The 57,671-nt window shown below is 36.8% G+C and carries 49 protein-coding genes and 1 riboswitch (1 of these 50 only partly in view); of the genes, 27 read left to right on the forward strand and 22 right to left on the reverse strand.

The window, feature by feature from the left end:
* Positions 1-483 precede the first annotated feature (483 nt).
* Complete coding sequence (gene opuD / locus DM800_RS09410; protein ID WP_073517141.1) at positions 484-1,998, forward strand: glycine betaine transporter OpuD; 1,515 nt, start codon at positions 484-486, stop codon at positions 1,996-1,998.
* Positions 1,999-2,611: 613 nt separating this feature from the next.
* On the opposite strand, the gene DM800_RS09415 is transcribed toward opuD, so the two are convergent.
* The 6 genes from DM800_RS09415 to DM800_RS09440 form a co-directional block, all read right to left on the reverse strand.
* Positions 2,612-3,913 carry a glycosyltransferase family 2 protein gene (locus tag DM800_RS09415; protein ID WP_000988744.1) on the reverse strand — a complete coding sequence of 434 codons (1,302 nt, stop codon included), beginning with the start codon at positions 3,911-3,913 and terminating at the stop codon, positions 2,612-2,614.
* The gene (locus DM800_RS09420) at positions 3,910-4,665 is read right to left on the reverse strand and encodes a GGDEF domain-containing protein (protein WP_000794329.1); all 756 of its coding nucleotides are present in this window, start codon (positions 4,663-4,665) and stop codon (positions 3,910-3,912) included. The genes DM800_RS09415 and DM800_RS09420 overlap by 4 nt, the downstream gene beginning before the upstream one ends.
* A 260-nt stretch (positions 4,666-4,925) precedes the next feature.
* Entirely contained in the window at positions 4,926-6,137 is a 1,212-nt protein-coding gene (locus DM800_RS09425; protein WP_001051033.1) for a NupC/NupG family nucleoside CNT transporter, read from the reverse strand.
* A 346-nt stretch (positions 6,138-6,483) separates the two neighbouring features.
* Positions 6,484-8,211 carry a C40 family peptidase gene (locus DM800_RS09430; protein ID WP_048566679.1) on the reverse strand — a complete coding sequence of 576 codons (1,728 nt, stop codon included), beginning with the start codon at positions 8,209-8,211 and terminating at the stop codon, positions 6,484-6,486.
* A gap of 209 nt (positions 8,212-8,420) precedes the next feature.
* Positions 8,421-9,305 carry a D-amino-acid transaminase gene (locus DM800_RS09435; protein WP_061673549.1) on the reverse strand — a complete coding sequence of 295 codons (885 nt, stop codon included), beginning with the start codon at positions 9,303-9,305 and terminating at the stop codon, positions 8,421-8,423.
* 628 nt (positions 9,306-9,933) lie between these two features.
* Complete coding sequence (locus DM800_RS09440; protein ID WP_147786765.1) at positions 9,934-11,862, reverse strand: LTA synthase family protein; 1,929 nt, start codon at positions 11,860-11,862, stop codon at positions 9,934-9,936.
* A gap of 546 nt (positions 11,863-12,408) precedes the next feature.
* Between DM800_RS09440 and DM800_RS09445 the strand changes: the two genes are divergently transcribed.
* Positions 12,409-12,774 carry a YkvA family protein gene (locus DM800_RS09445; protein ID WP_147786766.1) on the forward strand — a complete coding sequence of 122 codons (366 nt, stop codon included), beginning with the start codon at positions 12,409-12,411 and terminating at the stop codon, positions 12,772-12,774.
* Positions 12,775-12,824: 50 nt separating this feature from the next.
* Positions 12,825-13,316: a metal-binding protein gene (locus tag DM800_RS09450; RefSeq protein WP_147786767.1), complete on the forward strand. Its 492-nt coding sequence runs from the start codon at positions 12,825-12,827 to the stop codon at positions 13,314-13,316.
* Positions 13,317-13,433: 117 nt separating this feature from the next.
* Here DM800_RS09450 and DM800_RS09455 read toward each other — a convergent pair whose 3' ends face one another.
* The gene (locus tag DM800_RS09455) at positions 13,434-13,751 is read right to left on the reverse strand and encodes a magnetosome magnetite crystal formation protein family (RefSeq protein WP_001014097.1); all 318 of its coding nucleotides are present in this window, start codon (positions 13,749-13,751) and stop codon (positions 13,434-13,436) included.
* 283 nt (positions 13,752-14,034) lie between these two features.
* On the opposite strand from DM800_RS09455, the gene lldP reads away from it, so the two are divergent.
* Both lldP and thiC read left to right on the forward strand, forming a co-directional pair.
* Positions 14,035-15,690 (forward strand): L-lactate permease, encoded by a 1,656-nt coding sequence (gene lldP, locus DM800_RS09460; protein WP_147786768.1) that lies wholly within the window; start codon positions 14,035-14,037, stop codon positions 15,688-15,690.
* Between the two features lie 71 nt (positions 15,691-15,761).
* Positions 15,762-15,877: riboswitch (TPP riboswitch) on the forward strand.
* 112 nt (positions 15,878-15,989) lie between these two features.
* On the forward strand, positions 15,990-17,750 hold the full coding sequence (thiC, locus tag DM800_RS09465) for a phosphomethylpyrimidine synthase ThiC (protein ID WP_075309735.1): 1,761 nt from the start codon (positions 15,990-15,992) through the stop codon (positions 17,748-17,750).
* Positions 17,751-18,001: 251 nt separating this feature from the next.
* Here the strand turns inward: thiC and DM800_RS09470 are convergent, their stop codons facing one another.
* The 3 genes from DM800_RS09470 to cydA form a co-directional block, all read right to left on the reverse strand.
* A complete protein-coding gene (locus tag DM800_RS09470; protein WP_075309733.1) occupies positions 18,002-19,360 on the reverse strand; it encodes an arsenic transporter in 1,359 nt (452 codons plus the stop codon).
* A gap of 352 nt (positions 19,361-19,712) precedes the next feature.
* Entirely contained in the window at positions 19,713-20,738 is a 1,026-nt protein-coding gene (locus tag DM800_RS09475; protein WP_000544164.1) for a cytochrome d ubiquinol oxidase subunit II, read from the reverse strand.
* Positions 20,731-22,086 (reverse strand): cytochrome ubiquinol oxidase subunit I, encoded by a 1,356-nt coding sequence (gene cydA, locus DM800_RS09480; RefSeq protein ID WP_000381970.1) that lies wholly within the window; start codon positions 22,084-22,086, stop codon positions 20,731-20,733. The genes DM800_RS09475 and cydA overlap by 8 nt, the downstream gene beginning before the upstream one ends.
* 254 nt (positions 22,087-22,340) lie before the next feature.
* Here cydA and DM800_RS29130 point away from each other — a divergent pair, with 254 nt between their 5' ends.
* Together DM800_RS29130 and DM800_RS09485 are read left to right on the forward strand one after the other, a co-directional pair.
* Positions 22,341-22,490: a hypothetical protein gene (locus tag DM800_RS29130; protein ID WP_000283173.1), complete on the forward strand. Its 150-nt coding sequence runs from the start codon at positions 22,341-22,343 to the stop codon at positions 22,488-22,490.
* Between the two features lie 91 nt (positions 22,491-22,581).
* Positions 22,582-23,667: a transcriptional regulator gene (locus DM800_RS09485; RefSeq protein ID WP_147786769.1), complete on the forward strand. Its 1,086-nt coding sequence runs from the start codon at positions 22,582-22,584 to the stop codon at positions 23,665-23,667.
* 55 nt (positions 23,668-23,722) lie between these two features.
* Here DM800_RS09485 and DM800_RS09490 read toward each other — a convergent pair whose 3' ends face one another.
* Positions 23,723-24,607 (reverse strand): LysR family transcriptional regulator, encoded by an 885-nt coding sequence (locus DM800_RS09490; RefSeq protein ID WP_147786770.1) that lies wholly within the window; start codon positions 24,605-24,607, stop codon positions 23,723-23,725.
* A gap of 135 nt (positions 24,608-24,742) precedes the next feature.
* Between DM800_RS09490 and DM800_RS09495 the strand changes: the two genes are divergently transcribed.
* The gene (locus DM800_RS09495; protein ID WP_147786771.1) at positions 24,743-26,743 is read left to right on the forward strand and encodes a YhgE/Pip domain-containing protein; all 2,001 of its coding nucleotides are present in this window, start codon (positions 24,743-24,745) and stop codon (positions 26,741-26,743) included.
* Between the two features lie 40 nt (positions 26,744-26,783).
* On the opposite strand, the gene DM800_RS09500 is transcribed toward DM800_RS09495, so the two are convergent.
* From DM800_RS09500 to DM800_RS09510, 3 genes are all read right to left on the reverse strand, one after another.
* Positions 26,784-27,164, reverse strand: coding sequence for a VOC family protein (locus DM800_RS09500; protein WP_147786772.1), 381 nt, complete (start codon positions 27,162-27,164; stop codon positions 26,784-26,786).
* A gap of 42 nt (positions 27,165-27,206) precedes the next feature.
* Entirely contained in the window at positions 27,207-28,364 is a 1,158-nt protein-coding gene (locus tag DM800_RS09505; RefSeq protein WP_147786773.1) for an acyltransferase, read from the reverse strand.
* A 148-nt stretch (positions 28,365-28,512) separates the two neighbouring features.
* Positions 28,513-29,730 carry a dicarboxylate/amino acid:cation symporter gene (locus DM800_RS09510; protein WP_147786774.1) on the reverse strand — a complete coding sequence of 406 codons (1,218 nt, stop codon included), beginning with the start codon at positions 29,728-29,730 and terminating at the stop codon, positions 28,513-28,515.
* Between the two features lie 222 nt (positions 29,731-29,952).
* Between DM800_RS09510 and DM800_RS09515 the strand changes: the two genes are divergently transcribed.
* From DM800_RS09515 to DM800_RS09525, 3 genes are read left to right on the forward strand one after another with little or no spacing between them, the layout of a single operon-like run.
* Positions 29,953-30,255 (forward strand): PTS sugar transporter subunit IIB, encoded by a 303-nt coding sequence (locus DM800_RS09515; RefSeq protein ID WP_075309888.1) that lies wholly within the window; start codon positions 29,953-29,955, stop codon positions 30,253-30,255.
* A 14-nt stretch (positions 30,256-30,269) separates the two neighbouring features.
* Complete coding sequence (celB, locus tag DM800_RS09520) at positions 30,270-31,571, forward strand: PTS cellobiose transporter subunit IIC (protein WP_147786775.1); 1,302 nt, start codon at positions 30,270-30,272, stop codon at positions 31,569-31,571.
* Between the two features lie 9 nt (positions 31,572-31,580).
* Positions 31,581-31,898, forward strand: a complete 318-nt coding sequence (locus DM800_RS09525) for a PTS sugar transporter subunit IIA (protein ID WP_075309706.1) — start codon at positions 31,581-31,583, stop codon at positions 31,896-31,898.
* A gap of 112 nt (positions 31,899-32,010) precedes the next feature.
* On the opposite strand, the gene speD is transcribed toward DM800_RS09525, so the two are convergent.
* Both speD and DM800_RS09535 read right to left on the reverse strand, forming a co-directional pair.
* Positions 32,011-32,382 (reverse strand): adenosylmethionine decarboxylase, encoded by a 372-nt coding sequence (gene speD / locus DM800_RS09530; RefSeq protein ID WP_048563425.1) that lies wholly within the window; start codon positions 32,380-32,382, stop codon positions 32,011-32,013.
* Positions 32,383-32,409: 27 nt separating this feature from the next.
* The gene (locus DM800_RS09535; protein ID WP_147786776.1) at positions 32,410-33,492 is read right to left on the reverse strand and encodes a polyamine aminopropyltransferase; all 1,083 of its coding nucleotides are present in this window, start codon (positions 33,490-33,492) and stop codon (positions 32,410-32,412) included.
* A gap of 399 nt (positions 33,493-33,891) precedes the next feature.
* Between DM800_RS09535 and DM800_RS09540 the strand changes: the two genes are divergently transcribed.
* From DM800_RS09540 to chbG, 5 genes are all read left to right on the forward strand, one after another.
* Positions 33,892-34,194: a PTS sugar transporter subunit IIB gene (locus tag DM800_RS09540; RefSeq protein WP_001023567.1), complete on the forward strand. Its 303-nt coding sequence runs from the start codon at positions 33,892-33,894 to the stop codon at positions 34,192-34,194.
* 16 nt (positions 34,195-34,210) lie between these two features.
* The gene (gene celB / locus DM800_RS09545; RefSeq protein ID WP_147786777.1) at positions 34,211-35,515 is read left to right on the forward strand and encodes a PTS cellobiose transporter subunit IIC; all 1,305 of its coding nucleotides are present in this window, start codon (positions 34,211-34,213) and stop codon (positions 35,513-35,515) included.
* 183 nt (positions 35,516-35,698) lie between these two features.
* Positions 35,699-36,022: a PTS lactose/cellobiose transporter subunit IIA gene (locus tag DM800_RS09550; RefSeq protein WP_000989055.1), complete on the forward strand. Its 324-nt coding sequence runs from the start codon at positions 35,699-35,701 to the stop codon at positions 36,020-36,022.
* Between the two features lie 3 nt (positions 36,023-36,025).
* Positions 36,026-37,351: a 6-phospho-beta-glucosidase gene (gene celF / locus DM800_RS09555; RefSeq protein ID WP_000145756.1), complete on the forward strand. Its 1,326-nt coding sequence runs from the start codon at positions 36,026-36,028 to the stop codon at positions 37,349-37,351.
* 49 nt (positions 37,352-37,400) lie between these two features.
* The gene (chbG, locus tag DM800_RS09560) at positions 37,401-38,105 is read left to right on the forward strand and encodes a chitin disaccharide deacetylase (protein WP_087983957.1); all 705 of its coding nucleotides are present in this window, start codon (positions 37,401-37,403) and stop codon (positions 38,103-38,105) included.
* 39 nt (positions 38,106-38,144) lie between these two features.
* Here chbG and DM800_RS09565 read toward each other — a convergent pair whose 3' ends face one another.
* Entirely contained in the window at positions 38,145-39,326 is a 1,182-nt protein-coding gene (locus tag DM800_RS09565) for a chromate transporter (RefSeq protein ID WP_147786778.1), read from the reverse strand.
* A 189-nt stretch (positions 39,327-39,515) separates the two neighbouring features.
* On the opposite strand from DM800_RS09565, the gene exsM reads away from it, so the two are divergent.
* Positions 39,516-39,929 carry an exosporium regulatory protein ExsM gene (exsM, locus tag DM800_RS09570; protein ID WP_147786779.1) on the forward strand — a complete coding sequence of 138 codons (414 nt, stop codon included), beginning with the start codon at positions 39,516-39,518 and terminating at the stop codon, positions 39,927-39,929.
* Positions 39,930-40,068: 139 nt separating this feature from the next.
* On the opposite strand, the gene DM800_RS09575 is transcribed toward exsM, so the two are convergent.
* The 3 genes from DM800_RS09575 to DM800_RS09585 form a co-directional block, all read right to left on the reverse strand.
* Positions 40,069-42,744 carry a sigma-54-dependent transcriptional regulator gene (locus DM800_RS09575; protein WP_147786780.1) on the reverse strand — a complete coding sequence of 892 codons (2,676 nt, stop codon included), beginning with the start codon at positions 42,742-42,744 and terminating at the stop codon, positions 40,069-40,071.
* Positions 42,745-42,848: 104 nt separating this feature from the next.
* Complete coding sequence (locus tag DM800_RS09580; RefSeq protein ID WP_147786781.1) at positions 42,849-43,586, reverse strand: polysaccharide deacetylase family protein; 738 nt, start codon at positions 43,584-43,586, stop codon at positions 42,849-42,851.
* A gap of 200 nt (positions 43,587-43,786) precedes the next feature.
* Positions 43,787-44,860: a glycosyltransferase family 4 protein gene (locus tag DM800_RS09585; RefSeq protein WP_000378314.1), complete on the reverse strand. Its 1,074-nt coding sequence runs from the start codon at positions 44,858-44,860 to the stop codon at positions 43,787-43,789.
* 587 nt (positions 44,861-45,447) lie between these two features.
* Here DM800_RS09585 and DM800_RS09590 point away from each other — a divergent pair.
* Positions 45,448-46,818, forward strand: coding sequence for a UDP-glucose dehydrogenase family protein (locus DM800_RS09590; RefSeq protein ID WP_147786782.1), 1,371 nt, complete (start codon positions 45,448-45,450; stop codon positions 46,816-46,818).
* Between the two features lie 74 nt (positions 46,819-46,892).
* The gene (gene wecB, locus DM800_RS09595) at positions 46,893-48,008 is read left to right on the forward strand and encodes a non-hydrolyzing UDP-N-acetylglucosamine 2-epimerase (protein ID WP_000140139.1); all 1,116 of its coding nucleotides are present in this window, start codon (positions 46,893-46,895) and stop codon (positions 48,006-48,008) included.
* Positions 48,009-48,048: 40 nt separating this feature from the next.
* Here the strand turns inward: wecB and DM800_RS09600 are convergent, their stop codons facing one another.
* A complete protein-coding gene (locus tag DM800_RS09600) occupies positions 48,049-49,182 on the reverse strand; it encodes an LCP family protein (RefSeq protein ID WP_147786783.1) in 1,134 nt (377 codons plus the stop codon).
* A gap of 74 nt (positions 49,183-49,256) precedes the next feature.
* Positions 49,257-49,892: a YigZ family protein gene (locus DM800_RS09605; RefSeq protein ID WP_000926678.1), complete on the reverse strand. Its 636-nt coding sequence runs from the start codon at positions 49,890-49,892 to the stop codon at positions 49,257-49,259.
* A 239-nt stretch (positions 49,893-50,131) separates the two neighbouring features.
* Here DM800_RS09605 and DM800_RS09610 point away from each other — a divergent pair, with 239 nt between their 5' ends.
* The 8 genes from DM800_RS09610 to secA form a co-directional block, all read left to right on the forward strand.
* Positions 50,132-50,974: a DegV family protein gene (locus tag DM800_RS09610; protein WP_147786784.1), complete on the forward strand. Its 843-nt coding sequence runs from the start codon at positions 50,132-50,134 to the stop codon at positions 50,972-50,974.
* Positions 50,975-51,146: 172 nt separating this feature from the next.
* Complete coding sequence (locus DM800_RS09615) at positions 51,147-51,461, forward strand: winged helix-turn-helix transcriptional regulator (protein ID WP_147786785.1); 315 nt, start codon at positions 51,147-51,149, stop codon at positions 51,459-51,461.
* Positions 51,462-51,713: 252 nt separating this feature from the next.
* A complete protein-coding gene (locus DM800_RS09620) occupies positions 51,714-53,042 on the forward strand; it encodes a C40 family peptidase (RefSeq protein WP_087983952.1) in 1,329 nt (442 codons plus the stop codon).
* A 127-nt stretch (positions 53,043-53,169) separates the two neighbouring features.
* Positions 53,170-54,519: an ATP-dependent helicase ComFA gene (gene comFA, locus DM800_RS09625; protein ID WP_147786786.1), complete on the forward strand. Its 1,350-nt coding sequence runs from the start codon at positions 53,170-53,172 to the stop codon at positions 54,517-54,519.
* Positions 54,519-55,223, forward strand: a complete 705-nt coding sequence (locus DM800_RS09630; protein ID WP_147786787.1) for a ComF family protein — start codon at positions 54,519-54,521, stop codon at positions 55,221-55,223. The genes comFA and DM800_RS09630 overlap by 1 nt, the downstream gene beginning before the upstream one ends.
* Before the next feature lie 126 nt (positions 55,224-55,349).
* Positions 55,350-55,547 (forward strand): cold shock protein CspC, encoded by a 198-nt coding sequence (gene cspC / locus DM800_RS09635; RefSeq protein ID WP_001990088.1) that lies wholly within the window; start codon positions 55,350-55,352, stop codon positions 55,545-55,547.
* A 320-nt stretch (positions 55,548-55,867) separates the two neighbouring features.
* Complete coding sequence (hpf, locus tag DM800_RS09640; RefSeq protein ID WP_000671189.1) at positions 55,868-56,410, forward strand: ribosome hibernation-promoting factor, HPF/YfiA family; 543 nt, start codon at positions 55,868-55,870, stop codon at positions 56,408-56,410.
* A 273-nt stretch (positions 56,411-56,683) separates the two neighbouring features.
* Positions 56,684-57,671 carry the 5' end (the start) of a preprotein translocase subunit SecA gene (secA, locus tag DM800_RS09645; protein WP_048542521.1) on the forward strand. The gene runs 1,520 nt beyond the window's last position, so 988 of the gene's 2,508 nt are visible here — the first part of the coding sequence; the start codon lies at positions 56,684-56,686; the stop codon falls past the right edge of the window.

The raw sequence follows: 57,671 nt of genomic DNA on the forward strand, positions 1-57,671 counted from the left end.
TATTTAATACAACATATATTTTTCGGCGTAAATAAAAATGTTACAGGAGTGTTACATGATGTTTACTAAACGATTACATTCCTTGAGTATTTTACCGTTTTATGGGTAATATAGTTATATAAACATAAACATTTCGTTTGTGAAACTATAAACACGTGCTATATACTAGCAAAAAAACCGCATAATTGTTACAAAAAGAAAGGGTTGCAAGGAAGAAAAATGCCCTTTTTTACATCTGTAACACATCCTTTTTTGGGAAAATACATTCCCATCCGCATTTTTCTCACACAATTTGACAGCAGTATTTCGATCTTGTAGCTCTTGCAGAGTGAAAAGGTTATACGGAAGGTAAGGCTGTCCATAAGAATTCGAATTGGTGAAGGTGAAAGTAAGAAAATCACCGTAAAATTATAGTTTTCTATCCGATTTTACATATCGGAATTTATGTTATTTACAAAAGTGAAACCTACGAAGGGGGATTTGATGAGGAAACTGACAAAAACATTCATCGTATCATTAACATTATGTATTGCATTTACAATTTGGGGGATTATTCCCGAATCTATTATTGGAAAAGGTAGCTTAGGAAATGTAACAACCGCAATTCAAACTGCATTAGTTAGTAAGTTTGGATGGTTCTATATTATTTCTGTTTCTATTATATTAGGTGTGTCTATCTTTTTAATTGTTTCGAAATACGGTTCTATTCGTTTAGGTAAAGATGATGATGAACCTGATTATAGTTATATGACATGGTTTGCTATGCTATTTAGCGCTGGTATGGGTATTGGTTTAGTTTTCTGGGGCGTTGCCGAACCATTAAACCATTTGTACGCACCTCCGTTTGGAGAAGGTGCAACTGAGGAAAGTGCGCGTCTTGCATTACGTTTCTCATTTTTCCATTGGGGATTACATCCGTGGGGACTATATGCATTTGTAGCGCTGTGTATTGCTTACTTTACTTTTAGAAAAGGAAAAGCAAGTACGATTAGTGCGACAGTAGGTCCGTTATTCAAGGGCGGGGAACATGGACGTATTGCTCATTCATTTGATGTGTTAGCTGTTTTCGCAACTGTGTTTGGTGTTGCGACATCATTAGGTCTTGGTGCGAAACAAATTGCAGGTGGTGTTAGTTATTTAACATCTATCCCGAATTCATTGCCGACTCAGTTAGTTATTATTGCAATCGTAACCGTTCTTTTCATGTTATCTGCGCAAACAGGTCTTGATAAAGGAATTAAATATTTAAGTAATGCGAATATTATTTTGGCGTTTGCACTTATGATTATTGTATTATTTGCAGGTCCAACAAACTTTATTATGAATTACTTCACTTCAACAATCGGTTCTTATATTCAGGAATTGCCAAGCATGAGCTTCCGTTTAAGTCCATTAGATGAAGGCGGAAATCAATGGATTCAGTCATGGACAATTTTCTATTGGGCATGGTGGATTGCATGGTCACCATTCGTAGGTACGTTTATTGCACGTGTTTCACGAGGACGTACCATTCGTGAGTTTGTTATCGGTGTGTTACTCGTACCGACCGTAATTGGTGCACTTTGGTTCTCTGTTTTCGGCGGGACTGGTATTCATATGGAGCTGTTTGGTGATGCTCATATCTTCGACAAAGTGAAAGAGATGGGAACAGAAGTAGGGTTATTCGCTATGTTCGATCAGATGGGAAGCTTTGGATCAGCTTTATCGGTATTAGGTATTCTACTTATTGCAACATTCTTTATTACATCTGCAGACTCTGCGACATTCGTTTTAGGGATGTTAACGACACATGGTAGTTTAAATCCACCAAACCGCATTAAAATGGTTTGGGGTATCGTTTTAGCATCGATAGCTTCTACCTTATTATATGTTGGTGGATTAGAAGCACTGCAAACGGCAGCTATTATTGCGGCATTCCCATTCGTCTTCGTTATTTTCTTTATGATGGCAGCATTATTTAAAGAGTTACAAAAAGAGGGGCGTATGAAGCGTCATTAATAATAGAAGGAAAAAGGGCTGATTATGTATCAGCTCTTTTTTATATAGAAGGAATTTTAAACACAAGTAAGGGAAATAAAATACTTTACTATATAAGTAGTATGCCTTTTATATAAAGGAAAATCGATACGTTTCGACAAATTACGATATTTTGTAAATTCTATTCGTATTTTTGACAAAAAATTGTCGGAAATGTGTTGTCACGTTTATGTATATGTGCTATATTATTTCCTGTAAGCGATTTCAAATAGTTTTAAAGCGCATTCAAGGGGGACATCTAGAATAATGAAACGTTACGAAAGAAAGTGGAAGCATATTTGTTTGAAACGTGTGGCACATCGTAGTGTCCAAGAAAACACGGAACCTAAGACTGAAACGCGCAACGAACAGCAAGAGAAGCAATTGGTTCTACAAAAATAGCAATCACTTTTTCGTATATAAATGAAGGTCGATCGTTCGTTGGGGGATGGACGTGAAATTACTTTCAGCTAAGGGGTATTGTCTGATATATATAATTTATACGGCAATAAATCAGCACAGAGCATACGGCGCTCTGTGCTGATTTTTATTTACAAAATAAAAATCAGTGGGAGAACTCCCACTGATTAAAGTTTTACTTTTCTTTTTTGAATCGAACTGTTTTATCCCAGCCAATGACTTGTTTCTTGCTCTTTGCACGTAAGTATAAAATTAAGCTGCGAATGAATAAGTACGTAAAGAGCTGTGCGTACGTAAAGTACATGATAACACTAATAAAAATATTAGTTGGTGTAAAGGTTCGTTCCACACTCTGGGCACTGAATAATTGAGAAACATATGTAATATATGCGACATACCACATAAATAGTAGCGGAATGCTATATTGAATTTGGAATATCCCGAGTAACCCAATTACAAACCAAACGTTCGAGATGATTAAGAATAGCCAAAATACAACATACACTAAAACTTGTTGTAAGGAATGGACGAGAAGTTTTCCTTTAAAGAAACTTAAGGAAGAAAACATTTTTTCTAAAATGTACAAGTTCCCTTGGAGCCAACGTGTACGCTGCTTAATAAGGATTTTTAAATGCTCAGGTTCTTGTTCCCATGTAATTGATTCTGGAACGATTGGTAAGAGATAGCCTTTTTGTGTAATTCGTAATGTTAATTCAGCGTCTTCTGCAATTGCATACGGATCATAACCGCCAAGTTCTTCTAATGCAGAGCGACGAAGAAGCATATTTGTTCCTGTTAGTGAACCTGTTTGGAATAGTAACCAGCGTCCTGATTGCATAAGGAGCTGGAAGATTTGAAATTCTAATGAAATCATTCGTGTTAGCCAGTTTCTGTTTTCATTTACAGTACGAACGTGACCAACAGCTCCAACAGCATCCTCGGTTGTTTCAGCGTGTTCTACAAGCATTCGCAGTGCATGTGGTTCAGGCTGGTTATCTGCATCATACACACAGAAGTATTCACCATCTGAAATACTAAGACCATAGTTTAATACACGCGATTTCCCTTTTGGTTCACCCGCCGGAACACGAATGTGACGAATATGAGCATAAGCTTTGTCAAAATCGTCACCAATTTCAGGTGTCTCATCTTGAGAGTTATCGTTTAATAAATAAACAGTTAGTTTACCTGGATATTCAATCTTTGCCATCGCCTCTAAAGTATCTTTAATAACGACCCCTTCATTGTGGGCTGGTATTAAAATGTCGACGCTTGGATAATGTTCTAGCGTACGATCTTTTCGTTTACTATTTCGGTGAACTAAACCTGCGAGTGTTAAGAAAGAATAGTAAACAAGTAAGGCAGAGAATAGAAAGGCTGTAAAGATAAGTATATACTTAATCGAAAATGTGATACTAATCCAAAAAACGAGTACGCAAAACAGAAGGAATAAAAGCAGTATAACGAGTGTCATCATAATAACGTCTTTCCTTTGTTCCCAATTTGCTCGCGTGAAATTTGTATATCTTGGATCGCTTCAGCAGCAAGCCATTGCTCCATTTTTGGCTTTAGACGGTTCATTACAATGTCAGCACCGGCTTCATTTGTGTTTTGTAATAAAATAACTAGCTTATTATTATCGTATTCAGCAGCAAGATCAAAGTCATCTCTTATCGTTTCAACTAATAATGAAGCTACACGGTTCATAACACTTTCCTTTGTATATTTACTAAAGGAATTGAAATCAAAGTAAATAATAACACCTGTTTCATTACGACGATTCATTGCAGTGATTAATAATGCTTGTCGTCTTTCGAATTCTTGTCTTGTTAATAATTTTGATTCTCCAATGTATTGTTCTAATATTCTCACACGTTCGGTTAATTCTTTATTTTCATGAATAACCTTCTTTAATAAATGAGTGGAGATATATACGATGAAGAAGTTTGCTGCCATTAGGAAGTGAGTAATAATGTATTCCCATTGTTCTGATGTACTCCATAAGTAAAGCCATGCTTGGTAGAACAGATAGAATACCGAAGTAATGGTTCCTAATATAAAAAGAACAAATGCGGTTTTATCAGTTAATAATAGAAATAGTACATTAACAATTACATATATAATTGTAAAAATGAGAGCATGCTCATATTGCGTTACATGTACAGTTGTAAAATAAAATAAAATTTGTAAAATCCACATAGAGAGGACTTTATAGAAGTTATTTTTCACAAAACTTTCCTCCTTAAAGGTAATTCATGCAAGGATACTTGTAGTATGCGCAATTATTAAGAAATAGACCGGATGACTAGGTTATTTTGGAGAGCAACAACAAGTAGTATCTCTCTTTTGCAAGAAAAAATAAACAGACTTACTAATTATTGTATCATAATGTTCTTATATTTAAGCATAAAGTATTTAATATATGCCAAAAAAATATACAACATATAATAAAAAGCCCCCTCTTTAGAAAGAGGAGACTTTGCGTCATTTTATAGGAACATCATACCTGCAACTGCTGCATTTAAGAAGTTTGCTAATGTACCAGCGATAACTGCTTTAATCCCTAACTGTGCAATTTGTTTACGGCGAGTAGGAGCTAACGTTCCTGTTACACCTAATTGAATTGCGATAGAAGAGAAGTTTGCGAATCCACAGATTGCGAATGTTAAAATTAAATTTGTTTTTGCAGAGAACTCTGCCATGTGTGGTCCTAAGTTTGCGTATGCAACGAATTCGTTGATTGCAAGTTTTTGACCGATAAAGCTTGCTGCTTGTATAGCTTCACCAGGAGAAACACCGATTAAGATTGCAAATGGTGATAGTAAGTAGCCGAAGATTAAATCAAGGCTCAGTTTAATATCGAACCAAGAACCAACCCATCCTAATAAGCCATTTAATAAAGCGATTAATGCGATGAAAGCCATTAACATTGCTGCTACGTTAATAACAAGTTGCATACCTTCAGATGCACCACGTGCCGCTGCGTCAATAACGTTTGCATCTTCACGTTCTGTAGAAAGTTCAACGTTATTATCTACTTTTTCTGTTTCTGGCATAATTAATTTCGCAATTAATAAACTTGATGGAGCTGCCATAATTGCCGCTGCTAATAAGTGTTCTAACGGAATACCCATTGCTGCATAGCCGACAAGAACTGATCCGGCAACAGCTGTCATACCGCTTACCATAATAGTGAAGAATTCACTATTTGTTAAACGTGCTAAGTAAGGTTTAATTAAGATTGGAGCTTCAGTTTGTCCTAAAAATACAGTTGTTACTGAGTTTAAACTTTCTGCTTTAGAAGTTCCAAGAAGTTTACTTAATGCGCCACCAACGACACTAACAAATCTCTGCATAATACCGAAATGATATAAGATTGCAACTAATGAACTAATAAATACGATTGGAAGTAGTGCTTGAATGAAGAAAACAAATCCCCAAGGGCCTTTTGCGTTGACTAAATCCCCAGCAACGAACTTAATTCCCTCGTAAGAAAAATTAATTAATCCTTGAACGCCATCTGCAGCGTATTTTAAACCTGCTTTTCCGGCATCCCATCGTAATACGATAAATGAAAATGACATTTGTAATGCTAGCGCGATTAAAATTGTGCGCCAATTAATAGCTTTGCGGTTGGAAGATAGTAAGAAAGCAATTGCTAATACTCCAATCACGCCGCCAATTCCCCATAAAAGATTCATGCAGTGTATGCTCCTTCCTCATAGTAAAAAAAGTGTATAAACCAGTTGTCTATACGTTTACGAATATAACATCTTAAGTAACTTATCATAATGGACATCGGAGGTCAAACGTCTAACGAAAAGTTTAAATAAAAAGAAAATTCTTTAAAAAAACACATATAAAATGATTAAACATGAAATAGGTTATGTTTTTTATGTAAAAATATACATTATGATAACGTTATGGAGTGTTTTTGTAGAATATAGTGTATGAAATAGGGAAATAGATACATTATTTTTTCGGGGATATAGGTGACATATATTAAAAAGAGCCTTCTAGTAATCTAGAAGGCTCTAAAAATATAACTTAAGGTGCTTTCGTGTATCCTAAGAAATGGCTCTTCCAATAAGAGTTACTTAATGAAGCGATTGCTACACCTTTATCTCCGGCTTGGATAAATGATCCGCCTCCAAGGTAAATACCCATATGAGAAGGACCTGCTTTATAAGTATCTTTGAAATAAATTAAGTCACCTGGTTGTGGACTTGAAGTTTGTGGTAGGCTACTCCAATATCCTGCAACACTTTGACGACTAATGTTATGACCAAATTTCTTAAATACGTGGTAGATGTAACCACTGCAGTCAACACCAGTAGCAGAAGTACCGCCCCAAACGTACGGTACGCCTTGCATTCCTTTTGCATATGCAAGTATGGAAGAACTGTCGCCGCTATTATTACCTGTATTGTTATTGTTATTGTTATTATTGTTATTTTGGTTGTTGTTAGGCTTATTATCTACTGCGCCACCAACTGGTGTTTTAGAAAGGTAACGTGTTCCGATGTAACCAGTTTGACCGTTGTAGTTAATTTTGCTCCATCCAGAGTTTTCAGAGATTACTTGAACCTTCTGTCCTTGTGGAAGTGCCCCTATGATTCTATAATTTGTACCTTCGCCGCTACGTACGTTTAAGGCAGAAGCATTAATGTAGTAGTTGCCAATTGCACCTTGATCAGGTTGTTTTGGCTGTTCAGGAGTAGCAGTGCCACCTTTAACGAATTTTACAAACTCGCTACTAACGAAACCTGTTTTTCCTTGATAGTTTACTTTAAACCAACCGTTTTCAGATCCAACTACGTTTAATGTAGTCCCATTTAACACGCCACCAATTACACTATGGTAAGCAGCAGGGCCTGTACGAACGCGTAGAGATGTTGCGTTAACAACGTAAGTACCACCAGTTTGAACGGTGACATTATTATTTTGTTCTTGTTTGTTACCTTGTGTAACGTTGTCGCTAGAACCGCCTTTTGTTACGTAGTCTTTGCTTACGTAAGCAGCTTGTCCAGCGTAATTGATTTTGAACCAATCTTGAACTTCGCCAACAACTTGTACGACTTGTCCTTTTGTAACAGAACCTACAGTTGTGTGAGAAGTGCTAGGACCTGTACGAACACGAAGGGAAGATACATTTACTGTATAGTTTCCGCTTGCTGGTTTTACAGATTCTTGGTTGTTATTATTCGTATTGTTGTTTGAAGAACCTGCATTAGAAGAAACACCAGATACGAATTCGCCACTTACATAGCCAACTTGTCCATTATGGTTGATTTTCACCCAACCATTTTCTTGACCAATTACGTTTAATGCTTGTCCTTCATATACACGTCCTGAAACAGAACTAGAAGTGTTAGGAGCGGTACGTACACGTAATACATCAGCAGTAACTTTATTGTTTCCACCTGTTGTACTTACATTGGAATTGCTTGCACCATTTTTTGATACAAATTCACCGCTAACAAAGCCTGTTTTTCCATTAATGTTAATTTTGAACCAACCATTTTCTTCGCCAATCACGTTTAGTGATTGACCGTTATAAACGCGAGAGATGATGTCGTGAGAAGTACTTGATCCTGCACGAACATGTAATACGCTAGCGTTTACCGTATAAGATGAGCTGTTTGATGCAGAAGCTTGGACAGTTGTAGCAGCTTTTTGTGTATTTTGTTCAGGGGCAGCTTGAACACTATCAAGTGTAGGTGCTGCTCCTCCTGCTACAGACACTGCCGCAAGACCGGCAAGGTATTTTTTCATAATTTGTCGATTCCTTTCTGTCTGTAATGTAGTTAAGAAATATTTACCAACTGTTAAAAATTCTAAAGAGCATGTCGATTACTGTCAAGACTTATGCGGGAATCTGAATATGACAAAAAGATTACAAGAAAAAATCAAGGCATAAATTACACCTTGATTTCCATTTAAATGCATATATTGAATGTAGAAAGGTTAGAAATTATTCGTGTTTAAGAAGATGACATATTGGATTGTAACAAGCTTTGAGAAAAGGATCTTTGCAACATTTTTGTGATAGGGCCAACTTGACCATCTTGGATGGCAGTTCCATCAAGGTGAGTCATCGGCAAAATTTCAATCGTCGTTCCTGTAAAGAAACATTCATCCGCTTGATAAACATCGCGAATGCTAAACAGTTCTTCTTTTACCGGAATGCGAAGGGTTTTCGCTAAAGAAAGGACATACTGACGAATGATGCCATTTAAAATAAGGTGATTGGCTGGATGTGTGTAGAGAGTTCCGTTTTTTATGAGAAAGAAATTAGAATAGCTTCCCTCAGTTACAGTACCATTTCGTACGAAAAGAGCCTCTTTACAACCTTTACGTTCAGCTTTCGTAGCGGCTAATACATTGGGTAATAAATTTAATGATTTGATATCACAGCGTAGCCAGCGCGTATCTGGTTCTGATATAGCACGTACACCATATTCAATCCATAACGCTGGTCTTTCTTTCTTCGTAATATAGGCATAGATTGTAGGAGGGACGTCATATGAGAATGTGTGGGTACGAGCTTGTACACCACGAGATACTTGTAAATAAATCGTTCCATCTTCGTAGAAATTATTATTTTCAATTAGTTTGTAAAGTAGGATAATAAGTTCTGCTTTTGAGAAAGGGAGTGATAATTCTATTTCTTCCATGGAGCGATATAATCTTGTGATATGCGGATCTAATAAGTGAAAGTTTCCTTTATATAGGCGAATAACTTCGTAGACACCATCTCCAAACTGCAAGCCTCTTTCTTCAAGTTCTATGTACGCGCGATGTTTTGTTGTATCAATAACTGCATCATTCCATAGTACAAATCTTTCATATGCCAATTTCCGTCCCATCCTTTCGTAAGTGCATAAGTAAAGTGAAGCTTTCATTCGGAATAAAAATCACTATAGTAATTTCTATGTGAGTACTTCTTTACATATGACGTATATGTATTTGTAAATGGTAGAGAAGTAGTAGTGATTTACCCCGCTATTTGTGGGCAGTAAAACTCCTGCTAAAAATTCGGCTGGAGCAAAGAAGTGAAGTCGGCGAATTACGGCCCGTAAATGCCCGATTGGTGAGGGCTGATTAAAGTTTCACTTTTACAGCATTTTGTATATACAAATTCGAAAATGAGAAATAAGAATCCTGCTTTTGAATAAAAAAAAGCAACATTCTTATGGAATGCTGCACAAGGAGGGTAGCTATCTTTCATAGGGACATCGTCTTATTGAATGTTTTGTGTATGGAAACAAAACATGTTGAAAGACAATTATAAGAAAGTAGAAATAAACGATTCACATATTTCTTTAAGGGATCTTATTACAGATGAGAGATAAGAAATATATAGAACCTCGCTTACATATTTTATTATAGGGATGTTTCATTAATCCTATGTGAATATTTGGTAAAGGTTATGTAATGTTAAAGTTAATGAATATAAGTGATTGTATGGAGAAATATAAAAAAAAGAGGCTGAGATTACTCAGCGCTCTTCTTTTCTTCTTTAATAGCTGTCTTTACTTCACCAGTTTTGGTCTTATTACTTTCAGAGAAGCGAAGTAAGTCACCTTCAATGATTTTGTCAGACATGTTCAATTCATTTTGGGCACGATCAATGAGTGGTTGAGATTCTTCTTTTGGTAATTGTACAACTTCGCTAGTAGTACGGTCGTAGAATGTACTGTTCGTGTACATGTACTTATCTGTAATGAAGCTACCGTCACGAAGAACAACGAATCCTTTATTATCAGGTGAGAATACATCATGACCAAATTGAACTTGATTCGTAGAATCTACACCAAGTAAGTTTAGAATTGTTGGTTTAATGTCAATTTCACCAGTTGGTTTTGAAATTGTTTTACCTTCTTTTTGACCTGGAACGTGAATAAACATCGGTGTTTTTTGTAAGTTCATATGGTCAAATGCAGTGATTTCTTCTTTTCCTAAGAACTGTGCCATTGCACGGTTATGGTTTTCAGAAATACCGTAGTGATCACCGTAGAATACGATAACTGAGTTGTCGTAAATACCTTCTGCTTTTAGACGTTCAATAAAGTGTTTCATTGCTTCGTCTAAATAGCGAGCAGTTACCATGTAACGATCAAATACGCCATCACCAGAATTGTATTCATCGATTAATTTCGTGCTGTCATCATAAGTGAATGGGTAATGGTTTGTTAAAGTAAGGAAGCGAGTATAGAACGGTTGCTTCACTTCTTTTAACATATCGATAGATTGATCGAAGTATTCGATATCTTTTAATCCCCAATTCAATTTCGTTTCTGGCGTAATCTTGTAGTCAAGCTCGTTGTAGTAACGATCATAACCAAGTGCCGGATACATAATGTTACGGTTCCAGAATGTTGCGTTGTTCGCGTGGAATACTGATGTATGGTATCCTTGCTCACGTAAAATTTCTGGAGTTGCTGTATATTCGTTATTACCGTGTGTGAAGAATACAGCACCACGGTCTAGTGGATACATTGAAGTATCTACTAAGAATTCAGCATCAGATGTTTTTCCTTGCCCAGTTTGATGGAAGAAGTTATCAAAGTAATAACTTTCTTTCGTAAATTGGTTTAAGAATGGTGTAACTTCTTGTCCGTTAACTGTTGCACCAATTAAGAATGTTTGTAATGACTCAAGAGAGACAACAATTACGTTTTTCCCTTTTGCCGTACCAAACATATTTGGATCTGGTTTGCTTTGCGTTGTTTTTACGTAGTTCTCTGTTTCCTGTAATTTACTACCATCAGCAAAAGCTTTTTGTGAACTTGATTTTGCTTGTAAGCCAAGATCATACACTTGGTGTACATATAAACCTAAGTTTTTAACAAGCATAACGCGGTCGAATGAACGTGTTAATAGTTCAGGACGCTCAGCTTCTGCAAGTCCTAAGTTTGCGAAGAAAATAGCAACTGTTGACACGAAGTATAGGGAACGCATTGGGCGTGCTACACGTTCTGTCGGTGCAAAATTCTTCATCTTCTTCAATAAAATGAAGAATACAATAATATCAGCAAATGCAAGGATAATTTTGTAGTTAAACAATTCTTTCACACTAGAACCTAAACTTCCAAAGTTAGATGTTTGTCCTAGTACTGGTAAAGTAACGAAGTCATTGTAGAATCCGTAGAACATTACGTTACCAACAAGAACGATTGTTAAAACAAAATTAATTCCAAGTGCTATATAGTTACGTTTTTTCCCTTTTGCAAATAATGCAAGACCAACAAGCAGTAATGATGCTGCTAATGGGCTAAGGAATAAAATGAATTCTTGCATGAAAGATTCAAGTTTTAAATCGAAGCTTGTGCGTGTAATTAGGTATGTCTTCAGCCATAAAGCTAAAGCTACGAATACAGTGAAACGCACATTGTGAAATTGTGATTTCAAGGTTTCTTTCATTCATTTCCACCCTTTCTCTATCAGGCTTGGTCGATTTTGGAGCGAAAAATGCTAAAATAAAAAATACATAGTTTTCTTGGCCATAATTAGAGGTTCTATATTCACCCATATACGACTATAACTATGCATACCCTTTTGGTTTCTTGTGTTGCTCATAAGCATAACGTCATTTCTGTATTATACAACAAAATTCATTTCTGAGAAACACTATAACATTTTACATTTTTTGTATGAGATTTGTCACTACCAGAGAAAACTTTAACATTCGTTTATATGTCCGTCAACTAGAAAATATAACAAAGGTAGAGCAGAATGTTAAGTGAAAGTGAAAATTTTCTTTGTTGAGAAATAAGAAATGACGATGGGTAAGTGGTTATCTAGAAACCTATTATATGAAGGGAAGTACGTAAAAATTAACGAACACTTGTTCTTTTTTAGTTTATTTGTTACAATGAAAGTTCATTGATAGATTATGTGTAATTTTGATGAACTTTTACTGATAACATATTGTAGCTTATTTCTTTAAAAAAATAGGGAGGCTTTCACATGGAACAAAAATTTTCAGTTGAAGCGTTTTGGAAGAAAGTAAAACATGTTGCAAAGCAAGCAGGGCAGTCGGTCATTTATGCTAGTTTATTATTGTTTTACGTTTTACAGAAACCGGATGTTCCAAAACGAGTGAAAATTATTGTAATTGGAGCACTTGCTTATTTTATTGCACCGATTGATGCGATTCCGGATTTCGTTGCTGGAATTGGTTATACGGATGATTTAGGGGCGTTACTGGCTGCGCTATTACAAGCGTCAATATACGTCAATGAAGATGTGAAAGATAAGGCACGAGTGAAGTTGGCAGAATGGTTTGGTTCGGATATAGACACATCCTTTATCGATCAGAAATTAGATCAATAGGTGAGAACTGTCATATGGTGACAGGGCGAACGTAAGCGAGGAAGTGCATTATGCCATCAGGAAGAACGCATACGAAAATAAACTTAATATCCCTTCCGGTTGTTTTGTTTATGCTCTTTTCGTATGGATTAACGAATTTGGATTTTTTATTAACTTTTGCAATTGGTTTTTTAGTAGGTACTACATTTTTAACGCCAGATTTAGATACGTATAGTAATGCCTATAATAAATGGGGATTCCTACGTATATTTTGGTATCCTTATAAGAAGGTAATGCCGCACCGCTCCTTCTTTACACATACAATTATACTTGGTGATGTGATTCGTATTGCATACATGTTAATTGTGTTTTCCCCGTTTTTATTCCTATTAAATGTAATCGCGCTTGATGGGAATTTAATAGAAATTGCGAAGGAACATGAGGTTGAAATTACAACGTTCGTAATGGGAATTGTTGTGGCAAGCACGCTTCACATTATAGCGGATAAAGTGAATACGCGCCGCAAGAAGATGATGAGAAAAAAGAAGAAACGCAGAAGATAAAAAAACCGTCCCAAAAGGTATTTTGGGACGGTTTTTTCTTATTAAAAGATTGTCGTATTGCCGATAAAATTTCATTTATTATGATGCGTGCTGTTTTAATCAAACGTTTGTTTAAACTTAAGCTTTCAGCACTTTAATACCTTTTACGATGTTCCAAATGAAGTAGTATAAGCTAATAATTCCGCAAATACATAAGACAATCATTGCTCCAATTCCAAGTGTTACATCTGGCTGGTCAGATCCGATACCCATAATTCCTAGAATAGTTACGCCGATGAATGTAGCGATACTTGGAATAATGTGTGTCCATAGAGCACGTTTTGCATGTGGTTTTGTTTCAGCATCGCCTACAATCCAAACGATAATAGGGAATAAGATAGGGGCAAATAGTACACTAAAGTATGATAAAGCAGCTAATATTTTGTTTCCATTCATATATATCACCTCATGAATAATGTCTGTTGTTATACTATTATTATGCAATAGTTTTGGCAAGCTTTCTATCGATGAACATTACAGGAACGTGACGATTTTGTAAGATTTCCTGTTAAATAATAAAATTTTCAAAAAAATCTTTTTAAATGAAAATTGTTATGGTAGAATTAATGAAAACGTTTTCTCAGGCGTTTTTTTATTTTAGGCTTAAAGGTATGATGACCTGATAGTCTATTGATGAGGTTATTCTATTTAAAAGGGGATTCTTTAGGGGGAGAGAACAATGAACACATGGACACAAGTTTATGATCCGTTCGGAAACATTTGGATTTCGGCAGCGGTCGCACTTATTCCGATTATCTTTTTTTTCTTAGCTTTAGCAGTTTTCCGCATGAAGGGGTATGTGGCAGGATTAATTACAGTCGTACTTACAATTTTAGTTGCGTTATTCGCTTATAAGATGCCGTTCACGATGGCGATGGCAGCGACGGGATATGGTTTCTTATACGGACTATGGCCAATTGCTTGGATTATCATTATGTCGGTATTTTTATATAAAATATCTGTGAAAACAGGTCAATTCGATGTGATTCGTGCATCTGTATTATCCATTACGAATGACCATCGTTTACTCGTTATTTTAATCGGTTTTTCATTTGGAGCATTTTTGGAAGGGGCAGCAGGATTTGGTGCACCAGTAGCGATTACCGCAGCGCTTCTTGCAGGTCTTGGGTTAAATCCTTTATATGCAGCGGGTCTGTGTTTAATCGCAAATACGGCACCAGTAGCGTTCGGAGCGATGGGAATTCCGATTACAGTTGCTGGACAAGTAACAGGTATTGATCCGCATAAAATTGGACAAATGGCTGGGCATCAATTACCGTTCTTATCATTATTTGTTCCGTTCTTTATCGTATTTTTAATGGATGGATTTAAAGGAGTAAGACAAACATGGCCGGCTCTATTTGTAGCAGGTAGCTCATTTGCAATTACGCAGTTCATTACAGCGACGTTCTTAGGGCCAGAACTTCCGGATATTACGTCAGCACTTGTAAGTTTAGTGAGTTTATCGCTATTCTTAAAAGTTTGGCAGCCGAAAGAAATCTATCAGTCTAAAGAAGCAAATAGTGAAGTAGCAGCAACAGCGATATCTATGCCGAAACTAACGGTAGGAAAAGTCGTAAAAGCATGGTCTCCATTCATTATTTTAACTGTGATGGTAGTCATTTGGAGCCAAAGTTTCTTTAAAGCGTTATTTGCTCCAGGTGGCGCATTGGAAAGCCTTGTGCTTAAGTTTGAAGTTCCAGGCTTACACAATTTAGTAATGAAAGCAGAGCCAATTGTAAATAAACCGACGCCTTATGAAGCAATCCTGAAATTAGATATTTTATCAGCGACGGGAACAGCAATTTTAATTGCTTGTATCATTTCTATCTTTATTTTGAAAATGAGTGCAAAAGATGCAGTAGTAACATTTAAAGAAACGTTACATGAGCTTAAGATGCCAATTCTATCTATCGGATTCGTATTAGGATTCGCGTTTATCGCAAACTATTCTGGTCTATCTTCTACATTAGCATTAGCACTTGCAGGAACTGGCGGACTATTCCCGTTCTTCTCACCATTCCTAGGGTGGATCGGTGTATTTTTAACAGGATCCGATACGTCAGCGAATGCACTGTTCTCGAATTTACAAGCGATTACAGCGCAGCAAGTCGGTGTATCTGAAGTACTTCTCGTTGCAGCAAATACAACGGGCGGTGTAACAGGAAAAATGATTTCTCCGCAATCGATTGCGATTGCTTGTGCGGCAGTTGGACTTGCTGGAAAAGAATCAGATTTATTCCGCTTTACAGTGAAGCATAGTTTATTCTTCGTAATTATTGTTGGTATTATGACGTATGTACAGGCATATTATTTAACGTGGATGATTCCATAAACAACAAAAGAAATAAACTTTGCATTTTTCAGATTATCGTGTATGATGGGAAAGTATTGAAAATTAAATCAGTGATAAACTAGGGGTGCCTAACGTATGCGTAGGCTGAGAGAGAAGCGTGTGAACTTCTTAACCCTTTGGACCTGATCTGGCTCGTACCAGCGTAGGGAAGTTAACGGCTTTACATAATGATGTCTTTATGAGCCAGGTCCTTATTTTTTTATGGACCTGGCTCTTTTTATTTTGGCATACGCTGGCCATATCTCGTCCTTGTCACGTACAGGGAGGCAACAAAGGTTATGAAACAGTCTGTTTCATCTGAGCAAATTGAATTGAAATCGAGTTTACCAGGAAGTAAGAAAGTTTATGTTGATGGACCACGCGCGGGTATGAAAGTGCCGATGCGCGAGATTGAACAAAGCGAAACGAATGGTATTCCGAATCCGCCAATTCGTGTATATGATACGAGCGGTCCTTATACAGATCCTGCGCATAAAGTGGAGCTGGAAAAGGGGTTGCAGGCGCCGCGCCACTCTTGGATCCTGGAGCGCGGAGATGTAGAAGCATACGAAGGGCGCGAAGTGAAACCAGAGGATGACGGTGTGAAAGTGGCTTCGAAACATACACCTGTTTTTCCGCAAATGGATCGCCAGCCGCTTAGAGCGAAGCAAGGGGCAAACGTTACGCAAATGCATTATGCGCGTAATGGCATCATTACATCTGAGATGGAATATGTTGCGATTCGTGAAGGAGTAGAGCCTGAGTTTGTTCGTAAGGAAATCGCGGAAGGTCGTGCCATTTTACCAGCGAATATTAACCATCCGGAAGCAGAACCGATGATTATCGGCCGTAACTTTCACGTGAAGGTCAATGCAAATATCGGAAACTCTGCTGTATCTTCTTCAATTGCAGAAGAAGTAGAGAAGATGACGTGGGCAACGCGTTGGGGTGCGGATACGATTATGGATTTATCTACAGGTAAAAATATTCATACGACGCGTGAGTGGATTATTCGTAACGCGCCTGTACCAGTTGGAACTGTACCGATTTATCAAGCGCTGGAAAAAGTAAATGGAATTGCAGAAGATTTAACGTGGGAAGTGTATCGTGATACGTTAATTGAGCAGGCGGAGCAAGGTGTGGATTACTTTACGATTCACGCGGGCGTATTACTTCGTTACATTCCGATTACTGCAAAGCGTACGACAGGTATCGTTTCGCGTGGTGGTTCAATTATGGCACAGTGGTGTTTATTCCATCATAAAGAAAACTTCTTATACACTCATTTTGAAGAGATATGTGAAATTATGAAGCAGTACGACGTTTCGTTCTCTCTTGGAGATGGATTACGTCCAGGTTCGATTGCAGATGCAAATGACGAAGCACAGTTTTCTGAGCTTGAAACACTTGGTGAATTAACGAAGATTGCTTGGAAACATGATGTGCAAGTGATGATTGAAGGACCTGGGCATGTACCGATGCATTTAATTAAAGAGAATATGGAGAAAGAGCTTGATATTTGTCAGGGCGCGCCGTTCTATACACTTGGGCCGTTAACAACAGATATTGCACCAGGTTATGACCATATTACATCGGCAATTGGAGCGGCGATGATTGGCTGGTTTGGCACGGCGATGCTTTGTTATGTAACACCGAAAGAACATTTAGGTTTACCGAATAAAGATGATGTTCGCACGGGGGTTATTACGTACAAAATTGCTGCACATGCAGCTGATCTTGCGAAAGGGCACAAAACGGCTCATCAGCGTGATGATGCACTTTCAAAAGCTCGCTTTGAATTCCGTTGGCGCGATCAATTTAATTTATCTTTAGACCCTGAACGTGCGATGGAATATCACGATGAAACATTGCCAGCAGAAGGCGCGAAAACGGCTCATTTCTGTTCAATGTGTGGACCGAAGTTTTGTAGTATGAGAATTTCACATGATATTCGTGAATATGCGAAAGACAATGATTTAGAAACGACAGAAGCAATTGAAAAAGGGATGAAAGAGAAAGCGAAAGAATTTAAAGACACTGGTAGTCAATTATACCAATAATACGTTACACCTCTTTACTTGATTGATCACACTGTAGTACCTAACTTAAATATAGAAGAAGCCCCCTTTGCTAAGACGGTAGCAAAGGGGGCTTCTGTTGTTTATCCCACTTTAATGGGCAGTAAGACCCCCACCTCAAAATTCAGTGAAAGCAAAGAATTTAGGGGGGATCAACTGCCCATAAAAGTCCGATTGGTTCAACTAATAATCAGTGGGGGATGAAGAAAACCCCCACTGATTAAAGTTTCACTTTATAAGGCGAAGAAGAGGTGTACCCAGTAGTATAAGAGGAATAATGTGACGACTGTTGTGAGAGGAATAACGATAAGAGATACACTTAAATAGTCTTTCCATTTTACTTTAATTTTGTTTTGTTTCAGGATATACATCCAAATAAGGGAAGCTAACGTACCGATTGGTAATAATAGTGAACCGATGTCACTACCAATAATGTTTGCCAGGTAGATAGTTTTTAATGTGACTGGGTCTAGTCCCATTTCTGTTAATGTGATTGTACCAATCATAAGTGCAGGATGGTTATTGAAGACGTTAGAGAGGAGAGAAACGAGTCCGCCCATTGCAAAGCTAGCATAGAGTAGATGTTGACTTACAACTGGTTCAAGCCAATTTACAAGCGCCGTTGTTAATCCTGCGTTGTGAAGCCCGTAAATAATTACATACATAGAGAATGCGAAAATTAAAATGTGCCACGGTGTCTTTCTCAAAATGTCGACAGGGTTTGTTCGTAAGTAGTACCATCTCCAGATGAGAAGAACGAGTGAACCGAGTACGGCAACAATTTCGATTGGAATCGATAAGAAGGATGCAACGAATAGAAGACAGCGCATAAGAAAGACGAAACCTAATACTTTTAACATGAATTTTGTACGTTTTTGCTTCGTATTAACAGAATTTGTTCCTTTAAGTGGATGGAAGTTTTTTGTGAAGAAAATCTCTTCAATGTCATAAGAAGAAACAGGTAATTTTTTCGGAAGTTTTTTCTTTAACACTGTATACATGAGCCATGACATAAATAATAAACCTAGTGTTGCAGGTACAAACATCATAGCAGTATGCATGTAAAGAGTCATATTAACGATATTTAATGCGATTAAGTTTACGATATTACTTACACCAATTGGTGCACTAGATGCAGTAGCGATTAAAGCACCACTTAATAAATAAGGAATTTGTTGATGTGGTTTTAATTGAAGGTTTTTTAGAAGAAGAATTAAAATTGGAGTTGTAATTAAAATACTACCGTCGTTATTAAATAAAAGAGTCATAAGAAAACATAATAATTGAATATACCAGTATAGACGGCGACCAGATCCTTTTGCTAAATTTGCAAGTTTCGCTGCGGACCAGTGGAAGAAGCCGAAGCTTTCTAATATAACCGCCATAACGATGGTCGCTAATATTGTTATAGAGGCACCGCCAATTTTACTAATAATATCTATGACGTCTGGTCTTGATACAAGTCCAGTAATCAAGATAATGCCAGCGCCAATTGCTGCCGGCCAAGCCTCATTTAAGCCACGGGGTCGCCAAAAGATAACAATCATCGTTAAGAAGAATACAATAATAGTAATCCATATTTCAATGCTCATATTTTACCTACCTTTCTACTTTTCCTTAAACCAATGTAGCTTGTCTCAAGGTTTGTATTAGTAGTATATTCAGCGAAAAATAGGAAGAACTAGACATATAATGGAATAAAGTGAATATGTGTTTTTCAAGCGAAAGGACAAGTGTCACGAATAGTGAAATAACTATTGTGAGAGGAGTCTATAAATTAGGGGGGCAGTAAGATAGTAAATGAAATTTATATGGGCGATTATGGAGATATATTGGCGCAACTCAAAATATATCAGCGATTTTTAAAATATATCGACTTATCGACAAAAGATGACAAAAGGAGCCCATCCAAAATGCCTTTTGGAACAGACTCCCCCGAATATATTATTTTTCCTTCAAAAAAGTTCGATCCTTCAAGAATAAATTCCAGAAGAAAATAAATCCTGGTAGTAAAATTGCGATTCCAATTGCGTATAGGATAAGCAATGCATAGAATGTTTCTGTCGTTGTAAAACTTGTAAATACAGTTACATCAGGATAAATAATATAAGGTAAATGTGCGACACCGTAAGCGTAACTTGCAAATGCATATTGAGCGACGACCGCTAAAACGGCGATGCGAGGGTATCCTAGTGTGCCGTACTTCTTGTTTGTCCACCAAAGAGAAGAGTATCCGATAACGAATAAAACGATAGAAACTGTAAACCATGGGAATTGCTTTATTAGTCCTTGCATAAGCCAGTGTGTTTCCGGATCCATTACAACGAGGGCGATAATCGCCGTAACGAGTGTTGCAGGACCAAGGATGATGGCGTTTCTTCTATAAATTCTATACGAATCTTCTGAACCTTGCTCTCTCGCAAAATCAGCAAGAAAGAGAGAGGAGAGAAATAGTTCCGAAGTTAGCCCAAAGAGCATATAGCAGTAGATAACCGGGCTAGAAAGAAGTTTTCCATACAGGAGTACTTCTTTTCCTTCAGAGATTGTAATATAAGCCCCCTCTGTAACGGGTAAAACAGTAATTAATAAGGCTGGAATTAAGAGCCCAGTAATACCTGAAATCACCCGAAGGAGGAATTGATACTTTGGCAGAGAGTAAGCAAATACCATGAATGTACTGCGAATTGCAATGAGTATTAAAATTAACATAACTGGCACGAACATCACTGTCGCAAGGGTGAAAGCAGCTTTCGGAAAGAAACCGAGAAAAGCGACAACGACAAAAACGAGAAATGTATTTGTTACTTCCCAAGTTGGTGATAAGTATCGATTGGCAAGTTTGGCAGCAAGCGTTGGATGTTTTGCGTATACCATGCCCCAAAAACCTGCTCCAAAATCGATGGACCCTAATATACTGTACACGAAAATAAGAGCCCATAAGATGATGATTGCAATACTTTCCTCATGCACGAGAATCGCCTCCTTCGTGATGTAAATCATTTGTAAGCGGATGTTTCTTAAAGAATGTCCGTAGTACAAAAACTGTTAAAATGCCGAGTCCAATATATAAAATGATGAATAGAATAAATAAAGGACCGACAAAATCAGCGCGTGTAGAAGCGTCGACTGTCCGTTGCATACCATAAATGGTCCACGGTTGACGACCACTACAGCTGAAAATCCACCCGAATTCAATACCGAGCATCATAATTGGTCCACATGCTGCAGCTCCCCAAAGAAGCCACTTCGGTAATTCTGCACCTTTTTTTCGGTAAACAAAGTACCAATATAAGAGGGCGATTGCTGCAACTGCAAAAGTAAAGGCAGCCGTGCCGACCATTAAGTTGAATAGTGTATGTGTGTAAAATGGTGGCCATGTTTCTTGTGGGAATTCCTTTAGTCCTTTTACGACGGTGCTAGGGTCGAGTCCCACTAGTAGGCTAAGCATGTTCGGAATTTCTAGTGCATAGTTTAGTTCAAGTGTGTTAGGGTCTACAACTCCGCCAATTGATAACGGTGCATGTGATGTCGTTTCAAATAAAGCTTCGGCAGATGCAAGTTTTTCAGGAGAATGCTTATGTAAGGCAATCGCCGATTCGTGTCCCGAAAGCCACATCGTAGCACCTGTAATAAATGTCACGACGAGTCCTAACAGTAGTCCCTTTTTATGATAAGCAATTTCACGTTTACTTAAGTTCTTCTTTAATAATTTAAATCCAGCGATAGAGGCAATGACGGCAGCTCCAGTTGTATAGGCTGTAATCACAACGTGGAATGCGCTTGTACCAAAACTCGGATTAAAGAAAGCTTTCCATGGATCAACGTTAAAAACTGATCCATCTGGCCCCATTGAAAAGCCTGCGGGTGTATTCATCCATGTATTTGCTGATGTAATAAGCACGGCAGATGCCGTGGCACCAATCATGACGAAGAATAGCGAGATTAATCTCATGAATGGAGGTAGTTTGTCAGCTGCATATACATAAATAGACATGAACAACGCCTCTAAAAAGAAGGCGAAAATCTCAATTTGAAAGGGAACAGAAATAACCTGCCCAACAATTTTGGCAAAACCAGGCCAAAGAAGTGAGATTTGCACACCAACAATTGTTCCAGTTGGAATTGCTACACCGAGAAGGATGGCAAAAGCCTTCGTCCATCTTTTCGCCATAATGGCGTAATCGGAATCTTTCTTCCAGTGATAGAGTATTTCACTTATAAAAATCATTAATGAAAGTCCGACACCAAGTGTTGCAAAGATAATGTGGAATGCTAATGAAGAACCAAAAAATGCTCTTGCTAATGTTACCGTATCCATATGTAAACTCCTCTTCTTTTTGCCATTATTTTCTGATTGAATTGGAAGATTTATTCAGAAAAACTACCAAAAATATATATGTATTTAAAAAGTGGATATGGTAATATAATGTTTGAATATTCTAAATAGAAAGAAGTTAATGTTTAATAATATTTTGTTTGTTTTTTAGTAAGGAATATTTTATAATCTTTTATGCGAACATAAGTTCTGTTTTTCGAGGTGAAGAAGTTTATGTGAAATGGAGAGGATGTTTTATGTATCCTGAAGTCATTAAAAAGATGGCATTTTCAAAAGAGCATAGAGATTTATTATTGAAGCTGTATAATAAAGAGATTACGCGTCGTGAATATGATCGACTTGTGGCATCGCTATATAGACCTTCTAAAGAGGCTTGTGAGGGATAGAGGCAAGGGAGACAATCTAATAGATTGTCTTTTTTAATTTTACGTATGTTCTGGTAAAATTAAGGCTAGCCTTATTAGGGAGGTGAAAAGATTGCGGAAACGTTTATATATAGGGATTGGAGTTATTCTCTTAATCGCTTTAGGTGGCATTGTATTTTGGTCAGCTATACAAGGAAACCGTACAGAACATTTTATTTTAAGACATATGGTGAATGAAAATGGGACGCTTGCCACATATCGTTTAGCGGATACAAAGGCAGGTACGGGTGAAGCGAAAGGCCGTGAAGCTTTATCGGAATCAGCAGGACTATGGCTACAATATACATTGGATAAAAACGATCAAGCGTTATTCGATGAACAAGTTAAGGTTATTCAAAATAGCTTTGTACATAAGGATCATATTGTTATATGGAAAATCTCTGAAAAGGGAGAAATGCAGTCAGCTACAAATGCACTTATAGATGATCTTCGTATTATAGAACAATTATATCGTGCTTATGAAATGTACAAGGAGGAGCGTTATAAAAACTTGGCAGATCAATTGAGTGACGCTGTAATTCGTTATAATAAGAAAGGTAATTATTACGTTGATTATTATGATGCAGATGCAGGGAAACAAAATAATTTTGCAACGACATCATACTTAAATCCACACGCATTCTCGTATATGAAAAAGTACGGCAAAGTTTCTGCGCAGCAATATCAGGAAGTCGTTCAATTTTTAGCGGAGTATCCAAGGCATGGCTGGGCATTCCCAAAAGAGTATAAAGAAGATGGTACATTTACGTACGATAAAGAAGTAAATCTTATTGACCAATCATACGTTGCATATCATCGAAGTTTAGGTGGTCTTTCATCAGCTGCTTATTTGGAATTTATCAAGAAGAAGTTCCAGGAGGATGGAAAGCTATACGGTCGTTACAATTTAGAAACGGGAAAACAAACTGTGAATTATGAATCACCAGCCGCATACGGACTAACGATCTTGTACGTACTACAAACAGGTGATACAAAGTTTGCAAAGGAATTATATGATCATATGGCCACATTCCGAAATGACAATATATTTAGTAGATATTACGGTGGATACGTAACAGGTGAAAATAATAATACGCATATTTTCGATAACGTATTGCCGCTTTTAGCGGAAATGGAATTGGAGAAGAGTAAGAAATAGAAGGTGCTATCCTCTGAAGGTAGCACCTTTTATTTTTTACTAAGTCGATATAATTTTACGTTCTAATATTGGAGAAGTAGTCAATTACGAATCTACGGAATTGCTGAGCGGTTTTTGATAAGTAGCGTTTCTTCGACCAACTCAATCCGATAGTCCGCTCGCAATTGGGTTCAATAATACGTAACTTATTTAATGCTAAAGTAGAGTTTTTTAATAAAGTTAAACTTGGGACAAAGGCGATGCCGAGACCTTGCTTAATAAGGTCGCTAATCACGGTTGGTTCATCTACTTCAAAAGCGATATGTGGAGTGAAGCCAGCTTCTTTACAAAATTCATCCGTTAAGTGCCGAAATCCGTAACCAGTGTTCATACTAATAAATGGTTCGTCTTTTACTTCATGCAGATGGATATTTTCGCGTCCTGATAAACGATGACCTGAAGGGACAACTAAGAAAATTTCTTCTGTAATAAGTGGTTCCCACATAATTTCCTCGCCTTCAATTGGCACAGAAGAAATGCAAAAGTCAATTTCTATATTATCTAGTTGTCGCTTCATAGAAGGAGTAGATGCGAGAAATTGTTGGAATCGAACGTTAGGATGTTCTAGTAAAAAAGAACCGAGTAGTTCTGGTAATATTCTCGGAATAGAAACGGCTAGTGTAATAGAGCTTTGGTGTAATTCAGCTAAATCTTTAATTTCTCGTTCGCCTTCACTTAATTCATGAAAAATGCGCTCTACGCGTTTTAAAAATACTTTTCCAAAAGAGTTTAATGTAATCTGTCGACCTTGGCGATCAAATAATAGGACGCCTAAGTCCTTTTCTAATCTAGCGATTGTTTTGCTAAGCGAAGGCTGTGCGATATGCAGTTCTTCAGCGGCTTTTGTCATATGTTCTAATCGTGCGACTGTCTGAAAGTATTTTAGTTGAAGAAGTTCCATTTTGACTCTCCTTTCTATAGACCAAAAGGAATGAATTGATAATTAAAGATGTATTATACAGTATGAAAATGGGCGTGTATAGTAAATCTGTTAAACCATTGTAATGGTGTTAAATTAGGAGAAGGAGTATGTTTCATGAAGGGAATTCAACTTATATTTAAAGATTGGAAAGCGATGTGGCATCATAAACATGGACGTATCGCTTTAATTTTTTTATTAATCGTTCCTTTAATTTATTCAGGATTCTTTTTAGTTGGATATTGGGATCCATATGGACGATTAGATAAATTACCTGTTGCAATTGTAAATTTAGATAAAGGTGCTGCGATGGATGAAAAAACAATTCATGCAGGAGAAGATTTTGTCAAAAATTTAAAAGAGAATAAGGAACTAGCTTTTCATTTCGTATCAGAAAAAAATGCTGATGAAGGGTTAAAAGAAGATAAGTATTATATGGTCGTTACGATTCCAGAGGATTTCTCTAAAAAGGTAAGTACACTTATGGATGAGAAACCAGAGCCAGCGCAGCTTCAGTACAAAGTAAATCCGGGTAAAAACTTTGTAGCAGCTCAAATTGGAACGACAGCTGTTGAAAATATGAAAACAAAAATTTCAAATAGTATTACGAAATCTTATACAGAAGGTGTCTTTTCAAAGTTTCAAGATTTGGCACAAGGATTGAGTGATGCAAGTAATGGTGCTGAGAAGCTGCATGAAGGAACGACAGATGCAAAAAATGGGGCGAATCAGCTTGCAGATGGTATTCATCGTTTAAGTGACGGGGCATCAAAAGTGAAAGAGGGAAGTGAAAAACTTGCTTCTAGCCAATCTGCCTTAAGTGACGGCGCAAATGAGCTGAGTGAAGGGGCAACCTCACTTCATAGTGGTATGGCGTTATTAGCTCAAGGTGAAAAAACTTTACAATCAGGGGTTAGTGAATTAAGTGCTGGTACAAATGAATGGGTGAACGGAAGTGAGAAACTTGCTGAAGGGCAAGCGAAAGCGGACAATGCAGCAAATAGTGTAAAACAACAATTAGAAGAGTACGTGAAAAGTCATCCAGAAGTGCAGCAAGATCCTGCTTTTCAAAAGATCATTGCTACTTCTAACGGATTAGCTAAAGCAGCAAACACTTTAAATAATAGCCAACAACAATTGACACAAGGTGCGAAGAAGCTTGCTGATGGTCAGAATAAGATTGAAGAAGGTATGAATACATTCGGAGTTAAGTTAAGCGAGGCTACTGCTGGCACGAAAAAGATAGCAGATGGTGCTGCGAATGTAGCTAATGGATTTACGAAGTGGGGAAATGGATTTACAACATTACAAGAAGGTGTAAATCACCTTGCGATTGGCGGAACAGAGCTGAATCATGGTGCTAATAAGTTAGCGGACGGACTTGTTAAACTTGACGATGGTGCGAAAGAACTTTCTACGAAATTAGGAGAGGGCGCAGAGAAGATAGCGGATGTTCGCAATGATGATGCCCGTAATACGATGTTCTCAGAGCCGGTTCAGTTAGTGAAGTCGACAGTTTCTGATGTGCCTAACTACGGTTCAGGCATTGCACCATACTTTTTATCACTGGCATTTTATGTTGGCGGAATTATGGCATCGAATATTTTACCTCTTGGCCGTAGACAAAATATGAAGGTAAGCGGAACAGTACATTTTATTAATAAACTAGGATTGGTATATTTAATTGGACTTATTCAAGCATTACTTGTGGATGTGGCTGTGCTAGGAGTTATGAAATTAGAAGTTGCAAGTGTGCCACTCTTTGTTTTATCAAGTATCGTTATTTCCTTTACGTTCATGACGTTTATTCTTATGTTAGTAACGGTATTTGGTCTTGTTGGAAAGTTCTTAGCGGTAACGCTTCTAGTCTTGCAATTAGCGACGAGCGGGGGGACTTTCCCAGGAGAATTAAATATAGCTGTTCTTAGCAAAATTGGACAGTTTCTCCCAATGTCCCATTCTCTTAGAGGATTACAAGATGTTATCTCTTTAGGAGATTGGTCACAATTACAAATACAAATTTTAATATTGTTATGCTATCTCGTTGTTGCTGGCGGAATTGCTTGGATTACGAGTCATATACAACATAGGGAAACGAATGCAGAACAAGTTTCTTAAAATGAAAGAAGCTATCCGTTTTTTTAGGATAGCTTCTTTTTTATTTACGCTCCATTACCGCAAAGTAATTGTTTTCATTATCAGCAAAGTTGAATGCTCTACCTGTAGGTAAATCTACAACTTGTCCAACTGTAACGTTTTTCTCAGAAAGATCTTTATACAGTTGATCTAAGTTATTAGAGAAGAACATAAGTGAAGGTGTATTTAAGTTTAATTCAGGTTGCATCTTCGCAATTAACGCTTTATCGTGAAGGACGATGCTTGTGCCTCCTTCTTTCGTTGGTGCAATTTCAATCCAGCGAAAGCCTTGTCCGTTATTTTCTTCCGCACTAATTTGGAATCCTACTGTCTCAGTCCAAAATTGTACTGCTTCATCTTGATTATTTACATATAACATAATTTGTCCAATTTGATTAATCATAGGTGTGTCCTACTTTCTTTTCTTGTATGGAATTCTATTATATCAAAGATATGGTTTGAATACTTTTTCGTGATTTTTCCGAAGTACAATCTTAGCCCATTTCATATTTGTCGTAGGGGAAGGCCCTGTAATCCATGTATGAAATGGTAGTGTACTGCAAATGACCATTGCTGAAATCGAGATTGTGGCCGTTATTGTAAATAATAATAAGCTATATAATATTGTGTTTTCTTGCAGTGTGAATAAAGAAAGAAATTTTGTACAGAGTTGCAAGAAGAAAAAATGAGCTAAATAAGCACCATACGTGTAACTCCCAATAAATCGTAAAGCTTTATATAAGAAACCTCGTCGTTGTACGATTGTAATAGACAGCACGTAAAGTATAATAATTTCGCATACGATATATAAAAACATAGACGGTTTTAAATAAGTCGAAACGGTTAAATGAATAGAGTTTGCTCCGTAAAAACTAAATAACTCATAATTGATGAATAGAAATAAGACGAAAAATAATATTGTGATAAGCGGGATATGTTTCATGACAAATGTACGCCACGCTTTTAGTGCGACAGCAGCGATTCCTCCCATGATGAAATAGAATGAGTAGAAGAAGAAGGAACGATCTGTATAATGTAAAATGGTTGAGCTAGTCAATTTCTCTCCATTAAAAATGTAGTGGGAAGAATACCACATTAAGAGGAAATATAGACAAGCAAAGATGGTCATATATTTATATATGTCTTTTTTATTTTCTGTTCGTTTTTGAAACCAATAAAATAGTGTGCATAGCAAAGGGAACAATAAGTGAATTTGGAACATCATAATAACGTACCAAAGATGGGGCGCGGCTGTTCCGAGTAATAAACTTTTGATTCCGCTTTGTAGTGTAATCATATCGTTTGTTGTTAATAAGTAAAGAATAGACCAGAAGAAATAAGGAATGAGTAAATGTGCGGCTTTTTCATAAATATATTCTGTGTAGGCCAGTTGCTTCGTATATTGCCGAATTAAGTGAAAGCCGACGATAAATATGAATGCAGGTGCTGAAAATTTTGCAAGGTTGAATAGCATGCCCATAATGAGGGATTGCTCAAGTAAAACATTTCCTTGATTCATTGTATATAATAAGGAACTTTGCAAAACGACAGCAAGGAATGCAATGCTTTGCAAAACTTTAAATTCTGGTGCGCTTTGAGTCATTAGATCCATCTCCTTTTCCATACATGATTATAGTACGGAGAATGGATAATGAGTGTGGAATATTTGTGAAGATTATAACAAATTTGTGGCGGAATGGATTAGCAACAAAAAAAGAGGATGCTCGGTTGGAGCATCCTCTTTCTATTTATTAAGCAAATTTATTTTTGATCCAGTTCTTACCTTCTACAAGGCGAGCTGTCATTACGGCACAAGCGTTATCTCCTGTTACGTTTAACACTGTTGCAGGAGGGTCAATGATTGTACTAATTGCTGCGATAATTGGCAATGCTTCTGGCGGGAAGCCGTATAGAGAAACGATTAACATTTCACCAATCATACCACCACCTGGAATAGCGCCCATTACTGTTCCTACTAATAGAGAAACAACAAGTGCAATTGCTAATGTTTTCGGTCCTTCGAATTCCATGTTGAAAATACCGAATAAGAAAGCAATTTTTAATACGCCACCTAAAACAGATCCATCTTTATGAAGTGTAGATCCAAGAAGGACAACTGTTTCACGAACGTCAGAAGAGATACCCATTTTCTTCGTTGCTTCCAAGTTCGCTGGAATACTAGCAGCACTACTACAAGTTGCTAGTGATGTAACTGTAGGAGATACCATGTTCTTCCAAAAAAATTGTACACCTTGTTTGCGACCGGCAAGGTATGCATAGAACGTGAAGAATACAAAGAAGTAAATTAGAGACGCTGGATAGTATACCATTGCTGCTCGGAAGTAAGTTCCAAGAAGTTGTGGTCCGAATTCACCAACTAATGCCGCGAAGTAAGCAGCAAGTCCGATTGGAGCGTAGTACATAATGAAAGATACAACTTTCATTGAAATTTCTGCACCAGCTTGTAAGAATGTAGCGAATGGCTTTCCTTTTTCACCAACTGCTGAAGTTGCAACCCCCATTAAAATAGAGAAGAAAATAAGAGCTAACATATTTTCACGAGATAGTAACTTCGAGAAATCAGATACTGTTATAATACCAACAATTTGATCCGCAACACTAACCGCTTTTTCAGCTTTGTCAGGTTGTGTTAGTTCTAATACAACACCTTGTGCTGGCGGGAATACTTTCACGACAATAATCATAAAAATAGCAGCTAAAATACTTGTAAATAAGAAAGTCCCAGCCATACTAGACATAATTTTACCGAAACGTTTTAATCCATCCATATTAGCAATAGATGACGCGATGCTAAAGAACACTAAAGGTACAACAATCGTAAACATTAAGTTTAAGAAAATGTCACCAAGCGGCTTTAAAGCAACTGCATCGGCACCCATGAAATAACCAATGAAACCACCAATTAGGATAGAAGATAATAAAATAAGTGGAAAGCGATATGCCTTCATAAATATATCCTCCTATCAATTAAAAAAATCATACTGAATTATTATAGCGAGTTAGAGTCCTCTTTACTAGGAGAATAATGATAGATGGAATAGCGTGAAAACCGAGAAATTTTTGTTTTTAAGCTCGGCATACAGCAGGAAATCTAGACATATATATTTGTAACCTAGTGGTGGCAAGGAATGCACCGTGGCTTAGGTTTAGAAAAAGGGGAGGGGAAAGGGATGAATATTTTACTTTGCTGTGCAGCGGGAATGTCTTCCAGTTTGATTGTTACAAAAATGGAGAAAGCAGCAGAGGCAAAAGGGATAGAGGTAAAGATTTGGGCAGTATCAGGTTCTGAAGTAAATAGTCATATAAATGAAGCAGATGTACTTTTGCTTGGACCGCAAGTACGTTATTTATTACCGAAAATGAAAGAATTATGTAAGGAGAAGGGTATACCTGTTGATGTCATTCAATCCGTCCATTACGGACTTTGTAATGGAGAGGCTATCTTACAAGCAGCTTTGTCCATGAAACAATGAGGAGAGTGAGATAGATGATACGGTTTTTAGAGAAATATGTAATGCCAGTAGCAGGGAAGGTTGCAGAGCAGAGGCATTTGCAAGCAATTCGTGATGGGATTATTTTGACGATGCCGTTCTTAATTATTGGATCATTTTTTCTTATTATTAGTGCTTTACCAATACCAGGATACAATGATTTTATGGCAGGTTTGTTTGGGGATAATTGGCAGAGGGCTTTAGGGTATCCAGTTAGTGCAACTTTTAATATAATGGCTTTAATAGCTGTTTTTGGAATCGCTTACAGGCTTGGGGAGTATTATAAAGTGGATGCCTTAGCATCTGGGGCATTGTCGCTTGTGACGTTTTTACTTGCGACACCATTTCAAGTCGCATATATTATACCAAGTACAAAAGAGAGTGTACTTGTAGAAGGTGCTATCCCAGCAGCATTAATGGGAAGCCAAGGGTTGTTTGTAGCAATGATTATTGCACTTATATCTACTGAACTTTATCGGTTTATTGTACAAAAAAAGATAATTATAAAGATGCCAGAGACAGTTCCACCAGCTGTGACGCGTTCATTTGCGGCACTTGTTCCAGGATTTATTGTTGTAACGGTTATTTGGATTTTACGCTTAATTATAGAAAATACTTCTTTTGGCAGTATCCATAATATTGTAGGGCAAATTTTACAGGAACCACTTAGTGTACTTGGTGCTAGTCTTTGGGGCGCAATAATAGCAGTTATTCTCGTTCATGTTCTTTGGTCGTGTGGAATTCATGGTGCTACTATTGTTGGTGGTGTAATGAGCCCCGTTTGGTTGTCGTTAATGGATCAAAATCGAGTTGCTTTTCAAGCAGGGCAAGATGTACCAAATACGATTACCGCACAGTTTTTTGATTTATGGATTTATATGGGCGGTTCCGGTGCAACACTTGCTTTAGTTGTAGGAATGTTACTATTTGCGCGAAGTCAGCAATTAAAAAGTTTAGGGAGATTGTCAATTGCTCCTGGCATATTTAATATTAATGAGATGGTAACTTTTGGTATGCCGATTGTAATGAACCCAATTTTATTAATTCCATTTATATTGGTTCCAGTTGTGTTAACAATTGTTTCTTACTTTGCAATGGAATGGGGATTAGTTGCTCGCCCGAGTGGAGCTGCTGTACCTTGGACGACACCAATTCTATTTAGTGGATATTTAGGATCAGGCGGGAAAATTTCAGGCGTTGTTTTACAACTTGTTAACTTTGCGCTTGCATTCTTCATTTATTTACCGTTCTTAAAAATATGGGATAAACAAAAGGTAGCGGAAGAAAAGGGGGAGTAAAGAACTAAAATGGATACGATAGAGACGAAAGCTTTTCATTTAATTTTGCATGGGGGAAATGCGAGAAGTTGTTCAATGGAAGCAATTGATTGTGCAAAGCGCGGAGAGTTTACAGAAGCAGAAGCGAAATTACAAGAAGCGTTAGATGAATTAAAAGAGGCGCACCGTGTACAAACGGAGCTCATACAGAAAGAAGCTGGTGGTGAAAAGACCGAAGTTACTCTTCTAATGGTGCACGCGCAAGATCATTTAATGAACGCGATTACGGTGAAGGAATTAGCGAGTGAATTTGTAGAATTATATAGGAAGATGTTAGCGACTGAATGAACCTTGCGTATGCAAGGTTTTTTTATGTATATGTCTGTACCATCAGTGGAGTGTTCGTGCCACTGATGGTATTATACAATCCTCCTTTTGTACGGATGAGTAAGAGTGTTAATTAATCAGTAGTAACAATTTCTCCTATACCACGAATTAATTTTTTTGTATGCATCCGTTCTGGTTTTAATATATTTACGATATAATCAATCGCTATTTGCGGTTCAACGGTTGTACCGCATGTATAACAATCAATTGCTGCAAAGTTTTTTTCTGGATAAGTGTGAATAGAAAGGTGGCTTTCTGATAGCAAAATTAATACAGTAACGCCATAAGGCTGGAATTTTTTTTTACTTACGTTTAAAACGTGTGCACCAGATTGATCTGCAGCGGCAACTAAATGATGTTCTAAAAAGTAAATATCATCTAATAGGGGAGAATCCACTCCCCATAAATCTACTATTATATGCTTACCGAAAGTAGAATATTCCATAAGGTAGCACTCCTTACTATAATATCGTCAAAACTCCATTTCCTTTTTGTAGCATTGGTGTAGGATAAGATTCGATTCTGAGTTTAGAAGAGCGAGATTACGTTGTTCCAAATGTTCTTCTTTAAATTGAAATAAAGGAGAAAGAAGAGAGGGTAATGTTCGAGGAGATGGCACTACATATAATTGCTCAATTTGATCGAGTACATAGGCAGAATTAGCGGCAATATGAAATCCCCAGTCAGTTCCGAAAGAAGGAACGATTGTATGATAACTTTTCACAGTTAATCCAGCATGTTCAATTGTGTTACCGATACTCCAGTATACTAGAGGTGCATCAGCAGGGGAATTAGATTGGCAGACGAATGCTCCACCTTCTGTTAAGAATGTAGCTATACGAGCAAAAAGTTCGCTTGTATATAAAGTACTTAACAACTCTGTCGCTGGGTCTGGAAAATCAATAATGATGACATCGTATAAAGAGGAAGGAGTACTTAGAAACTCTTTTGCATCACATACGTGTGTATTTACACGATTATCAAAAAATGCACTTTTGTTCAAAGAAACTAATTCAGGAACATTACGAGCCATATCAATCATCGATCCATCTAAGTCAACAAGGTCTACATGTAGTACAGTTTCATATTTTAAAACTTCTCGTAAAGCAAGACCGTCGCCACCGCCTAATATGAGAACACGTTTTGGATCAATTACTTTTGACATAATTGGATGTACAAGTGCTTCATGATAAATTTGCTCATCAACGGAACTAAATTGTAGTTGCTTGTCCAAATATAAACGGACATCGCTTACTTGTAACAAAGTAATATTTTGATAATTACTTTGTTCCGCAAATAAATTTGTATGTTCACCAGCTTGTATTTCCTTTAGAGAAATTTCATCCCACACATCTAAGTTGTGTAAATCTGTGGGTACTATGATTACATTTTCCGATTGTACTTGCTTGTCCTGTTTACCGTGCTTGTCTTGTTTATTTTCCATTTCCTGTTGTTCTAGTTCAAATTTTTCATAGTCTAATTCAGAGCGCTTGTCTTTTTTATTGCTTGTTATTCTATAAATCTTTATTTTGTTCTGTTTTCTATGTTTTGGCATAGGAATCCCCTTTCGAATTGTGTTATTTTATTCTATTCTATGTAATTTAGTAGAGTTGGCTTGGACAATAGATAGAAGAGTGTGTTCAAGAGAGGTTTATTTTTACTAGATTTTCACGCGTGAAAAATTTTTTTAGTGTTTTTTTGTTTTAAATACAACTAGACAACTAAACACTAATCTATTTTCATACAGTTATGTGTTAAAAGCGTGTTGTTTTATAACACACTGTGTGTTTTTTGGGTGACACACTAATTGAAAGCGTTAACACACAAAGAAAACAGTCGAAAAAGTGCTGATTTTAGTGGTTTTAAAAAGTTGGCACGCTAATTGCATTAATAAATAGCGTAAAGAAAAATAAATAAACATAAATTTTTTATACTACACAAGGGGGATTTTCAAATGAATATTTTATTATGTTGCTCAGCAGGGATGTCTACAAGTTTACTAGTTACAAAAATGGAAGCGGCCGCAAAAGCTCGCGGTCTAGAAGGAAAGATTTGGGCTGTATCTGGGGATGCAGTAAAAACAAATATCGATCAAGCAGACGTATTATTATTAGGACCACAAGTTCGTTACATGCTTTCTTCAATGAAAACGCTCGCTGATGAGAAGAACGTTGGAATCGACGTTATCAATCCAATGCACTACGGCATGATGAATGGAGAAGCAGTTTTAGATCACGCATTAACACTTAAAAAATAATTAGGGGGGAAGCGAAATGCAAAAGTTTATTGCATTTATGGAGAAGTATATTGTTCCTGTCGCTGGTAAGATCGGATCGCAACGTCACTTAGCTGCGATCCGTGATGGATTTATTGCAGTTATGCCACTTATTTTAGTTGGTGCACTGGCATCACTAATTAATGGTTTTCCGTCTGAAGTTTTCCAAGATTTCATGAAAGGTTTGTTTGGTGAAACGTGGAAACAAGTTGGTGGTGGAATGTGGACTGGTTCTTTCGCAATTCTAGCACTAATCATAGCATTTACAACAAGTTATAACTTAGCAAAATCTTACGGCGTTGATGGTTTGTCAGCAGGTATTATTTCATTTGGTGCGTTAATTATTCTTACGCCAACAACACCGAAAGAAGGCGGATTGAACTTAGCTTGGACAGGTGCACAAGGGCTATTCGTAGCAATTATCGTGGCACTTCTTGTTACTGAGGTATTCCGTTTCTTTGTACAAAGAAACATTACGTTTAAAATGCCTGATGGAGTACCACCAGCAGTTTTAAGATCTTTCGCAGCTATAGTTCCAGCATTTGTTATCTTAACAGTAGTTGCAGGTATTCAATTAGCAGTGAAATTAGCTGGTACAAGTGTTCATGAATTTATCTTTAATACGATTCAATCACCACTGCAAAGTTTAGCAGGGACATTACCAAGTGCAATTGTCATTGTAATCCTTGTTCATCTTCTTTGGTTCTTGGGTTTACATGGTCCAAATATCGTTGGTGGTATTATTGAGCCATTATACTTACCGGCATTAGAGGAAAACATGAAGTTATTCAAAGGTGGTACATCTGCATTTGATGTTCCAAACATTGTTACAAAACCATTCTTTGATACTTTCGTATATCTTGGTGGTTCTGGTGCAACATTAGCGTTCTTAGTAGTTGTGTTACTTGTAGCGAAAAGTGCACAATTACGCGGTGTATCTCGTTTATCAATTGGTCCTGGTGCATTTAACATTAACGAACCAGTAATCTTTGGTACACCAATTATTTTAAACCCAGTTTTATTCTTACCGTTTATCATAACACCAATTGTATTAGTAATTACTTCTTATACAGCTATATCTATTGGCTGGGTACCAAAAACAGTTGGGATAATTCCATGGGCAACACCACCAATTATTAGTGGTTATCTTGTAACAGGTGGACATCTTTCAGGTGCACTCCTACAGTTATTCAACTTTGTAATTGCGATGGTAATCTATTATCCATTTGTTGTATTATGCGATCGTTCTGTTATTCGCACTGAAAAAGCAGCACAAGGAAACAATAATTCTTTACCTATGTAACATAGTAATTGTTCTCACAGATAACATGATCTGTGAGAACAACTACCTTTATATCATGTTCAAAAAGATGAAATCCATCTACAAGAACACCAAACTATCATTTATAAAATAATAATGTAATAGAAATGTTCAAACTGAAGGGGTATTTAAATCGGTTGAACCATAATAGAGAGGGCGGTAATTATGATGACTACAGCAGAACAAATTCCATTTCAATTAATTTTAAATAGTGGTAATGCACGAAGCTTTGCGATGGAGGCACTTCAATTTGCCAAACAGGGGAAAATGGCAGAAGCAGATGAAGCGATGGTAAAGGCGAAAGAAGCGATTAATGAAGCGCATCATTTCCAAACAGAGCTCATACAATCAGAAGCAAGAGGAGAAAAAACAGAGGTTAGTGTTCTTTTAATCCACGCACAAGATCATTTAATGAATGCGATTACAGTAAAAGAATTAGCAGCAGAGTTTATTGACCTTTATAAAAAGTTAGAAGCGAAAGGGGAATAAAGCATGACTGGAATTAAAATTGCTACAATCGGCGGTGGATCTAGTTATACACCAGAGTTAATTGAAGGATTTATTAAGCGTTATGATGAGCTTCCTGTTCGTGAAATTTGGTTAGTAGATATTGAGGCAGGAAAAGAAAAGTTAGAAATCGTTGGTAACTTAGCGAAACGTATGGTGAAAAAATCTGGTTTACCAATCGAGGTACATTTAACACTTGATCGTCGTGAAGCATTAAAAGATGCTGACTTCGTAACAACGCAGCTTCGCGTAGGTTTATTAGAAGCTCGTGCAAAAGATGAAGCAATCCCATTAAAATATGATGTAATTGGTCAGGAAACGAATGGTCCTGGTGGTTTATTCAAAGCGCTGAGAACGATTCCTGTTATTTTAGATATTTGTAAGGATATGGAGGAGCTTTGTCCGAATGCATGGTTAATTAACTTTGCGAACCCAGCTGGTATGGTAACAGAAGCTGTGCTTCGTTATACAAATATTCAAAGAGTGGTCGGTCTATGTAACGTTCCAATCGGAATCCGTATGGGTCTTGCAAGATTACTTGAAGTAGATGCAAGTCGTGTCCACGTTGATTTCGCAGGTTTAAATCATATGGTATACGGACTAGACGTATATTTAGATGGTGTAAGTGTAATGGATCGTGTGTTAGAGCTTGTAACAGATCCAGAAAAGCAAATTACGATGGAAAATATTGCAGCACTTAACTGGGAGCCAGACTTTATTCGCGGTCTTCGTGCAATTCCATGTCCATACCATCGTTATTACTACAAAACACGTGAAATGTTAGAAGAAGAGAAAGAAGCTTCGGTTGAAAAAGGTACACGTGCAGAAGTAGTAAAACAATTAGAAGATGATTTATTCGAGTTATATAAAGACCCGAACTTAGATATTAAACCACCACAATTAGAAAAACGTGGCGGCGCTTATTATAGTGACGCAGCATGTAGCTTAATTACGTCTATTTACAATAATAAAGGTGATATCCAGCCTGTTAATACACGAAACAACGGAACAATTGCAAGCTTACCGCATGATTCTGCTGTTGAAGTGAACTGTATTATTACGAAAGAAGGTCCAAAACCAATTGCAGTGGGAGATCTTCCAGTACCAGTTCGCGGTTTAGTACAACAAATTAAATCATTCGAGCGCACAACAATTGAAGCTGCTGTTACAGGGGATTATCATAAAGCGCTGCTTGCTATGACAATTAATCCACTTGTACCATCAGATAAAGTTGCAAAACAAATTTTAGATGAAATGTTGGAAGCACATAAAGAACATCTTCCGCAGTTCTTCAAAAAGGTAGAGAAATAAAAGCGGCGCTATTTAGCCCGCTTTTTTTATTCTATTAGGAGGTATTACGATGATTAAGTTAATTGTAAATGCAGATGATTTCGGTCTTACAGAAGGTACAAATTACGGCATTATTGATGGACATATAAATGGACTTGTAAATTCAACGACGATGATGATGAATATGCCAGGAACAGAGCATGCGGTACGCTTAGCAAAAGAATATAACCTACTCGGAGTAGGCGTACATCTCGTATTAACGGCAGGGGAACCTCTTCTTGGAGACGTACCATCACTTGTAAATAGCGATGGATTGTTTCATAAACAAAGCGTCGTATGGGAAGGGAAGCTAAATGCAGAAGAAGTTGAGAGAGAATGGACTGCTCAAATTGAGAAATTCCTATCTTACGGATTAAAACCAACTCATTTAGATAGTCATCATCACGTGCATGGATTACCGATCTTGCACGATGTTCTTGAGAGATTAGCGGCTACATATAATGTTCCAATTCGTCGTTGTGAGGAAGAGCGAGCAGTACGCCCGTTTTCTGACGTGTTTTACAGTGACTTTTACGCGGATGGTGTGACGGAAGATTACTTTGTGAAGTTAAAAGAAAGAGTACAAGGTGAACAAACGGTAGAAATTATGGTTCATCCAGCGTATATTGATCCAGAGCTTGTGAAGCGTTCTTCTTACGTAATGGATCGTGTGAAAGAATTGCGTATTTTAACAGAGAGCGAGTTGCCTGAAGGAATAGAACTTGTGAAGTTTTAATAGAAAAACGACGGCTACATAATGCCGTCGTTTTTTTATTTACAAAATGGATAGAATATATCCGCCAAAGGCTCCGAGTATAACGATAACCCAAGGTGGTGTTTTCCAAAAAGCGAGCAAGCAAAATAGAAGAGATGCAAAAACAAAATCTACAGCGTTCATAATTGTGCTCGTCCAAATAGGATCATAAAAAGCTGCTAATAAAATACCGACAACAGCTGCATTGATTCCAAGTAGTGCGCCTTGTATGTAAGATATTTTTTTCACACTGTCCCAAAATGGTAAAACACCAATAACGAGCAAGAAAGCAGGAAGAAAGATCGCAATTGTTGCGAGTATTGCCCCAAGCGTCCCGTTTAACACAGCTCCTATATAAGAAGCGAATGTAAATAGTGGACCTGGTACGGCTTGTGTTAATCCGTATCCAGTTAGGAACTGTTCTTTCGTCATCATTCCGTTTTGTACGAACTCACCTTCAAGAAGGGGTAGCACGACGTGTCCGCCTCCAAATACAAGTGCGCCAGAGCGATAGAAACTATCAAATAAAGCGATGTAATATGAGAACGGTCTTAATATTGGTAGCAACAGTAATAGTCCGAAGAATAAGATGAGACAAGAAACTGCTATCGTTTTTGAAATAGGTACTTTTATATTTTGAGATTGACTAATTGGTTGGTTGCGATATAAAAACCAGCCGATAAAGCCAGATACTATAATGAGAATGACTTGTGTCCAGCTACTTGGCCATAATAAGGCGATTGCGGCAGTTACGATAGCAATCGTCGCACGATTTCGGTCTGGCGTTAATTTTTGCGCCATTCCCCATATGGCATGAGCAACAATTGCGACTGCTACAAGTTTTAGTCCATGAATCCAGCCAGCACTTCCAAGATCGAACTGATTAAGGAATGAGGCGAAGAAAACTAAAACAAGCACAGACGGTAAAGTGAATCCAATCCATGAAATAATAGCTCCTAATAGTCCGCCCCTTAATAATCCAACCCCCATACCGACTTGACTGCTAGCAGGACCAGGAAGGAATTGACATAGTGCTACTAAGTCTCCATAGCTTCGTTCATCCATCCATTTTCTTTTTTGCACGTATTCATGGTGGAAATAGCCGAGATGGGCGACAGGACCACCAAATGAAGTAAGTCCTAATTTAAATGAGACGAGAAAAATCTCTAATAATGTGTGGAAAGTGTATTTGTTATTTTCCAAAATGACCTCCTAGAATGTTTTTCTAAGTGCATTATACAAGAGATAGTAAAGCGAAAGGAACGATTCTAATGTAAAGATTGTGTGAATCTTTTCTTCGGAATTAAAGCTTGAAAAAGTCATAAATGATTATGTATAAACCATAAAGTAGTAGAAGTAGTGCTGGGAAATTTATATGAGGAGAATGCCCGTATGACAACACATTTCTTTGCGAGGTTAACAGGGAAGAGGGAAATACCTCCTGTAAATACAGAAGCTTATGGTGTAACAGAGTTTATATTTAGTGATGATTTAAAGAAATTACAATATCGGATCATATTGAAAAACATCGAAAAAGTTACATCATGCCAAATTCATTTAGGAAAAGCGGATCAAATCGGTCCAGTGGTTTTAAATTTGTTTGGCCCAATAAAGCAAGGTATTAGTGTAAATGAAGGAGTCGTCACTGGTGTAGTTAATGTGGGGGATTTTGAAGGACCTTTACAGGGGCGAGCGTTTGATAGCTTACTTCAAGAAATCATTCAGGCGAATGTATATGTAAATGTTTATACGAAGTCCCATAAGAAGGGCGAAATCAGGGGGAGAATCAGAAAAGTAAAGAAATAGAAAAAAGGCTGTCCATTTTGGAACAGCCTTTTTTTCTATAAGGTGCAAATTTTAGCGGTTATTTTCGGTAAATCGATATATTGTGAAAATCGCTAATATAATTCGCGTTACGGTCGATATATTTAAAACACTGCTTCGATTAATTTTTTACAGGCTGGTTTTTAATGAAGAAGTCCATGATATAAAACACTTCATCATCAGGGATTTGTATTTCAAATGTATTTTCAATTGGTTGTAATGCTTTTTTCACTTTCATATACATCCAGTACTCATCTTGTCTTCGTTTCTCTTTATCTGGATGAGGGAGGAGGCTTTCTCCTTTTTGAAGACGGTCAACCATACAGCTCATATGCAGAATCACACCCATTAAGCTGTCAGGAGTTAGCTGTAAGGAAATTAATTCTTGAATTGTATTTAATGCGTAACGAATTGTTTTAATAAGTAATGCTCCGTCGTTCCGCTGCATTTGTTGTTCTAGAATATCAGCCATTTTTGCATATGTTTCTTCATACGTAATTAATTCTTGAATTGGCTGAATCGCTGTGTAGTTTACAATGTCTTGGAAATGATACGTTAAGCATGGCACCTGCACATCGAAATTTGTGACGATACAAATGATATTCCGCTCTTTTTTTATGTTCTCAATCATTTTCGTTAAATCTTTTTCATGGACGATACTAATCGGAATAATTTCAATTAATTCCTTGTCAAATCGCAAATAGTTCTCTAACATTTTTTGAATAGCTAAAGCACTGCCTTCCCCAGTTAAACAAGCTGTTAAAATAACAGACTTCATTGGTGATAGTGGCTTTTTCTTTTCTTCTTGTACGTTTAAGTAAAACGGTGTTAAGTTCTTCACTGTCTCATACAATGCATCTAACGAGTAGCCAAGTTGAGCTTTTCGAGCTGCTTCTAGTGCATGTGGAGTGCTTGTCATGGAAAGAACACGTACCGGAATTTTGAACTCAGTTTCTAATATATCACCAATATAAGCGAGTGAGCCCATATCGACGAGTAAGAGAAGTCCATTTACATTTTGGAGTGTTTTCATATACACTTTCACACGCTCTAAGAAATTTTTCGGCGATTCATGTAACGGCATATCGATACCGGTTACTTCCTCAATGCCGAGCAGTTCGTTTGCGACGTTTGCCATTTCTGTTGCGATGCCGTTGCCGTGCGCTAATATTAATACTTTTACTTCTGTTTGTGAGGCAGGAATTGGATCAACAACGAAGAACATTGTTAAAAAGCCTGCTTCATCAATAGGCATTGTTATTTGTAATTCGTCCTCCAGTAGTTGAATGCATTGCATAGCTACGGAAAAAGCGTCTTTATATTTCGTGCGAATTTGATTTAATTGTGGGTGATGAATTTGTTTTCCAGCTTGCAAACGTTGTAGAGTTGTCTGTACATGTAAACTTAAAGCGAGAAATACTTTTTCGTCAAACGTTTTAGATAAATGCTTTTCAGCAAGTTCCGCGATTTTTTCACATACGGAAACGATATTACGATCCACAATTTTAAAAACATTTTCATGACTTGTCTTTTTGGACATTTGGTTAAAATATTGTACGAAAAAGCTTTGAATATCATTTTCTATTAGTAATTCTAATTCGTCCTCTTCAATACCGCGAGCTTGAAGTTCTTCGTATTTATAATCAATATAATCGTAAATAGAAGACTGTTTTTCATTCTCTATTTTATGATTACTCCAACCTTCATCACCTGTAAATATAAATGTTTCATTTGGTATTTGGTATAGATGACGGCTCTTTCTTTCAATGAATAGCCCTTCTTTCATATACCAAGGTAAATCTGTACTTGAAACATAGACAGAATCACGTTTCTTTGTCACAAGGTCAGAATAGGCTTTCGCACAGGCAATTTGTACATCCGTTTTTAATTGCCCGATGTTATTGGGGCAATTGTAAAAGACGAAAGCGCGCATTGCATTCGGGCTAACGTGAATTTCTTTTCGCAGACGGATTGCTTCATTTGTGAAAAATAGTTGCAGTAAAGCAAATCGTTCTTTATGTGTACGCTCACGAAGTGGTGGCAGCGTAACAGTCATTGGTATACGTCTTGTAAATGTTTTTAATAAAAATGAATTTGGTTCTTCTGTTGTTGCAGTAATGATTAATACTTGTGCTTTACGCTCGTTTTCTGTTTCTCCAAGGCGGCGGTATACCCCGCGGTCAATAAAGATGAAAAGCATTTCTTGTCCCTCTGGAGGAAGGCGATGTACTTCATCTAAGAAAAGGATCCCTTCATGTGCCTTTTCAATTAATCCTTTTTGATCACTTGCTCCTGTATAGGCTCCTTTTTTAATCCCAAATAACTGCCCGAGTAGTAGCTGTGGATTATTTGCGTAATCAGCACAGTTAAAGACGATAAATGGTGCATTTTTAGGAAGTTGTTCGACTTCAATTGCATATTCGTGCATTAAAGAAGCGAACATAGATTTTCCGACTCCTGTTTCTCCGAGCAGTAAAGTATGCATACCGTTTGGAGGATAGAGAATAGAAGCTTTCGCTTTTTCAATTGCGATTTTAAGGCTCGTATTTTCAATTGCAAATGTATCTAGTGAAGTCACGTCTTTTGAATGCGTTTCCAACGAAGTGTTCGTTTCTATATAAAAACGAACAGGGCGCGTATTTGTTTTTAATAAACGTTTATCTTTTACAAGTTTGTTTAAGTCGCTACTTACATTGGCACGATCTAGTTGCAACAGGGTAGCGAGTTCTAATGCGGTTATACCTTCTATATAATTGCCTTCTTGTATTGCGTTAAAAATGAGATCTATTCGTTTCATTTCTATTCACCTCGAAACTTCATCACTATTTAAAATTTTACACAAAAATGGGAAGGGTGGGAAGAGAAAAATAAAACAGCTTTAGCAAATAGGCACTAAAGCTGTTACAATCTTGTGTCTTTCCAAAAGTTCACTTCGAGGTGAGAAGATGGATTATAGGGAAGAAGTTTGTATCCTTGTGACTGTAAGTAATCAATTACTTTAGGCAGTATTTGTACGGTTACACTCGAATCATGCATTAAAATCACTTCGACTTGTTCATCGCTCTGATTACGTACTCTTTCTAGTATGGCAGAAGGATTGTCATAGCTTTTCCAGTCATATGTATCGATTGTCCAATCCCACATTTTATACTGGGCGGATACAAGTGCATCACGGTAATTCTTTTTTAAGTAAGGCATGCTACCATACGGGACACGAACGAGATGTGAATTTAATTTTGTAACTTGCTGAACAATATTTTGTGTTTGTTCCATTTCTGTAATTAAAGCGGATGGATCACCAGTGTAAAGGCGTTTTACATCGTGTGACATACTGTGAAGTCCGATATAATGCCCCTCTTGAATTAATCGTTGCATTGTTTTTTTATAATGTGGTACTTTTCCACCAATAACAAAGAAAGTTGCTTTTCCGTTCTTTTCCTTTAAGATGTTTAAAATTTGCGTAGTATATTTGTTTGGTCCGTCATCAAATGTTAAGTACGCGATTTTTTTTGTAGGAGAGGTAGTTTCAGTATTTGGATGATGTTCAGCAGGGGTCATGGTAGTTGCTCCTGCATGAGATGACGTGTACATAGTAATTGTTAAAAATAAAATAACGTATTGAAATACTCGCTTGATCATAACATTCACCCTCAGTTTGACAATCAAGATGTAAAAAAGAAAATATAATCCTTTTCTTATTATGTATATCTTTCTCCAATAGTGGAGCTCTCAAACAATCTATATTTTGGAAATATAAAATGATGAATAAAAAATAGCATCCTCTTATAAGAAAGAGGATGCTATTTGAATATTTCATAATTGTAAAGGCTATACTACAATTAGTCTTCGCGTTTTTTCACTTTTTTATAAAAGGAAATAAGTGGTTTGTAACGTTCATGTACAAGCCCAATTACTTCAGCAATGATTTCTGTAAAGAAGATTAAAACGAAAAGAAGAATAATGGATAACCATAATGTCGCACTAGAGAAAATGATTGCATTTACACTAAAGAAAATACCGAATGCGTATATAATTAGTACCGTTTTACGATGAGAGAAGCCCATTGCAAGTAAACGGTGATGTAAATGCGATTTATCTGGTGCTGAAATAGGTTTTTTATTTACGATACGACGGATAATTGCAAATGTCGTATCAAATACAGGTACGCCTAAAATAATAACTGGAACGATAAAGCTGAATAACGTTACACTTTTGTATAATCCAAGTAACGATATAACAGAAATACAGTATCCTAAAAATAGTGCGCCTGTATCTCCCATGAAAATTTTTGCTGGATGGAAGTTGTAGAATAAAAATCCAATTGTACTTGCTAATGTAATTAATGCTAGTGGTAAGATAATAGCGGCTCCAGTGCCCCATGGGCTAGTGAAGGCCATATATGCTAGCGTTGCAAGTACGATAGATGAAATACCAGCAGATAACCCATCTAAGCCATCAATTAAGTTGATTGCATTTGTAATACCTACAATCCAAAATACTGTAATTGGATAAGCAAGCCATCCAAGTTCAGTATCCCCGAGGATTGGGATATATAATACTTGCACTAATAATCCACTTTTTACAATCATCATGGCAACTAGTAGTTGTCCACCGAATTTTACCTTCGCAGATAACTCGTACATATCATCTAAAATACCGATGATTACAATGATAATCGCACCTAGCGTTATCGATAACATTCTTTGTTCGTATAAGCCGCCGACAACAAATCCTACAGCTACACCAATAAATATCGCTAACCCGCCAAGACGAGGCATAATCTTTTGGTGTACTTTACGAGCGTTTGGCTTATCTGTTGCTCCTATTTTAAAAGCTAACTTAATAACTAAAGGAGTAACGACGAGTACAGTGATGAAAGATGCCAAGATGGCATAAATCACTTGTGAGTCCATTAATACCCCACCCTTTTATAGTCTAACGTAATTTTTTTTAATATATTTATCTGAAAATTATGATGTTTATTTACAGGCTCATAACATATGGTATCACAAAAAGATTAGAATTCAATCTTTTTTTCTTTGTGTGGTAAATGGAAGCGGATAGAATATATGACAATTGTATACAGAATGTTGAATCGTTTGAGAAGGTTAATTGTATTGGACTTTAGAATATGACATTTTCTCTTTTTTCGATAATGAATATTTTTATTTCAGTATTATAAGTGTTACACCTAGAAATGAGTAAGTTCCGTGTTAAAATGTGGGAATTTATCCGCATGAACGGGCAGTAAGGTTCGCACCTCAAAATTCAGTTGGAGAAAAGAAGTTAGGTGGGGATCTTAATTCCTGTAAAAGCCTGATTGGTTTAACTAATAATTAGCCGGGGATGGATGCCCCTTACTGAATAAAGTTTCATTTTATCTTCTTACATGTAATTTTACAAAAACTTAAAAAAGAATGGAAAAAGTAATTCATATAATAAAGAAGTAAAAGAGTTTTCTCATTTTTAATGTGAGAGGGGGAAGCACAGGGAGAATTCTATGTATTCGTATATTTTCTATTGTATATTCCTGTGCGAAAAGGAAATGAAAATTACGATAATAGGTACCGGATACGTTGGATTAATTACAGGAGTAGGATTGGCAATGTTAGGCCATTCAGTCACATGTTTTGATATAAATGATGAGAAAATTGAACGGATAAAGCAAGGAGATCTGCCTATTTATGAAGCGGGTTTATATGAATTAATAAATGATGCATGTGAGAATGACTGTTTAACTTTTACAACAAATAGAGTAAAAGCATTTTACGATGCAGAATTTATATTTATTGCAGTTGGAACGCCATCTTTATTAGATGGGACAGCGGATTTAACATATATTCGAAGTGCTTGTGACGATATTGGAACATATGCGACGAATGACATTATTGTCGTTACGAAAAGTACGGTTCCTGTAGGTACAAATGATGTTATGAGGGGATGGATTGAGGAGAAATTACAAAATAGATATGAATTACATATCGTATCGAATCCTGAATTTTTACGGGAAGGTTCAGGGATTTACGATTTTTTTCAGGGAGATCGTATTGTAATTGGAGCAGATAATGAGGAAGCGGCACGAAAAGTGGAGAATTTGTATAGTGAATTACGCTTAAAAACGTATGTTACAAATATAAAAAGTGCAGAGATGATTAAATATGCATCGAATGCTTTTTTAGCGACAAAAATTAGTTTTATCAATGAAATTTCAAATATATGTGAGAAGGTAGGAGCCAATGTATTAGACGTTGCACAAGGGATGGGAATGGATAAGAGAATTGGGGCGTCTTTTTTAAATGCTGGCATTGGTTATGGGGGTTCGTGTTTTCCGAAAGATACGAAAGCCCTTGTGCAAATTGCAGGGAATGTGGCGCATGATTTTCGCTTGTTAAAAGCAGTCATTGAAGTGAATAATAAACAACAGTTGTTATTGATTGAGAAAGCGAAGAAAGTATTAAATATGAACAAGAAGCGGATTGCGGTGCTGGGAGCGGCATTTAAACCGAATACTGATGATATAAGAGACGCACCGTCCCTTATTATGATACAAGAATTAATTCATATAGGTGCGGATGTAGTTCTATATGACCCAAAAGCGATTCCAAATATGAAAAATATCTTTGGAGAGACTATACAATATAGCGAATGTATAGATGAATCGATTAGAGGAGCGAGTGCGGCTTTTATCATGACAGAATGGGAGGCTATCCGAGTTTATCCGTTAGAAAGGTACGCACAACTTATGAGAGAACCTATTTTATTAGATGGAAGAAATTGTTATACTATTGAGGATGTCAAGAAGCAAGAGATAGATTATTATTCGGTTGGAAGAGAAAGTATTTGTAAGAGGGAATTTTCCGTTATTCGTTAAAAAGGCATGTATTCATGTATATTCTTATATGTCATAATAGAAGTTGTAACTAGTGAAAGAAAAGAGGCAATGAAATGACTGAACGTTTAAAAGTAATGACAATTTTCGGGACACGTCCAGAAGCAATTAAAATGGCACCTCTTGTGTTAGAGTTGCAAAAACATCCAGAAAAAATTGAGTCGATTGTGACTGTAACAGCGCAACATCGTCAAATGTTAGACCAAGTATTAAGTATCTTTGGAATTACGCCAGATTTCGATTTGAATATTATGAAAGACCGCCAAACTTTAATTGATATTACAACGCGTGGTTTAGAAGGTTTGGATAAAGTAATGAAAGAAGCAAAACCGGATATTGTACTTGTACATGGTGATACAACGACAACATTTATTGCGAGTTTAGCTGCTTTCTACAATCAAATTCCAGTAGGGCATGTTGAAGCAGGACTTCGTACATGGGATAAATATTCTCCATACCCAGAAGAGATGAATCGCCAATTAACAGGCGTCATGGCAGATCTTCATTTCTCACCTACAACAAAATCAGCAACGAACTTACAGAAAGAAAATAAAGATGAGTCACGCATTTTCATAACAGGGAATACAGCGATTGACGCACTAAAAACGACTGTAAAAGAAACATATAGTCATCCTGTACTAGAGAAACTTGGAAACGATCGTCTTGTACTTATGACAGCTCACCGCCGTGAAAACTTAGGAGAGCCAATGCGTAATATGTTCCGTGCAATTAAACGTCTTGTTGATAAGCATGAAGACGTACAAGTTGTGTATCCGGTTCATATGAACCCAGTTGTTCGTGAGACAGCGAATGATATTTTAGGTGATCATAGCCGAATTCATTTAATTGAGCCGCTAGATGTAATTGATTTCCACAATGTTGCAGCTCGTTCATACTTAATGTTAACTGATTCTGGTGGTGTACAAGAGGAAGCGCCGTCACTTGGTGTACCGGTTCTTGTTCTTCGTGATACAACAGAGCGCCCAGAAGGTATTGAAGCAGGTACATTGAAATTAGCAGGAACAGACGAAGAGACAATCTTTGGTCTTGCTGATGAGTTGTTATCAGATAAAGAAGCTCATGATAAGATGTCAAAAGCATCTAATCCTTACGGTGATGGCCGTGCATCAGAGCGCATTGTAGAAGCAATTTTACAACACTTTAATAAGTAAATAAAAAAGAGCCAAATCATATGCGATTTGGCTCTTTTTGTTATTGCTGATTTCTCATAATCCACTCTGCATGAGCATTCGTAGAAGGAGGTGGTTCAGTTGGTGTTTTGTTCTGATTCTGATTCGTTTCTTTCTTTGCCTTTTCGTCAGAGTTAGAATTTGAAGAATGGTTTGATTCGGTTTTTGTAGTTGGATTTTCTTGATTGTTTGCTGTTGCTCCTAATTCTTTTTTAATTTCGTTACGTACTGTCTCTACACCGATTGGATCTGGAAGGAAGTAATAAATACCACCTATTTTTTTGTCTTCTCCTTCAAGTTTGAACGTTTGCATTGTAGAAGGATCAAATCCAGATAGTTTATTGTAAAGAGCCAGTCCGTCTGAAATAGGAATGTCAGTTTTTATATATTTTCCAACGACTGCTGTTAAATCTTTAATTTTAAATACGGTAGAGGCTGAATTTAGTTTTTGAGCAACAGCGGCTAGTAATTGTCTTTGTCTAGCGGCCCGACCATAATCGCCGTTTGGATCCTGCTTTCGCATACGTACGTATGCGAGTGCTTCTTCCCCATTTAAGTCTTGTTGTCCTTGCTTAAATTCGATTTTTTTGTAGTAATCCACGTCTGAACGCTCCCAAAAATCGAAGGGGACATCAACAGTAACACCGCCAACAGCATCAACAATTCCTTTAAAGCCTTGGAAATCAATTTTAATATAATGGTCTACAGGAACTTTTAGAAAACCTTCGACAGTTTTGATTGCCATTTCTTCTCCGCCGTAAGCGTGCGCAGCGTTAATTTTGTCTTCTTTGTTCTTACCAACAATTGGAACGCGACTATCACGAGGGATACTCATAAGCGAAATCTTTTTAGTTTTAGGATTGACGGTCGCAAACATTAATGAATCTGTACGACCGTTTTGACCGTCCGTTGCATAATCTTCTATACCCATAATGAGGAGTGTAAAAGGCTCCTTTGTAATTTCTACATCTTCGGTTCTCAAGTCCGATTTTTGACGAGTAAAACCACTATACATCCCCATGAGAGAAGAGTAGGAATTTAATATATAAAGTCCTACACCACCAAATAAAAATACGAAAATAAGGAAGTAGAAAAACTTTCTTCTTCGTTTCTTTTTTATTCTGCTATTTTGGAGATGATAATAACGTTCTTCCATATATAATCTCCTTAGTTCATTTGTAGGAAAGTAATTCACTACATTAATCTTTAAAGGTGAGGATGTAGTTATTCTTAGATAACATCTTGTTCTAAGTACAACATATCTCCTTCTGTAATTGTACATTTCCCATTTGTTAACTCAATCATCCAATCTGTGAATGCTTGTTTTCCGTCTTCTTCTACATACGTATCAAATGTGACATTTTCGAGATAATGTATATCTTTAATGGCATATTTCGAATTACGTAATTCATTTTCAATTTTGCCAAGTAATGTGTAATCAATTTCGGTCTGCATAACACGCATTAGTTTTCGCTGAACAACACCGACATGATTAATGCCTTCGCTTGTACATTTTCCATATGCGCGAATTAATCCACCTGCGCCAAGTTTGATGCCACCAAAATAGCGTGTAACGACAACGACGGTATCTTTTAAACCGCGTTTTTTTAGTACCTCTAACATAGGTACGCCAGCTGTACCGCTAGGTTCTCCGTCATCATTTGCTTTTTGGATTTGATCTTGTTCGCCAATCAAATACGCAGAACAATTATGTGTGGCATTCCAATTTTGTTTTTTTATTTTTTGTATAAATTCTTGAGCTTCTGCTTCGGTTGTAGCTCTGCTAACATAACAAATAAATCTTGATTTTTGAATGACAATTTCGTGCTCACCGTAGTCTTTGATTGTTAAATATTGTAATAACACTCGTATACGCCCCTATCTACCAAAATGACTAGTACTTTACATTTTAAAAGCGAGCGTTTTTATATTCAAACATTTTTTATAAATAAGTTGAAATTTTTGGTGAGTATTTCAACTTTTTGTTGTAATTTGTCGAGATGGTAAGTATTATTTCAAATCGGCATTTTTATGTATGGATGCACCATTTTTAGTTTTCGTGTAAACTTAGGGAATAAAAACTTTTTTATAAGGCAGGTACGCAAATGAAAACAGCTATTGTTACTGATAGTACAGCATATATACCGAAGCATATTCGTGATGAACTCAATATATATATGATTCCATTAAACGTTGTGTTTGGAACGGAATCTTATCAAGAAGAAGCTGAAATTTCAGTAGATGATTTCTATGTAAAAGTACGTGAGCAAGAAGAACTTCCGAAAACTTCTCAGCCAGCAATCGGAAAGTTTGTTGAGTTATTTGAAGAACTATCTAAGGATTATGATGCGGTTATTAGCATTCATCTTTCAAGTGGGATTAGTGGTACATATCAAACGGCAACGACAGCCGGGCAAATGGTAGAGGGTATTGATGTATATACGTACGACTCTGAAATTAGTTGTGAAGTACAAGGATTTTATGTACGTGAAGGGGCAAAATTAGCAAGCGAAGGAAAAGATCCGAAAGAGATCATTGCACGTTTTGATGAAATGAAGAAAACGATGGACGCTTATTTTGTAGTGGATGATTTACATCATTTACAACGTGGAGGACGATTAAATAGTGCACAAGCTTTCATTGGTAGTTTGTTACAAGTGAAGCCCGTTTTGTATTTTAGAGATAAAATCATTATTCCATTTGAAAAAATTCGTACACGTAAAAAAGCGTTAAAACGAATTGTTGAAATTTTTGATGAGCAAGCAAGTCAAGGTGTACCTATGGAAGCAGTTATCATTCATGCACAACGTGAAGAGGAAGCGAATGAATGGAAGGCAGAATTAGAAGCAAAATATCCTCATGTTACAATCCGCACAGGTTATTTCGGTGCTGTAATTGGTACGCATTTAGGTGAAGGTGCACTAGGTCTTGGATGGTATACGAAGTAATAAGATATAAAAAGCTCTCTTTTTGAAGAGGGTTTTTTTACGGATATTTTACGTGTAGTTGACAAGTTAATATTTGGAAATTATAAAATGTACGTAAAATAAAATAATGAGGAAAGTTTTATAACTTACTTTTTACAAGAAACTATATTATAATAGAAGAGAGGTGAAACATATGGAGCATAATTCTTGTTTATGTCCAAAGTTTGAGTCAGCTTTTACTTTGCTTAGTAAAAAATGGACTGGCTTAATTATTAAATCTTTGCTTGAAGAGTCAAAACGTTTTAGAGAAATCGCAGATATTATACCGAATATGAGCGATCGTATGTTATCAGAGCGTTTAAAGGAATTGGAAAGCGAAGGCATTGTAGTTCGTGATGTTTATCCGGAAGTACCAGTTCGAATCGAGTACGGCTTAACTGAAAAAGGGAAAGCATTAGAAAGTGTTATGGATGAAGTCCAAAAGTGGGCTGAGCAATGGATGAAATAACGTTTTGATTTCATTCGTATTAGTGTATTTAACAAAACGTAAGGGAAACCTTGCGTTTTTTCTTTGCTTATAAAAAGCTTCTAAAATTCTACACATATATACAAAAATATGCATATTTTGCGATAGAGTTACATATAATATTACATTTGTTTTACAATAGCGTAACATTAGCAAAAAAAATCCCGAATTATGGTATAAATTTTATAGGTTATATACGGAAAAAAGATAAAAGAAAGCGGTGTAAAAAATAAAATGAAAAAGCTAAAAATGGCATCTTGCGCATTAGTTGCAGGGTTAATGTTTTCAGGACTAACACCAAATGTATTTGCAGAAGATAAAATTTCTGACGTGAAATCACAAATTAATACACAAAATGACACTTTACATAAACAACAACAAGAACGTGATGTATTACAAAAACAAATGAATGACTTAAACAAAACAATTCAAGGTTTGGATAAATCTGTTCAAGAGAATGCTTCAAAACTTGATGAAACAACGAAAAAAGTTGCGGATACTGAGCAATTAATCGAAAATAAAAATAAAGACATTGCAGAACTACAAACGAAAATTGCAAAACGTGAAGAGTTATTAAGAAAACGTTTAGTTGCACTTCAAGAACAACCAAATACGAACGTTGTAACAGAAGTTCTTGTAAACTCTAAAAACGTTGCAGATTTAGTTGATCGTTTAACTTCTGTTTCTAAAATTCTTGAGTCTGACGAAGATATCATGAAAACACAACAAGAAGATCAAGCGAACGTGAAAAAAGATGTTGAAACGGTAAAAACAAAGCAAAAAGAATTAAAAGAAGCACAAGCTCAAATTGAAACTGCTAAGAAAGAACTTGACGCTGAAAAAGCGAAAAAAGCAACTGCAGTAAATGATTTAAGCGGTAAAATGGATACAGTTGTAACTTCAATGACAAGTACGGAGAGTCAATTGAAAGATCTTGAAAAACAAGCACTGCAATTACAACGTATTGCTGAACAAGAAGCACAAGAAAAAGCTGCACAAGAAGCTGCTGCTCAAAAACAAGCAGAACAAGCTGCTAAAGATGCGCAAGCGCCTACAGCACAAGCACCTGCAGCACAAACTGAACCAGCAAACAATGGTGGACAAGCTCAAAAAGAGGAACCTAAAAAAGAGGAACCTAAAAAAGAAGAGCCTAAAAAAGAAGAACCTAAGCAAGAAACGAAAAAACCAGAGCAAAACCCAGCTCCAGCTCCAACTCCGGATACTGGTGTAATTGCTAAAGCACGAAACTACTTAGGCTTACCATATGTTTGGGGAAGTGCATCTCCATCAAACGGTGGTTTTGACTGTAGTGGATTCATTTCTTACATCTATGGTGTAGGACGTCAAGACGTTGCAGGTTACTGGAACTCAGTTTCTAAAGTAAGTAGCCCACAACCTGGAGATTTAGTATTCTTCCAAGGTACTTATAAACCAGGTCCATCTCACATCGGTATTTACGTTGGGAATGGCCAAATGATTCATGCTGGTGATAAAGGGATTGCTTATGCTAGCTTAAGCAGTAGCTACAACCAAAAACATTTCTTAGGATACGGTAGATTCTAGGATTTATAAACGAATAAAACATGTGTATAAAGTCGATAGCTTACTATTTTATAAGTAGGTTATCGGCTTTTTTGAGTTTTTACGAGATTATGAGAAAGGTTTATAGTAGTGCTGGAGGTGGTTGCTGATGTTAACAGGGAAACAGTTACTATTAGAGGAACTCTCTTCAGATTTACGGGATACATTACATGATTTGAAAAAGAAGCGGAAGGTTGTATGTGTACAAGGTGTAATAAAGAAGGCTTCTAAATATATGTGTCAGCGCTGCGGAAATATAGAGCAGCGGCTATTTGCATCATTTTTATGTAAAAGGTGCAGTAAAGTATGTACGTATTGCCGAAAGTGTATAACGATGGGGAGAGTTAGTGAATGTGCTGTACTTGTTCGTGGGATCGCTGAAAGAAAAGGAGAAAAAGGTTTAAATTCTTTACAGTGGAACGGGACCTTGTCTACTGGTCAGGATTTGGCAGCGCAAGGTGTTATAGAAGCTATTAAGAAGAAAGACTCTTTTTTTATTTGGGCTGTGTGCGGGGCTGGAAAAACTGAAATGCTATTTTACGGTATGGAAGAGGCATTGCGAAAAGGAGAAAGGGTTTGTATCGCAACGCCAAGAACAGACGTTGTACTAGAATTAGCGCCGAGATTACAAAAAGTGTTTCCAAATGTAAATGTAGCGTCCTTATACGGAGGAAGTGAAGATAGGGACAAAGATGCAGCGTTAGTCGTTGCAACGACTCATCAATTGTTACGTTACTATAGAGCGTTTCATGTCATGATTGTAGATGAGATCGATGCCTTCCCGTATCATGCGGATCAAATGTTGCAGTATGCAGTGCAACAAGCGATGAAAGAGAAAGCAGCGCGTATTTATTTAACTGCAACTCCAGATGAAAAGTGGAAGCGTAATTTCAGAAGCGGGAAACAAAAAGGTATCATTGTCTCTGGACGATACCATCGTCATCCGTTACCAGTTCCTCTATTTTGCTGGTGCGGAAATTGGAAGAAAAGCCTCCATCAGAAAAAAATCCCTCGATTTTTACTACAATGGTTAGAAATGTACGTAAGCAAAAAGTATCCCATTTTTTTATTTGTGCCTCATGTGCGATATATAGAAGAATTGAGCCTGATATTGAAAACGTTGGATCCTAGAATCGATGGTGTACATGCAGAAGATCCGATGAGAAAAGAAAAAGTAGCAGCTTTCAGAAAGGGAGAAATTCCGTTATTAGTTACAACGACAATTTTAGAGAGAGGAGTAACTGTGAAGAATTTACAAGTTGCGGTGTTAGGGGCGGAAGAAGAAATTTTTTCAGAAAGTGCGCTCGTACAAATTGCAGGCCGAGCAGGTCGTAGTTTTGAAGAACCTTATGGCGAGGTCGTTTATTTTCATTGCGGTAAGACAGAGGCGATGGTACGCGCGAAAAGGCATATTCAAAGTATGAACAAAAAGGCGAAAGAACAAGGATTAATCGATTAATGCATTGTCTACTTTGCGATGAGTATATGTTGGAAACAGTTAGTTGGCACACCTTCTTTGTAAAGTCTCACAAAAAATATATATGTGATAGGTGTGAGCGGAAACTTTCCTATATTATAGGAGAGATTTGCATGGAGTGTGGGCGACCTTTAGAGGACTTGACTTCCGAATATAAAGAAAATGATATTTGTGTGGATTGCATAAGGTGGATAAAAGAGGAGAAGTATCGTCCTTTTAAAAATCGTTCTTTGCACGTGTACGATGATGAGATGAAAGAAATATTAGCACAGTTTAAGTTTCGGGGAGATGCGGAGTTAGTTCATATTTTTTATCGATCCTTTCGGGAGCTGTTTCAAAAGCATTTTACGAGCGTTTCAAGTGTTATTGCTGTTCCGCTTAGTAGGGAACGGGAATATGAACGTGGTTTTAATCAGGCAGAGTTATTAGTAGCATGTTTACCTGTCAAAATTTCTTATCCCTCATTAAGAAGAAGAGAAACAGAAAAGCAAAGTAAGAAGACACGTAAAGAAAGGCTTTCGGGAAGTAATCCTTTTTATTTTCAGGGAGAAGATATGTTTCATGATCAACATATCTTACTCGTTGATGATGTATATACGACAGGAATTACAGTTAGACAAATTGGAAGTCTTTTATACGATAGAGGAGCGAGGGAAGTTTCTAGTTTGACGCTTTGTAGAAGTTGATCTGTAACTGTCGAAAGGGATAATAAAAAGACGATAAGTCTTCTTTGACTTCGTAAGTTGTCATTCGTTATAGTCAAAGTATGGGGCGAATGCCCTGATTTTTAGAGTGAAGGGAATGGAATGAACATGCAAGGAAGAGTGAAATGGTTCAATGCAGAAAAGGGATTTGGGTTTATTGAGCGTGAAGATGGTGATGATGTGTTTGTTCATTTTTCTGCTATTCAACAAGATGGCTATAAGTCATTAGAAGAAGGACAACAAGTTGAGTTTGACATTGTAGATGGAGCACGTGGACCACAAGCAGCTAATGTTGTAAAACTGTAGGAATATTGTTTTTGGGAAGAGAGAGCTGCGTTTGTGGCAACGTTATATATATGGTAGAACCTCTTGTTTTTTGCAAGGGGTTTTTGTTATGAATCAAGTTGTCAAAAAGTTGTTTCTTTTCTGTAACGAATTGTCCACAGTTATATTCGTTATTCACGATGTTAATAGGATAAAATAAAGATAGAAACGATGCATCTTTTCATTTCAACAAAAAACGATAAAAAAATCGCAATTCCACTAATTTTTTTAAAAAAGTTAGAAGGAGTTTTTAAGCCAATGTCGAAATTATAGTACATAGGCTTGAAAGGAGGAATTCATCTATGAAATTCAACATTCGTGGTGAAAATATTGAAGTAACTCCAGCATTAAAGGAATATGTAGAGAAAAAACTAAGTAAGTTAGAGCGTTATTTTGATACATTCCCAGAGATTAAAGTTAATTTAAAAGTATACTCTGACAAGCAACGTGTCGAGGTAACAATTCCATTTACTGATTTATTACTTCGTGCAGAAGAAACTAATAGCGATATGTACGCTGCTATCGATTTAGTAGTTGATAAACTTGAGCGACAAATTCGTAAACATAAAACAAAGGTAAATCGTAAGTTACGTGAGAAAGGTTCTATGAAAACGAACTTTATCCTTCCAGAAGCAGTAGCTGTTCTGGATGCGGTAGAAGAGGATGAATTAGAACTTGTACGTACAAAACGATTTGATTTAAAACCGATGGACGTTGAAGAAGCGATCCTACAAATGGATATGCTAGGACATAATTTCTTCGTCTTCACAAATGCTGATACAAATGAAACTAATGTTGTATACGGCCGTAAAGATGGGAAATATGGTTTAATCGAAACTAAATAATAATTCAAAAGCGCAGCCGAAATGGCTGCGCTTTTTTTGCTGAAAATAGATTTTTTTTAAAAGTTTTCTTAATTTAGAACGAGACATTCGGCCGATTGTTGTCATAGTTATAAGACAAGTGTTACAATTATCATTAGGTATATACATTTTAGTTTTTTAATTAGGAGAAAAATTGGTATAACATACATTTGATTTTTATAACGACTGATTGTAATAGAAAAAGAAAAAACAATCGGAAGTTTTATTTTAATAAAAAAGAGGAGCGTATTTCCTATGATCGGTATTTTAAAAAAGGTATTTGATGTAAATCAACGCCAAATTAAACGTATGCAGAAGACAGTTGAGCAAATTGATGCATTAGAATCATCTATTAAGCCACTAACAGATGAACAATTAAAAGGAAAGACGCTTGAATTTAAAGAACGTCTAACAAAAGGTGAGACAGTAGATGATCTACTTCCTGAAGCTTTTGCAGTTGTTCGCGAAGCTGCGACTCGTGTTCTTGGAATGCGTCCGTATGGCGTGCAGTTAATGGGTGGTATTGCCTTACATGAAGGGAATATCTCTGAGATGAAAACGGGTGAAGGTAAAACATTAACATCTACATTACCTGTATATTTAAATGCTTTAACAGGAAAAGGTGTTCACGTTGTTACAGTCAATGAATACTTAGCACAACGTGATGCGAGCGAAATGGGACAACTTCATGAGTTCCTAGGCTTAACAGTAGGAATTAACTTAAACAGCATGTCACGCGAAGAGAAACAAGAGGCTTATGCTGCTGATATTACGTATAGCACAAATAATGAGCTTGGATTCGATTACTTACGTGACAACATGGTTTTATATAGAGAACAGTGCGTTCAGCGTCCACTTCATTTTGCTATTATCGATGAAGTCGATTCTATTTTAGTCGATGAAGCACGTACGCCGCTTATTATTTCGGGACAAGCTCAAAAATCAACAGAGCTATACATGTTTGCAAATGCATTCGTTCGTACATTAGAAAATGAAAAAGAGTATTCATTTGATGTGAAAACGAAAAATGTAATGTTAACTGAAGATGGTATTACGAAAGCAGAGAAAGCTTTCCATATTGAAAACTTATTCGATTTAAAACATGTCGCACTTCTTCACCATATTAATCAGGCGCTTCGTGCACACGTTGTTATGCATCTTGATACAGATTATGTTGTACAAGAAGGCGAAATCGTAATTGTAGACCAATTCACTGGTCGTCTTATGAAAGGTCGTCGTTATA

Source organism: Bacillus sp. AY18-3 (assembly GCF_008042305.1).
GTDB lineage: Bacteria > Bacillota > Bacilli > Bacillales > Bacillaceae_G > Bacillus_A > Bacillus_A wiedmannii.

Coding starts and splice junctions, on each gene's coding strand:
- opuD (WP_073517141.1), top strand. CDS start 484: ATGAGGAAACTGACAAAAACATTCATCGTATCATTAACATTATGTATT.
- DM800_RS09415 (WP_000988744.1), bottom strand. CDS start 3,913: ATGATGACACTCGTTATACTGCTTTTATTCCTTCTGTTTTGCGTACTC.
- DM800_RS09425 (WP_001051033.1), bottom strand. CDS start 6,137: ATGAATCTTTTATGGGGAATTGGCGGCGTGATTGGAGTATTAGCAATT.
- DM800_RS09430 (WP_048566679.1), bottom strand. CDS start 8,211: ATGAAAAAATACCTTGCCGGTCTTGCGGCAGTGTCTGTAGCAGGAGGA.
- DM800_RS09435 (WP_061673549.1), bottom strand. CDS start 9,305: ATGGGACGGAAATTGGCATATGAAAGATTTGTACTATGGAATGATGCA.
- DM800_RS09440 (WP_147786765.1), bottom strand. CDS start 11,862: ATGAAAGAAACCTTGAAATCACAATTTCACAATGTGCGTTTCACTGTA.
- DM800_RS09445 (WP_147786766.1), top strand. CDS start 12,409: ATGGAACAAAAATTTTCAGTTGAAGCGTTTTGGAAGAAAGTAAAACAT.
- DM800_RS09450 (WP_147786767.1), top strand. CDS start 12,825: ATGCCATCAGGAAGAACGCATACGAAAATAAACTTAATATCCCTTCCG.
- DM800_RS09455 (WP_001014097.1), bottom strand. CDS start 13,751: ATGAATGGAAACAAAATATTAGCTGCTTTATCATACTTTAGTGTACTA.
- lldP (WP_147786768.1), top strand. CDS start 14,035: ATGAACACATGGACACAAGTTTATGATCCGTTCGGAAACATTTGGATT.
- thiC (WP_075309735.1), top strand. CDS start 15,990: ATGAAACAGTCTGTTTCATCTGAGCAAATTGAATTGAAATCGAGTTTA.
- DM800_RS09470 (WP_075309733.1), bottom strand. CDS start 19,360: ATGAGCATTGAAATATGGATTACTATTATTGTATTCTTCTTAACGATG.
- cydA (WP_000381970.1), bottom strand. CDS start 22,086: ATGGATACGGTAACATTAGCAAGAGCATTTTTTGGTTCTTCATTAGCA.
- DM800_RS29130 (WP_000283173.1), top strand. CDS start 22,341: ATGTATCCTGAAGTCATTAAAAAGATGGCATTTTCAAAAGAGCATAGA.
- DM800_RS09490 (WP_147786770.1), bottom strand. CDS start 24,607: ATGGAACTTCTTCAACTAAAATACTTTCAGACAGTCGCACGATTAGAA.
- DM800_RS09495 (WP_147786771.1), top strand. CDS start 24,743: ATGAAGGGAATTCAACTTATATTTAAAGATTGGAAAGCGATGTGGCAT.
- DM800_RS09500 (WP_147786772.1), bottom strand. CDS start 27,164: ATGATTAATCAAATTGGACAAATTATGTTATATGTAAATAATCAAGAT.
- DM800_RS09505 (WP_147786773.1), bottom strand. CDS start 28,364: ATGACTCAAAGCGCACCAGAATTTAAAGTTTTGCAAAGCATTGCATTC.
- DM800_RS09510 (WP_147786774.1), bottom strand. CDS start 29,730: ATGAAGGCATATCGCTTTCCACTTATTTTATTATCTTCTATCCTAATT.
- DM800_RS09515 (WP_075309888.1), top strand. CDS start 29,953: ATGAATATTTTACTTTGCTGTGCAGCGGGAATGTCTTCCAGTTTGATT.
- celB (WP_147786775.1), top strand. CDS start 30,270: ATGATACGGTTTTTAGAGAAATATGTAATGCCAGTAGCAGGGAAGGTT.
- DM800_RS09525 (WP_075309706.1), top strand. CDS start 31,581: ATGGATACGATAGAGACGAAAGCTTTTCATTTAATTTTGCATGGGGGA.
- speD (WP_048563425.1), bottom strand. CDS start 32,382: ATGGAATATTCTACTTTCGGTAAGCATATAATAGTAGATTTATGGGGA.
- DM800_RS09535 (WP_147786776.1), bottom strand. CDS start 33,492: ATGCCAAAACATAGAAAACAGAACAAAATAAAGATTTATAGAATAACA.
- DM800_RS09540 (WP_001023567.1), top strand. CDS start 33,892: ATGAATATTTTATTATGTTGCTCAGCAGGGATGTCTACAAGTTTACTA.
- celB (WP_147786777.1), top strand. CDS start 34,211: ATGCAAAAGTTTATTGCATTTATGGAGAAGTATATTGTTCCTGTCGCT.
- DM800_RS09550 (WP_000989055.1), top strand. CDS start 35,699: ATGATGACTACAGCAGAACAAATTCCATTTCAATTAATTTTAAATAGT.
- celF (WP_000145756.1), top strand. CDS start 36,026: ATGACTGGAATTAAAATTGCTACAATCGGCGGTGGATCTAGTTATACA.
- chbG (WP_087983957.1), top strand. CDS start 37,401: ATGATTAAGTTAATTGTAAATGCAGATGATTTCGGTCTTACAGAAGGT.
- exsM (WP_147786779.1), top strand. CDS start 39,516: ATGACAACACATTTCTTTGCGAGGTTAACAGGGAAGAGGGAAATACCT.
- DM800_RS09575 (WP_147786780.1), bottom strand. CDS start 42,744: ATGAAACGAATAGATCTCATTTTTAACGCAATACAAGAAGGCAATTAT.
- DM800_RS09580 (WP_147786781.1), bottom strand. CDS start 43,586: ATGATCAAGCGAGTATTTCAATACGTTATTTTATTTTTAACAATTACT.
- DM800_RS09585 (WP_000378314.1), bottom strand. CDS start 44,860: ATGGACTCACAAGTGATTTATGCCATCTTGGCATCTTTCATCACTGTA.
- DM800_RS09590 (WP_147786782.1), top strand. CDS start 45,448: ATGTATTCGTATATTTTCTATTGTATATTCCTGTGCGAAAAGGAAATG.
- wecB (WP_000140139.1), top strand. CDS start 46,893: ATGACTGAACGTTTAAAAGTAATGACAATTTTCGGGACACGTCCAGAA.
- DM800_RS09600 (WP_147786783.1), bottom strand. CDS start 49,182: ATGGAAGAACGTTATTATCATCTCCAAAATAGCAGAATAAAAAAGAAA.
- DM800_RS09610 (WP_147786784.1), top strand. CDS start 50,132: ATGAAAACAGCTATTGTTACTGATAGTACAGCATATATACCGAAGCAT.
- DM800_RS09615 (WP_147786785.1), top strand. CDS start 51,147: ATGGAGCATAATTCTTGTTTATGTCCAAAGTTTGAGTCAGCTTTTACT.
- DM800_RS09620 (WP_087983952.1), top strand. CDS start 51,714: ATGAAAAAGCTAAAAATGGCATCTTGCGCATTAGTTGCAGGGTTAATG.
- comFA (WP_147786786.1), top strand. CDS start 53,170: ATGTTAACAGGGAAACAGTTACTATTAGAGGAACTCTCTTCAGATTTA.
- DM800_RS09630 (WP_147786787.1), top strand. CDS start 54,519: ATGCATTGTCTACTTTGCGATGAGTATATGTTGGAAACAGTTAGTTGG.
- cspC (WP_001990088.1), top strand. CDS start 55,350: ATGCAAGGAAGAGTGAAATGGTTCAATGCAGAAAAGGGATTTGGGTTT.
- hpf (WP_000671189.1), top strand. CDS start 55,868: ATGAAATTCAACATTCGTGGTGAAAATATTGAAGTAACTCCAGCATTA.